Genomic DNA, 53,035 nt, shown 5'->3' with positions numbered 1-53,035 from the left:
CGAATGGCCCACGCCGAAGGTGTCGTACTCGCTTTCCTCGCGCTTCGGGAACGGCGCGACGCCGCCGGCCTGCTTCACCGTGTGGATGATGTCGCGGCGGCCGGTGAGGATCTTGTGCGGGTAGGTCTGGTGGCCGACGTCCCACACCAGGCGATCCACCGGCGTTTCATACAGCCAGTGCAGCGCGACGGTGAGTTCGATCACGCCCAGGCCCGCACCGAAGTGGCCACCGACGAGGGCGACCTGTTCGATCAGGTAGGCGCGCAGCTCGTCGGCGATCGCGGGCAGTTCCTCTTCGGGGAACTGGCGCAGGTCGGCGGGAACCTCGATGCGGGACAGGCGCGGATAACGTTGCGGGTCGATCATCACGACGGTGTCAGACGGCAAGTTCGCCATTGTCCCGCCGTCGTCCGGGGTGGGCAAGGATCGAACCGGGCCGTATCACGACGCCCTGTTCAGATGCGGCCCGTCCGCCACGCCAGTGGCGGCGATCAGCGTCCGCGCAGGCGGCCGAACAGGCCGCTGCCGGTCTTGCCGGGATCGACCGGCTCGGGCTCGCGCTCGACCTCGGCGAAACCGGTGGCGAGGTTGGCGTTGATGAAGTCCGCCACTTCGGCCTGGGTGACGCCGCTGGCTTCGGCGATCTCCGACACCAGCGCCGGGCCCTTCATCATCACCGTCGCGATGCGGAAGTGCTTCGGATATTCGCGCTCGGTTTGCGGCCATTTGACCATCAGGTAGCGGCGCGACGGGTCGTGTTCGGACGCCAGCGCGCCCTTGCCGGCCAGCAGGTTGCCGAACCACACCAGTCGCGACAGGGGCATCGCGGCGCCCAGGCGCGCGCTTTCGCTGGCCCAGGTGGCCGCGTCGACGGGCACGAATTCGGCCGAGTCCAGCCGGCCTTCGAAATGCCGCGCCAGCGGCTTGAGCGCGGCCGGGCCGTGATAGACGCGCTGGTCGAGATCGAGCAGCAGGCCGTCGTCGGCGCCGCGCAGGCGCACGCGGCCCTTGAGGCGGTCGTTGGCGATCCAGTCGAGCAGCGAGCCTTCGACGATCGACGACGCAGGTGCGGCGGCGGCGACCGGCTCGGCGGCCACGGGCGTTTCGATGGCGGGCTTTTCGACGACAGGCGCCGCCTCGACGACGGGAGCCACGGGTGCGGGTTCCGGCGCGGATGCGGGCTCGGCAGCGACCGGCGCGGGTGCAGGTGCGACCGGCGCGGGCGCGGCAGGTGCCGGCGCGGGCTTCGGTTCCGGCGCGGCCGGCGCATCGAAGGTGATGCCCGCCTGCGACGCGATATCGCGCAGCAGGTTGCCCACGCTGTTCGCGTCGAACGGCTGGCCCAGGCGGAAATCGGCCTGCGTGCGCTGCGCGGCGGTCAGCGCCACCACGCTCTTGCCGGCGGCGTGCAGGCGCAACCAGCTCATCGGGCCGTACATGCTGTCCATGTCGACGATGACGTACTCGGCCTCGGTATCGGGCACCAGGCTCCAGGCGTTCCCCATGCGGCTGTTGGCCGCCTGGATCGCCGCCTGCAGGGCGGACTCCGTGGTCGGGTCCATGCCGGTCAGACCGAGGGTCAGGCGCATCGTGAATCCGTCGTGAATTTGCAATGGTTGGCGAGTGTTACGGACGCCCTTACGGTCGTCAACGCGCGCGGAGCGTCGCATCTGAACCTTTTAGGTCAGATGGCCCGGGGCGAGAAGTGCGATCCGATCAAATCGCGAACCGCGTCACGCGATGGCGGCTCACGCCTGCATGCGCGCGTTCTTCGGCAGGTGGCTGCGCAGGAACGCCATCTGGTCGGCGAGGATGTTGCGGTTGGACAGGATCAGGTGCTCGACCCAACTTGGCCGGTACGGCACGGCCAGCAGCGGCATGCCCGCCTGCTGCGGCGTGCGGTTGCCCTTGCGCGAGTTGCAGTGGAAGCAGGCCGCGACCACGTTCTCCCAGAGGTCGCGACCGCCCTTGGACACCGGCACGACGTGGTCGCGCGTGAGGTGCGGGCGGCTGAAGTCGTGGCCGCAGTACATGCACAGGTAACCGTCGCGCGCGAACAGCGCGGCGTTGGTCAGGGCGGGCGTGGGATCGAGCGCGTGCGTGCGCGCATGACTGCGCGCGGCGACGATGGGATGCAGTTCGATCACGCTCCGCTCGCCGGTGAAGCGGCTGATGCCGCCATGCACCTGCAGGCAGGGATCGCCCAGCGTCCAGGCGACCGCACCGCGCACGTAGAGGCAGGTGGCGTCCTGCCAGCTCATCCAGTCGAGGACGCGACCATGCGCGTCCAGCGACAGTAATCGGACCGAATTGAGTCGGTCTATCGCGCCGCGTGGCACGAAGGGAGGCGACGCCGGATCCAGATCGGTTCCGGTTCGGACCAGGCGCAGGTTCGCTCTATCGGTCTCCATCGGGACACCAGCTTATACGCCATTGTTTACATTTTGTGTACTTGCGGCCCGCGGGGGTGTCCCGCCGCGGGCCGTCGCACTCAGCCGGCCTCGACGGCGAGCTCCGGCAACCCCGCAACGCCGCTGTCGATCGCCGCCGCGTGGGTGAGGGTGCGCGGCAGGATGCGCGCGAAGTAGAAGCGCGCGGTCGCACGCTTGTCGTCCTTGAACGACGCCGGATGCGACGACGCATCGGCCGCCGCCACCGCGCGCGCCCACCAGTAGGCGAGCACCGCGTAGCCGGAGTACATCAGGTAGTCGTACGATGCCGCGCCGATCTCGTCGGCATTGCCGGCCGCGCGCTGGCCGATCTGCTGGGTCAGCAGCTGCCAGCGCGACGCGGTCTCGCGCAGCGGGCCGACGAATTCGGCCAGGGCCTCGTTACCCGCGTTCTCCTCGCAGAACCGCTGCACGCGCGCGAGGAACGCCTTCAGTCCCACGCCCTGCATCGCCATGATCTTGCGGCCCAGCAGGTCCAGCGCCTGGATGCCGGTCGTGCCTTCGTACAGCGTGGTGATGCGGGCATCGCGCGCGAGCTGCTCCATTCCATGCTCGGCGATGTAGCCGTGGCCGCCGAAGCATTGCAGCGCGTTGTACGTGCACTCCACGCCCCATTCGGTCAGGCACGCCTTCACGATCGGCGTGAGGAAACCCGCCTGCGCATCGGCCAGTTCGCGTTCGGCGGCATCATTCGAATTCGCCGCGATGTCGCCCTGCATTGCGGCGTCGTAACCCATCAGGCGACCGCCTTCGATCAGCGCCTTGCACGTCAGCAGCATGCGGCGCACGTCGGGATGCACGATGATCGGATCGGCCGGCTTGTCCGGGAACTTCACGCCCGACAGCGCGCGCATCTGCAGGCGTTCGCGCGAGTAACGCAGCGCGTTCTGCAGCGCACGTTCCGACAGCCCAAGCCCCTGCAACCCGACGCCCAGCCGCGCGGAGTTCATCATGGTGAACATCGCCATGAGACCCTTGTGCGGCGCGCCGACCAGATAGCCCTGCGCGCCGTCGAAATTCATCACGCACGTGGCCGAACCGTGGATGCCCATCTTGTGTTCCAGGCTGCCGCAGCGCACCGCGTTGCGTTCGCCGATCGACCCGTCCTGCGCCACGCGCTCGCGCGGCACCACGAACAGCGAAATGCCCTTGCTGCCGGCCGGTGCGTCGGGAAGCCGCGCCAGCACCAGGTGCACGATGTTGTCGGTGAAATCGTGCTCGCCGGCGGTGATGAAGATCTTCGTGCCGGTGATCGAATAGCTGCCGTCGCCGTTGGGTTCCGCGCGCGTCTTCAGCAGGCCCAGGTCGCTGCCGCAATGCGGTTCGGTCAGGCACATCGTGCCGGTCCAGCGGCCTTCGACCAGCGGCTTGAGGAACGCTTCCTGCTGCCAGCTCTCGCCGTGGTGCAGCAGCGCTTCGATGGCGCCGTGCGAGAGCAGCGGGAAGTTGCCCCACGCGAGATTCGCCGCGTCGATCATTTCCTTCAGCGGCACGCCGACCAACTGCGGCAGGCCCTGTCCGCCGAAATCGACCGGCGAGGTCAGCCCCGCCCAGCCGCCGTCGACGAACTGCGCGTACGCCTGCTTGAAGCCCGCTGGCGTGGTGACGGCGCCGGTCGCCGTGTCGAGTTTGCAGCCTTCGCGGTCGCCCACCGGATTGAGCGGCGCGAGCACGGTTTCGGTGAAACGCGCGGCCTCATCGAGCACGGCGTCGAGCACGTCGCGCGTGGCATCGGTGAATCCCAGCCGCTGGAACTGCGCTTCCGCGCCGAGGACGTCGAACAGCGCGAAGCGCATGTCACCAAGGGGTGCTTTGTAACTGCTCATGTGGAATTCCGTGCGGGACGCGCGCTGCGGCGGTCGTGGAGGGCGGTCGGTGGAAAGACGGGAGGGCGATCAGCGCAGCACGCCGGGCAGGCCCGGCGCGGGGCTGAGTACGCCGCTGCGGTCGAGGTCGAAACTGCGCTGCTTGCCTTCGTCCGGCGTCGCGTCGATGCGCCCGCTCAGCGAGTAGGACAGGCTGCGACCGGACGACAGCGCATCGGCCGCGGCGAACTTGCCGGCGGCGTCGGGCGTCATGTTGACGGTGATGACGTCGGCCGATTCCGGGCCGATCGACAGCGCGGGCTGCGCGCGAAGGCGGCCGGTTTCGGCATCGGCCACCTTGACCGCCAGGTCGACGTTCTCGAAGCGCATTGGGATGCTGCTGAAGTTTTCGATGCGAAGTTCCGCCGACCAGCTGCCATCGGCGCGGACGGTGAGCTGCTGGATGCGCGCGGACGGTTCGGAGACGCGCCGGACCGGCCCGCTGGAACAGCCGGCCAGCAACAACGCGGCCAGTGCCAATGCGGTCCAACGTGTCCAGTGCATCGCCTTCATGCCGCCGCTCCGTCGTGATGGGAGGGCGAGCATACTACGGCGCACGGTGGGCTCCGCCAGCGTGGCGGGGCCTGAAGAGGGAGCAGGTCGAAGCGAATCTCGGGGGATCAGGTCGCCGCGGCCGGTGCGATGACCTGCGCGATCAGGGCGAGCGCCGCGACCGTGCTCCAGACGATGAGATAGCGCAGCGCCGCCCGGCGCGCTGTGCGGCGGCGGACGAGTCGGGACGCATCGGGGCTGGCGGAGGGGAGGGCATCGGAATCGCGCACGGCGCGCGAATCCCGCGAGGAACCGCTGGCGTAAGTCGTTCCCACCCTGGTTCCCCCTGAAGCCCTGCCAATGTCCCGCAAGAAAGAAGAAGCGCCCCGGCCCAGCAAGCTCACCCGCTCACGGTGACGGCCTGATTCCATTGCTGAGCAGCATCCATGCTTGCGCATTGACCGGGCTGCCGGGGCGGACGCCAGAATCGCGCCTGAACCTGCCGTGATGCCATCGGGCGATTGCGCTACTCGGGGTAAGAAAATTCCTACATCCGGAGCGCAACTCTGGTTTGGGGTGGTCGCGTGTGGGTGGGCGGACGGCCAGTGGTCCCGTCCAACGGAGTCTTCGCCTGGCTGCCCCTTGTCGTTGTCGCACCGCTGCCGTTGCCGTCACCGTCGCGTCGCGGTCGTCATTAGCCTGGGCCTTTGTAGCCCGGGTAAGGCGAAGCCGCACCCGGGGAAGCGTGTCCGCGATGGCTCGCCCCCGGTGCGCTTCGCTTACCCGGCTACAGGAGCCCGCTTGCTGCAGCCCCAGAACGCACAACGCAGAAAACGTGTCGCTACCTCGCAGAAGTATCCCTCGGCCATCCTCGACCTGCACAGTTCACGGAAGGCGCACGTCCGGCTCATCGAACGCGAGGACATCCACGACTTCCTCACCCAACAGCAGAATGAAATGCCTGACTAATGACATGTCTCGAGTGTGGAGACCTTCGTCGAACGTCCACGGCGACAGTTCACTCCGCTCATCAAGCAAGATCGTGCCGCGCATGTCGCCAAGGTGTCCCAGCAACCGGAGGCGAACTCCCTCATCGGCTATTCGGACCATGAGGGGGGCCACAAAACGAATCGTCACTAGGGAGTCGCCATTGCGACCGAACGCCTGAAGCCTGACTACGCCGTCGTCGTAGACAACCAGAGTACGGACGACTCCCTGGACGGTCGGGAGACGAACCTTGAACCTTTCTTCCATCTTTGGTCTTCCGTGTAGGCCAAACGTCCGCTTTTAGTAGCGGACGAAGTTGGTTAACGACGAAACCTACTGAAAAATGCCTTATGGGCCAGCCAAATGACTAGGGGGGCAGCTAGCAGAATGATCGCGATGGCCATATCCCCAAAATCGGACAGCCATGCCTTAGGTCTGGCCGCCTGGTAAATGGTCGGAGCTGCTGCGTGCCGCACCCCTGCGCCCCACAGCGCCGCTACTGTAGTAGCGAGCGTGAGGATTAGTCCTACAAGGGACGGAAAATGAACTTGTCGCTTCATTGCTCGCTTCTTACCGCCGACCCTGTCGCTAACCATCGTGCGCTCACAGTCCTTTAGTGCGCGGGTGGACGCCGACTGTCCAGAGCTCGCCGTCAGTCGCCGCGAGGCCGGGAAGTGCATCGGCACTTCGGGAACGGAAGACAGAGTGGCGTATACAGATAGCTTTCCAGAAGGGCCGGAATCCCGGCGCACGCAATTTGAAGCACTTGCGACGGCCATCGCCCCGACTCCACGTCCGTTGTCATGTGCGCGAGCACTTTGTTCGCTAGGCTAAAGATGGCGAGAAAACCCGCTTCCGCATCTTCCTGCGGGCCTTGGTAGCGTGCGATAGCTTCGTTCGGACGCACGAGCGACAAGGGCGCCCCATCGCGCGTGAAATCTTCTATGCCGATATCGTTCGGGCGTCTCTTGCTCACGTTGGCGAGGCGGCCTTGCTTGTCCATACACAGCCCCATGAATTCAAGCAACGCTCTCGCGTTAATGACGCCGCTTTCGAGTGTTGGATAGATGAACCCTGCTGCTGTTCCCTCGATGACCAAATCTCCGTCAAAGCGGATTTCCATTCGCAACCGTTCTTTGTCGGCGTTGTAGTGCGCCAACGCGATCCCCATAGCGTGCAGCGTTTCGAGTCGGGACGGCAGCCATCGATTCAACACCAATTGCTTATCCATCATGTGAGTCGTCTTCCCTTGTCGCTTTAGTCGTCGACTTGAAGTGACTGATGCCGATCCTCAAGCACAGGGTTAAGCGGGTCATCACGATTAGTTGCGATCTTGTACCAGAATCCTAGAACGTTTCCATCGAGCGTGATTTTTCGTGCGTAGATGCCGACTAGAAAAGGATCGTGCCCAACGTGTATTGGGCCTGCGCAGATATCCACCATCGCACGGAACATCGGGACTTTCGGATTCTTCTTGTAACGAAGCCGTTCGCTCAGGGACGCGTGATGGTCCGTGTAAAGTTGCTCCATGAAGTCAGCGACGAAGCGGACGTTTCGTCGCGCCGGCAGAATCGACACCAGTTTCCGGGTGTGCTCGTGATAGGACTCCTCATAAACGATCCATCCGGCGCCGTGGTTCATACGCGATCCTTGGGAACGTCACCACGTCCCCGGCTTGTTGTCCGCAGCGACTACCATCGCAGTCAATTCTATTGCGCACCTTGGATGAGCGTACCCGACCGGCGGCGCTGGAATCGCTGCCCGACGAGGGGTAGGGTTCGCATTGATCGGCGGCGACCATGAGCCGCCCACGTGGCACGGCACGGCATGGACCGGCGCACGCATCCCGCGTGCGCCTTTTCCTGCTTAGGTGCCGACATGACCCTCGACGACTTGAACGAAGCCCAGCGCGCCGCGCTGGTGAAGCGCATCAATCGCGCCTGCAATCCCGGCCTTCGCCTGCGCACGTGCCGCGAGGGCACGCGGGCGTTCTCCGATTTCGGCCGGTACTACTGGCACGACCGGAATCGCAACGTCGTTTTTGAAATGTGGGTGGACCCGGTGGAGGAAGCGAAGGCTTTGGGCGTACGCGTGGCATAACCGCAACGCGTGAGACGTGCCCGGCGCACGATGCCGGGCATGTTCGAGTGGCAACCCCTCCCCATCGCCGGCGACCTGCACGGCCTGCCTGTTTGCTACCTGCTGCACGGCACCGAGATTGTGCGCCTGTCGCGCGCAGGGGGCTGTGGCGACTGGCGGGCGACACTCGAACAGCACCGGCCATGGGAAGCCCGTCACGTGCGTTCCTGTGCGTCCTATGACACCGGCCGGCATGGGGTCGAACTGTGGGCGGCCCGGCATACCGACCGGCTGCTCGCCGAGGTCGGGGCGATCCATGCGGCTCGGTCGGGATGGTCGGCGGCGGCCCCGCATGAGTGACGCACAAGCGCAGGCGGCGCGCATCGATAGGGCGCTACGTCGGAGCGGGTCAGGGTAGGCGGGCCGTGTGGCGCGTTTGTGTGCCGTGGCTGAGCGCCATCCGCCGACCGGATATGTGCCGGATACGCGGTTCGGAAGCCGAAAACGAAAAAGGGGTCTGCATCGCTGCAAACCCCTTCAAAACAGCTTTATTCGAATGGTGGCCGGGGAGGGAATCGAACCCCCGACACGGGGATTTTCAATCCTTGATGCCACTCATCTACTGAATACGGGGACCTACTGATACCCCTTGCACTACAGCGACTTAGGGCGCATGTTTTACTGGCAGCTACTGGGGAAGGCGGCTTGTCCTGCTACCCAGGTGCTACCCAGATGACGCGGTGGGCGAGATGGCAGAGATCGTTAAGTTCACTGAAGCAAGAGTGGCAGCCCTGCGCCAGAAGGTCCGGTCTGGCCGCATTGAGTTCCAAGACGAGGAGGTCCCTGCTCTCCGGCTCCGCGTCACGGCGACAGCAGCCAGTTGGAGTGTCTTGAAGCGCATTCCTGGCGGACCGATGACGCGCGTGTCGTTAGGGAAGGCGGATAACGTTTCGGCGACCGAGGCCCGGAAGCAGGCCAAGGTAAAGATTGGCGAATTGCACCAGGGCATCGACCCCAACGCCGTGAAGCGGCAGAGGAAGGCTGCGGCACACCGTGAGGGGCTCACCCTGGGCGAGGGATTGGCTATCTATCTTGCCGAGAGGGACCAGTTGCGGCCCGCTACGAAGGTGACCTACGAACGCGACCTCCGGACGACCTTCGGCGACTACTGGGACCGCCCGCTGATCGATCTGACCCCCGAACGGGTCCGCGATCGTCACCGTGATCGCAAGACTCGCGATATACGCGCCCAGGCGAAGGTGGAGACGGCTTTGTCCCGGAAGCGCATCAAGGCCAGCCCTGCACGCGCGGACGGCGCTGTACGCGCGCTGCGGGCCGTCGTGAACTATCTGAGGGCTGAGCGGGGCCTAGATCTCCCTGACGTAGCCAAGCGCATCACAGCGACGAAGGGGTGGGGGAATGTCGCCCGTCGAAAGCGGGCCCTCATCGGCGACACCCTCCCTGAGTTTGTGGCTGCGGTCCGCTCGCTGCCCGAGGATCTTCCGCCTGACCTGAGTGGGACGCAGCGCGACCTGACCTTGTTCCTGCTGTGCACCGCCCTTCGGTGGACGGCCGGCGCGGGACTCGAATGGTCAGAGATCGACTTCAAGGCCAAGACGATCACCATTCCCAAGGAGCGCATGAAGGGCAAGGTGGCGCACTCGCTCCCGTTGGGGCCGCAGATGCTGGCAATGCTTAAGCAGCGGCAGAAGGACGGGCGATCGGACCGTTACGTGTTCCCGGGGCTGGGGCGCGATGAGAAGGGGAGGATCGTCTATCAGCCTATCAACAGGCTTTCGAAGCGCTTCCTAGACAAAATCAAGGACGCCGAGGGTGCACGCATCACCTGGTCACCGCATGACCTGCGGCGCACCGCGCTTTCGCTGCTGGAAGCGATGGACGTGTCTGCGTATGCGCTCAAGGCCATTGCGGCGCACAGCCAGCTTGCTGACGTGACGGCTGGCTACCTCACGGACGACGTGGAGCGCCTACGGAGCCCGATGGAGCGTCTAGAGGAAAGGATTCTCGGCGGACAGGGCAGGAAGATCATTCCGCTCCGGCGTGGCTCGGCGAGCTGATCTACCGACAATAACCGTTACTGCTCGTGCCGACTAAGCTGGAAGCACCGCTCACAACTTTTCGACATGAGCACGAGCAGCATTGGGCCGTGGGGTAATGGCAGGGTCCCGCCGGAGGCGCCACCTCGATCGACGCCCTCGGCGGGTTTGTCAGACGAAACGGCGAATCGATTACTTTCTGCCGTAGTGCAATTCCTCTGGCACTGCGAAAGTATCGTGTCGCGAGTTATCAAGTCTCGGCGCGGCGAACTAGCACGGCACGCAACATGGTGGATGCCCAGACGCCTCGGGGCTGTTGGCAGATTTAGATCTGTCCCCAAGGCAGGATGAAGCGCCATCCCGGGCGTAGCGCTCGTAGTTCTTTCTGCCACCGGGCGAAGTTGGAGGCTGTCGTTTCGACAGGAACTTCCCTGGATGACGCAATCAAGTCGGTCACCTGTCGGACGATGATCAACAGTTTTTCTCCTGCACCACGATGCTTAAGGTGAAAGAGTTCTGAGGCGATCAAGTGCAGTTCCTTGACTCGCTCGGTGTGTTGAAAGTCCGTCCTTCGCTCGTCACCCATGTAGTCAATGACCCTGACGCATCTGAGTGCTTCGTGCTTTAGGGCGTTGAACTTTGCCTGCTTCGCCATGAGCAGGCCGAAGTAGTAGCCCGCTAATGCGCCTGGAACGAGGGCCATTGTGAGCTCGTAGATGAAGCTGTTCGCCATATCAATCCTTGTCGGCGGCTCCGGTCGCTACAGCGCGTCGAAGTTGATGTAGCTGCAGTCCCCGCGCATCACGGAGGCTTTCGTGATCAGCACTCCGTCTCCAGATCTGCTGAGGGTGTGAAGATACTCGAGATGCCCTGAGCTGTTCTTTAGGAACGTGTAAACCTCTGCGGTCGTGCCTGGGTAAACGACAATGACGGAAAAGGCATTCTCTCCCTTGGTCAGGAGTGAAACGCGCCCGCCGTCGTCGCGAGCAGAAACGATATCCTTACGCGCGTCCACAAACAGGATGTCAAGGTCACTCTCTCCGGTCTTAACGAGCTTCGTGATGCCGCCAGTGATTCTCTCTTCTGACCAGCCGGCATCCTTCTTTCCTATAAGGCCGATCTCTGGGAAGTACCCTTGCCCAACTGGATCCGAACAAGAAGCGACGTCAGCCGCCTGCGCGGACCAGCTCACGGCTAGGGCGGCGGAGAGAATAGCTACCTTCATGGGCACTACCATGGCTAAGTTAGCGAGCAAGTTCAGTAGCACGCAGCCGGCGCTCTAGAGCAGATCACGTCAATTCTGGCCTCAAGTGCCTCCGCGTGGGCCGATGTCGCTTCCGCGGCAGCGAGTGCTGCGTCCGCCGCCTGCTTGGCTTCTTCGACCTCAGACGCCAACGTGTTCCCCGACGCAGTGCCATCATCTAAGGCTGATGCCGTACTTTGCGCAATACTCAGCGCTTCCTCGGCCGTGTGTTGGGCGTGTTCAACCTGATCCTTCAGGCTTGGGCCGCAGCCAGTCAGCAGCCAAGCCATGGCCGCAGCCATAGCTATCGCGCGCATCGATCACCTCCTCAGCCCTGATTGGGCTCCCCGGCCTTCTTCTTAACACGCTTGGCCTTCTCCAGAGCGGCCGTTCGGATGAATTCCGACACCTGCTCCCCTGACGCTTCTGCGCCCTCGTCCAAGTCCTTTCGCTCCCCCTTTGTCAGCCGGAGCTGGAGGACTTCCGTACGTCGTTCTGATTCGGGCAGGGGTGGTCTCGCCATAAAGTTCTTGCAATTGCAAAAAAGGAGATTTAGTGTAATTGCAGAAACGGCCCCGAGCAAGGCGGCCGTGGCCCTAAGGGGCAGGAGGTAGCCATGACCGTCTGGACTACAGCGAACCGGCAGGAAGAAGAACGACTTCTGAAGATCTATAGGGACCTTTCGACTAGGGACAAGTTGCGGGTCCGCGGGTATGCCGAGGCGATCGCGGCCGCGCCCGCCAAGCCGATCCAGTCTTCGCCCGTGACCCTTGTCGAGTTCCTCGCCGGTCTGATCGGGAGGGTCTCATGGGCACGCTAATCACCCTGACGGCAGACGAAGCCTCGTTCCTGGCCGCGTTTCTGGAGCTCAGCCCGGCCGAACAGGCCCTAGTGCGGACGGCGATGGCGCACTTGGCCGGCGCCCGTGCTGCGGGAGGTGGCCGATGACCGCCATCGTCGTCTCGTTTCCACCGGAACGCATCTACCGGAACCGTCAGGAGCAGACCGAGATGCGGAAGGCCTGCCAGTTCATTCGTCGAAAGTTCCCGAACATGGCTCCGCGCGATGTGTGGGATAGCGCGGCGACCGGGATGGCGATCAAGACAGACTGGGAAAAGATGCGCAACCGGCCCGCGAATCCCACGCCGCTCGACGACAGGGCTCGTCAGCTGGCTTCCCGGCTTGTGAAGGCGATGGCCCCTGAAGAGTTCCATCCGGATGGTGCAGCATGACCGCGCCCGCAACCAATAGCCAATCGGGTCAGCTGATCCAGTTCCCGAAGACCAGGAAGAGGGGAGCCAAGGTCAAGACGGGTCCCTGTGCCCAAATCGTGGCCTTCCCCGCACGCGCGCAGACGGGGGAACTCTGGAAGAGGTGGATGTGGCTCAAGCAATTCGGTGATGACTGGTCGGTGGAGGAGATCGGAGACATCGACGAGGTCGTCCCATCGTGTTCGCGCGAGGGCGAGAGGGCAGAGCGGTTGAAGCAGGCACTTGGCGATGTGCCGGGCTGCGAGGTCCCGGCGCTGGAAGCACGCCTGCGTAAGCGCTCTGCCGTGAAGGACTGGCTCGGTGGACTCGGGGTGGACTGGCCTCAGGTCCGGAATGCAGAGGACGCGCTGTTCTACGTGTTCGATCGGCTGTCAGGCCCCACGCCGCCGAGCGTCGCCTAGGATCGTTTCGCCGGCTTTCGCCCCCTTTCGCAGCGGTTCGCGCGGGTTCGCACCGTTTCGGTTTACAGAAGTTGACAGCTGTTAACAGGGATTAACAAGGCCCGGCCGCCGTTGAGTTCTTGGAGGCCAGCCACAAATCCATGAGTCAACGCGAGGCAACAAAAGGCAACATGAGGAAACGGAAAGTCGCCGAGAGGGTCGGAAGCTATGCGCGATAAGGACAGATCCCAGCTACATGCAGTCGGTTTCGTCCTCGGCTTGGCGGACATCAAGGGCGAGCCCCTGCCTTCGGAAGTGTTGGACCGCCACGACTGGTCCAGCAAGTTCCTGCTCGCCAAGGAGATGGACCCGGAGACCCACACGGGCCCAGCATGGGTGCCATTCAACCTATGGCAGGTGTACGAGTACGGGTCCGATTCCCAGCTCAAGGATGTTGCTCGCACGCTGATCTTTAGCCCGGGCGCAGAAGATGTCTGGGCAACGATCGAGAAGTCCTACGACCGACCTAACAACCTCACGAGCACGCTCCCACTCACCATCTGTGGTGCGTTCGACCATTGGGCGAGGATCAGCAAGGCCACTCCCTCGGATCACCGCAAGCTAATGACCCGCCTCAGAAGTCATGCCCGCTCGCTGGCGACTGAGATTGAGAGGATCAATCTCCTGCGGGAATACCTGACGGGTGAGCCCCTCGACTTCATGGAGTTGTACACGGAAGAAGAGCGGACTCAGGTCCATGCTCGCGTCCGGCTGCACAACCTCTACCTTCGTAAAACCGCAGAGATTGAGCAGGAGGGAAAGCCTCTTGGCTACCGGATGGGAGACGTGGCTGGGCGCGTAACGAAGGCAGACTGGGATGAGTACAACAGGCCCAAGGACGACCCGGACGCACCGGAGTCGCCGGTTAATCACTCGGTGGCGAGTACTGAGGCGCACGAGACTTGGCGGCTCATCCATGGCGATCCCTCAGAAGGGGTGCCCGGAATCGTCCCGCCGCTACCAGAGCTGTTCAAGCGGCTCGCAGCGGAGTTTGACGCGATGGCGAAGGTTCCGGCGCTCCAACGTCCCTCGCACGCCAATGCGAAGCGGAATTTCGTTGCGCGGCAGCTTGGGCAGTACTTCAAGAACTCAGCCGGTCATGCGTCGCCGTCGCTGATCGCCAGAATCGTTTCCATGTTCTTCCCCCAAGGTATTTCTGAGAACGAAGTTTCGCAGATGCTTGCGAAGCTTCCCGAGCCCGGTTGGGAAGACTGAATTTTCTGGTCCAACGTCGCGCCACAAAACTAAGCGGTCCAACGCTTTCTGGGGCATAGCTTTTCCATCCGAAGCCACGTGGATGCGCGTGGACATCGGAGGAAAGACCTGTGGTAACGCGATCGGAACCGGCCTTCGGGCCCCTTGTTGAAGAGTGCGCCAAGCACGGCATCAGCCGGTCTGTGGCGTATGAGCTGGTGGCGAGCGGCCACCTTCAGACGTTCAAAATCGGTGCGAAGCGCTATGTCCTGGTGGACAGCCTTCGCGCGCTGCCGGGGAAACTGGCCGGGCAGGAAGGGGGTGGGAAATGACCCCCCGCCCACTCTCTGAGCGCGAGGCTGCGGCGAAGCTCGGCCTCTCCCCACGAACTCTCCAGGACTGGCGGCGTCGCTCCTGCGGCCCCGCTTTCCTGAAGCTTGGCAAGCGTGTGGCATACCACCCTGATGACCTTGACGCCTTCGAGGCGTCTTGTCGGGTGCAGCCCAAAGGCGGTGTCGAATGACTGCCTGTTGCGCTTCGTGCACCACTTTGGCGCTCGGTTTCGGAGTGAATGTCTCCGCCCACGTCGTGGGGCTGATCCTCCATTGCCAATCCCGCTACATCGTCGATCCGGCGCGCGGTCTCGTCTACGGTCGCCTCGCTAAGGTGATGGGCCGCAATTACGGGGACGGCTACATCCGGCTGGGCTGGGGTGCTGGCCGCGCCGGTCACCAGTACGCGCACCGGCTGATCTGGGAGACGGTCCACGGGCCGATACCCGACGGGCACTATGTAGATCACGTCAACGGAAAGCGGGCGGACAACCGCGTCTCAAACCTGGAGGCGGTGACGCCGGCGGAAAACCTGCTTCGCGCTTTGGACAAGGGCCGTGTGCCCACGGGCGACCTTCGTTCCGACGCCAAGCTCACAGCGGAGCAGGTGTGCGAGATCCGCCGCACAGCGAAGCAGATCAGCACGCGGGCCTGGGCGAGGGAGCTCGGGCTCGATCCTCGCACCGTTCGCGATGCTCGGGCAGGGCGCAGTTGGCGGCACATCTGCTGCCATCGTGATGGCTCGGCTTCGGTTCGTCCTGCACGTCGCAGCGGTCGTCGCCCGCGGCGTCGTACCCCGAAGGAGGTGGGCTAATGGCTCACCCCAACCTGACCGGCCGCCGCTGCGAATGCACTGCCTGCGGTGACCTCTTCAACAGCGAATCAGCCTTTGATCGGCACAGGGTTGGCGCCTTCGCCGGCATCGGCGGGCTGAGTTCACGCCGGTGTCTGACCGAGCAGGAGTTGCTTGCTGCCGGCTGGAGTAGGAATGGTGCTGGCGCATGGATCACAAGGCCATTTCCAGCCATCACGGAGGGAGATAAACAGGGCTCGCAGGGTGGGGGCGCTACCTACCTAGCGGAGGTGCCACATGGCCCCTAATTCCGCAGATGGGAGGGCTTCCCTGGCCGAACTGGCTGACCGTACTCACGGTCAGCTCATGGACTTGTCCCGTGACCTCGGAGCCGGCCGCTGCGACCAGATGCTGGCCGCGCTGCGGGAGGTCTCCATGCATGTCGAACGGCTCCGGGCCGGACTGCTTCGAGGCAGTCCGTCGGCAGGTCGTTGAGCGCCGGGGGGCGGAATGCACACGAAGAAGGATCAGCGACGCCGGCAGCGCCAGCACGGCCGCAGGACGGAACACACGTTCCTTCGGCTGCCGCACTACGTCATCAAGTCCCCGCAGTGGGACGCGCTCTCTGGGAACGCGGTCAAGTTCCTGCTCGCCTTAGCTTCAGCATTCGACGGCTCCAACAACGGGGATCTCTCATTCACCCGCAGTCAGGCGAAGACGCGTGGTTGGCGGAGTGGCGGGACGCGTGACCGCGCCGCGGACGAGGCTGTGGAAGCCGGCTTTGCCGTGGTGACGCGTCATGGTGGTCGCCACCGTTGCAACTTGTACGCGATCACCTGGGAACCGATCGACGACGTAGGCAAGGACATCATGTACGCGCCCGAGCACAAGGCTTCGCGCCTTTGGGAAAAACGCGAACTGTTGCCCCATAAGGGGGCCAATGTGGCCCCACCAGAGGGCAAGCGATGATGCCGTTTGCCTTTAATTGGCCCCACTACAGGGCCTATCAGCCTCTTTTTGGCACTTTTGGTGGCCCCATAACAGGCCTCCTTTCTATATCTACCAAGGGCGAAGCCCTTGCGTGCTCTTGCGTGCTTCTCCTCGCTTCCGATGCTTGGTGGGGAAGGGAACTTCAAGGGGGCTTGGAAGGGGCTTCGAAGGGGCTTCCAACGAATCGACGCGTGCTCGACGCGTGCGGACGCGTCCTCTGCCGGCCCGGTGCTAGCACTCTGCTAGCAATTGCGCGCGGATGCGTACAGCAACACTCGGCCTATGTGTCTGATCTCCATGGAAACACCCGATGCCACTGGCATGCGCTCGGCAAGCGTTTGGCATGCGATCGCCTGGTGTCACGCTCGAACCGTTACATGAGCGTTACGTGTAACGCCACGCTATGGTGGTGCCCATGACGGCGCTGTCGGATGTCGCTCCGAAGCGCCGCGCTAGGCCTCGTCGGTCGCATGCCGAACCACGCCGTTCACGAGACCGCCGTGAGCGCTTTCAGCCTGCTGACGCAATGCGCCTGGAAAAGGCTGCGCGCCGTGTCCTTAGGTCGTACGGCTACGGCTCTGCATGGGCGCCGACCCTATATCAGGCTGACGCCGAACGGATGGAGTCGGAGGGTGAAGGCGCTGCATTTGTGGACGCGATGCGCATCGCTCGGCGCGGTAGGACAGAAGCGCTTGCGGTTCGGGACGAGAATGGGAGGGTCACTCAGCGCGCCTTTCGCCAATGGTCGGCAGTGGGCGGTGGCCGATGGTTGGCGATCGCCGCCACGAATACGGATCGCATTGGTCTGGCTGCGCTCACATGCCTAGAGAAGCCGCTGGATTCTCTCTTGGTAGCGTTCTCGGTCGAGTCGGCAGCCGAATGGCTGAAGGTGGAAGCCTACTTCGCTGCCTGCGCCGTGTCGCCGCATTGGCGGATCGCCCTGCGGGACGCCATGGCACGCGTCATGTTCGGCTCCCGTGCAGCCGGCATCGAGGCGCGTGCTCGATTGCTGTCCGTGAAAATCCAGACGTACCGAGAGGTAACGCGCGCTTACGAGCAGGCACTTCGGGACCAGCTGTCCATTGCGGGAGCCACTTACCTGGAGGCTGTCGCCGAGTTAGAGCGGGTCCACTGCGAGTGTCTTCGACTTCCGGCGGCAAGCGGCAGCCAGGGAAATGGCTTTCGGTCCGCGTCCTGGTGGGACGCCCGCGCCAATGGCAGGCAGTTGGCTAAGTGCGCTCCCTCCGACGCTCCTTAATGAATTCGAGAAGCCTGAACTTGCTGGCAATCAGTTCTGAAAATTCATCCTTCGTCAGTGGCCCAGCCTCCCAGCCGCCTGCTACATGATCGACTTCGCTGACCAAGCTGTCGTAGAACGCGTGGTTCCCACCACTCGCGGCGCGCAGCCGAATGTGGGCGAGTGCTTGTTGCTGGTCGCGATAGTACATGGCTCCGCTCCGATGCCTTCGGAGCAGCGAGTCTAGGCTTCCAATGAGTCGGTGGCGCTCCGTACGTCGGGACGGAATGCCACCCTGCCGCTGCCCTATATAGGGAGCAATCCGCTCCCCGCTGAAAGCTCCCGGAGTCGGCCAGTACGCCGTAGCCGCACGTCGCTACAGCCAAGTTGCTCCAAAAACTTCGTAGTCCATGGTGCGGTCGCCGATCCGATAAGTGACAGCCAGACCGATCGCCAAAGGCATCTCTGTGAGCACAAGGCCATCTGCACTCCGCGAAAAGCTCGGGTGAAGTGTCGCGACAGAGTTGCCGACGGGAAATTCGAGGTGCCGGTTGTCGTAACTAGCTGGAGTTACGTGACCTTCGCTCTGGCCTTCCATGGGGCCTCCCGCAATGGTCGCGTATCCGTGGGCAAACGAACTCAAGTATCTCGGAGCGAAATCTGATTCGATGGACAGAGTAATGAAGCAGTGGTGATCGGGGTAGTCCGAATCAGACTGGCGAAGAATCAGTTTGTTGATCATGTCTTTGGTGAGTACGTGTTGATTCGGACCCAAGTTCCACTACATCCACAACCTCAATATCCACCTCGGCGAATAGTTCAGTTCTTGTGTCGTAGATAGGTGGATTTCCCCAGAACTGATGAGCCAAGTACAGAGGGTTCGGATGGGGTTGCCACGCGGTGTAGCAGACGCGATGTAGTGCTGGCGGATCTTCTACGAACCGTACCCGGTAGATGGATGCCCCGGGCCGGAATCCGTCGCGAAAGAGAACGGCGTCTTCAATGTTCTCAAAAACAAAGCTGCTATTGAATCGACTCGGCAAGTGAGGGTAGTGCTCAAACCTGACCTCCTCCCGCAGGCGCTCGCCAAGCTCGTCGGCAACGTCCTCCTTCATAAGCGACTTTCCGAACGTCCCGCGCGGCTTAATTTCGCCAGGCGAGTGCGCCCGGTGAGTGACGTGGTAGTACAAACGATCAGTCGTCACTGGTTTCGTGCCTTAAGGATTCGTGCTGGCGCGCGAGTCTACTACGTCGGTGTTAGAAACTTAAAGCGAACGTAGTCCCGGCTTCTCCGTCCATGAGCCGCGGATTGCGTGCTGCCAGCAGATAGGTAGCCCGAAGGGGCCGACTCGAAAGGGTCGGCCCCTTCTTCATGGACGGAAGTACTCCACAGGACGTGGAGCCAGCAACAACCTCATGGACGAGACAGAAATGCCCGCAATCCTTAGCCCCAATGCAAAACAGCAGTTTCTCGACAACGCAGGCCAGCCCGCCGCCGGTTTCAAGCTCTACACCTATGCGGCCAACACGACCACGCCGCGGGCAACGTTCACCAACCGTGCCGGTTCCGTGCCGAACGCCAACCCGGTCATCCTCGATGCCCGAGGTGAGGCAGTCCTTTACCTCACGCCCGGGCAGGTCTACGACTACGTTCTGCGTGACTCGAATGATGCACTGATCTGGACCCGCTCTGGAGTCAGCGCCGAGTCAGAAGATACGGTGCTGCGCGGCGACCTTGAGGCGTCGGACGGCGGCTCCCGTGTGGGCGTCCTTCAGACCGGCAACGGTGCACTGGCCGAAGAGATCCTCACGGCTTACCGCCGAGTCGTCAGCCCCGAGCAGTTCGGGTGCCTTGGGGACGGCGTTACGGACGACGCAGCAAAGATGCAGTTGGCGCTTGATCGCGCCGAGGGTGGCGTCCTCCGTCTTACTCCTGGCCGGACGTATGGCGTCGGCGCGGCCTTGAAGATTCCAAGCAACACGACCATCGATGCACGAGGCGCGATGATCAAGCGTGTTGGCAGCACCAACAACATCATCCGGCCAAAGATCAACGGCGTTACTGGCGGGTACGGAGCCTCGCTAGACTGGACGATCATCGGCGGCATTTGGGACGGCAACAAGGATGCGTTCCAGGATGCATGCACGGTCATCGCGATGGCGCATAGCCAGCGCGTGCGCATTCATGGCGTCGTCATCAAGAACGTCCCGACGTTCCACCATATCGAGGTCAATAGCTCTCAGTACGTCACGATTGAACGCTGCACCTTCATTGGCGGCAGCGAGCAATCCTCGATCAACGTTGAGGCGGTCCAGATTGATCGCAGCTATGAGGCCGGATACCCCTGGGAGGGGCCGTGGGATGGCACCCACTGCAACTTCATCCACATCGTGGATTGCGTCTTTGACAGCAATGGAACCGGCGTCGGCACGCATTCTGGCGACCCATCCTTTGTCCACGACACGATTAACATCACTGGCTGCGAGTTCCGAAACTGCTATTACGCCGGTATCCGCGCCGAGAACTGGACCGGACTGCGCGCCAGCAACAACCGGTTCACGGGCGGCGCCTACGGAATCAGGTCGCAGGCATTCGGCCAGTTGTTGTCCGGGCCGACGATTGAGGGCAACGCGTTCTTCAACATGGGTAACAATGGCGCGGCAACGTCCGATGCTCGCGCGATCCGTATTCTGGGCGATTCCGGTGGGGCCGAGATCCACCGTCGCGTCATCATCTCTAACAACACAGTGGCCAACCTGACCGCTGACGGATCGGGCGAGCCAAGCACTGCGACGCACGCCATCTCGATCGACTACGGCCAGCAGGTGGTCGTTGCGGACAACGTTTGCCACACTATCAACGGCGCCGGAATCTACGTGTTTGGTGGATCAGCCATCACGGTGTCTGGCAATGTGGTAACTGCCGCCAACCTCACGGGGAACGGGACGTGGGCGGGGATTGTTGTCGGCAACGTTGCGACCACTGGGGCGACAGTCACGGGCAACAATACCAATACGATGCGTATCAACACCGTCAGCCTTTCGTCGGTGATGAACAACGTGATCACCACGGCTAGCGGGCTGGCAGACGCAGGCAATACCAACACCTACATCCGCAACAACCTTGAAAGTAGCGTGATGAAGTGGGCGGACTTCGCCGCGTCGCAAGCCGTCGATCCACCCAGCCTCGGCGCCGGCATTGGCGTCACGCAGTCGATCACCTGTAACGGCGTCAACCTCGGCGATGTAGTGGTCGGCGTGTCCTTCACCCAGATCGCGGCGGGCGTGATGATGGATGCCGTGGTCACGGCCGCGAATACGGTTTCTGTTCGTTTCCGCAACGACACAGGCGCCACCGTAGACATGGCTAGCGGCACTCTGCGGGTTTTCGTGAACAAGGCGTACTGACTCAGCTGGAGCCGGGGCCATTTCGCTTGCAATCGTGCGATGGCCCCGGTCCGGTGGCGCGGGCGCTCCCGGCGCTGCATGGCAGCTCGGGCAAGAGCCTTGGTTCTATAACAGAGCAAATTAGAGATGGCAGAGCGACACGAAGGGGCCAACACGTCCCAGCGCGCCAGGCGCGCCAGTAATCCGCGGATCGACTACTACCCCTGTCCGGAGTCCTTGGTTGCTATCGGCAACAAGCGGGGACGGTGCTACCCGCTGAACACCAACAGCGGGATCATCGACGCGATCATTGCCGAGTGGGCCGAGCTGACCGGAATAAACAATCAACGGAAATCAAACCCCATGGGTTCGGGGCGGGTGCCGGAGTTATTGGACGCTATGCGCGCGCGAATGACTTCGGTGGCGTCCGGGTCGCAGGGCAGGGCCAATCAGAAACGGGTGGTGTGCGGCGCCAAGACCCGGGCCGGTCATCCGTGCCGCGGGAAGAGCCTTCCAGGGAAGCGACGGTGTAAGTGGCACGGCGGGTGCAGCACTGGGCCTAGAACCACGGAGGGGCGGGCTAGGGCGCTGGCGAACCTGAGGCAATTCGCGCAGCAGGATCAAGGCGTTACGGATTGAGTCAACCAGCTTTGCGGGTTTGTTCGGTAAATTCCAAGCCGAGTCTTTGGCCTCAGATGCTGGGTGACTTCGTTTGACTTGCAGAGCTGTTGGAGATGCGCGTGTCAGCACTCGACAAACTGCCCTGGACAGAGCTCGCCTTGGCTGCGGATGAGTGTGCGCAGCTATTTGGCCTATCGAAGGACCGCTTTCTCCGAACGGTAGCCTGCCTCCCTACGTTTCCTCAGCGAATCAACTTGAAGCCGGCAGCGTGGAAGGCTGGCGAGATAGTCGAATGGCGTGACACGAATCGGTTCCATGTTCGCAGGAAGCGCGACCGATGACGGTGGCCGAGAAGGTTCCATGGACGGAGCTAGCCTTGTCCGCGGCCGAATGCGCCGAGCTCTGGGGAATCACCCCGGAGCATTTCTTGGCGACCGTAGCCTGCAAGCCGGGGTTCCCGGATCGGCTGACCTTCAAGCCGGCGACGTGGAGAGCCGGCGAGGTCGTGGAGTACCGGAACAGCAATCGCCAGAATGCGCGCAGGACGGCGCGCGCTGATGGCAAATGAGCGCCTTCACCTCGAAGGCAAGGATTGGTTTACCGAGGCTGAGGCCGCAGAGTATTGCGGCGTCGCCCTGTCCACTTTCCGCGAGGGCTACCGCGATCTCGGCATCGTGCCCCGGCGCTTCATGGGAAGGAAGCTCTATTCTCGTTCTGACCTGTTTCGAGCCATCGACAGTTCCCCGCACTGGGACCCGATCCAAGCTTCCAGCGTCGGAGTTCGCTCGATAACACTCGATGCGTATCCGAACCTCCGCGCCGGACGCTTGAGGCCGTACAAGCCGCGCAAGAAGAGAGGGGGCGATGTCTGAGACTTGGCTGACCCCTGATGAGGTAGAGGAGCTGACCGCGCGAAAGCGCTGGTCTGCACAGTGCCGCGCGCTTGCGGTGATGGGCGTGCCGTTCCGGCCGAACGCGGTGGGCCGGCCGCTCGTGGAACGAGTGGCTGTATTGAAGGGGGCTCAGAAGCCGGCAAAGCCGAAGGCCACGCCAAACTGGGATGCTCTGATCAAGCGGGCGCCTACAGGGACCACCGCTCGTAAGCCTTAGCACGGCGTACACTCGCGGCATGTGGAAGTGCATCCGCTGCGGAACCGAGTTCGAGGCCGACGAAGCCGAGGCAAACGTCGATAGCTTCGGCCTGCACTTCATGTGCCCGGTGTGCGGTCGAAGGAACCGTCTGCGCAGCCACGGCGAGGAGGATGGGTTCCTCGTTCTGGAGCAGCCCAGAGAAGAGAACTAGCCGAGTCCGCGCAGATGGTAATGTCCGCTTCCGACCCGAAGCGGACATCAGCATTCGCGAATCAGGTTAGCGGCGATCCTTCAGAACGTTGTAGGTCAGTTCTGCAAAGCCGGTGCCAACCTGCGTTGCCGAGATCAGGGCAAGGCCGGGGCTGAGGAGTCGTCGCGGGAACAGCGGTTTCCCGCATCCAAGCGTCGCGGAGCCGATTTGCACCGTGATCTCGTCCAGCAATCCGGCGTCATGGAACTGCGCGGCGAGGCCGCCGCCGCCCATGACCCACACATTCTTACCGTTGGCAGCTGCGAGCATTTGAGAGTGAGCCGCGCGCACGTCGCCGTTGGCGAACGTTACGTTGGCACCTTCCATCGTGGGCAACTTGCGGCTTGTGAAGACCCAGGTCGGTTGAGTGTATGGCCACGCCGTTCCGGTCTGTTCGGAGACGGTGCCTGCATTGCGCAGGATCCATTCGTAGGTCGACGATCCCATCGCGATCGCGCCGACGCCCTCAATGAAGGACGGATAGCTGGTCTCGCTGATGTCGCCGAGCGGAAACAACCATTCCAGTGAATCGTCTTCAGTGGCAAGAAAGCCATCGAGGCTAGACGACGTGTAGTACTGGGTCTTCAAAGTTGTGTCCTCCTTGAGAAAGGGGTGGGGACGCTAAGGGGGCCCCGTCTCACAGTGTGAGACTGACCTCCGCTCATGGGCCGATAGCGGACATCACGGGCGGAGCACCGGAGAGACCAGTGCAAGGATCCGGCCAGACTCCCCCAGAGATCGCGCTATGCGTCTGCCTTCGCGCGAGGCTTCAATCGGAAGCTGATCCCCAAGCGGTTGATCGCATTCATCGCCGCAATAGTCAGTGTCAGCTCCACTAAGTCCTTCTCGGAGAATGCCGCTGCGGCCGCAGCGTACGCCGCGTCTGAGGCGTGCGTCTCGCTTACGCGCGTGACTTCTTCGGCCCACGCCAAGGCTGCCCGCTCCTGCTCCGAGAACAGGTACTCGGCTTCGTGCCAGACCGGAACAAGGACGACGGTGTCCACCGACATCCCTTCCTTGATGACATCGCGTGTATGAATGTCGATGCAGTGGGCACACCCGTTCAGCTGCGAGACCCGCAAGAACACCAAGTGGATAAGTTTGGCCGGCAGGGCCGTGCCCGTTGTGACGAAGTGGTGCAGGGCCCCAATTGCCTTGGCACCCTCGGGGGAAACCGTAAACCAGTTAGCGCGTTTCATGGTGTGGAAGTCCTTGTTGAAGTTGCTGAGCTGGCCCGTTGCCAGCCCATCAATCCTGTGGACGTCCAAGCCCCGCAATTCGTGACAGCCTGGCAGCTCAGCGGCCGCGCGTGCAGACGTCGGGTGTCGGTTGTCCTTAACGAACTATGTGAGTTGGAGGTGCCCAAGCGTGCTTTCCGCCAGGGTCCAGTGGCGCGCCTCAGATGGGGCTAGGCGTGCAAGGCGCGGGTGGTCACACTTTGCAGCGCCGTTACGTCCTGGGTAGGAGCAGGAGAACTACATGGACCAGTCCACCCTTGTGTTTCAGCGACATCGTGCTCGGCTGTTCGGCATCGCGTACCGGATGCTAGGGACGCTTGGGGATGCCGAGGATGTTCTGCACGATGCATGGCTCCGCCTTCAGGCCCATAGCCTGGAGGAGCTTGAAGACCCCGAAGGATGGCTTATTACTGTGACAAGCCGCCTATCCCTAGATCGCTTGAGGCGGGCGAAGGCGGAGAGGGAGCATTACGTGGGGCCATGGTTGCCGGAGCCCTTGGCGCCGGAGTCCGACCAGCCCGAGCTTGTCCACGAACGTGACGAGAGCCTGAGCCTTACTTTTCTACTGCTACTGGAGCGGCTGAGCCCCGATGAACGTGCGGCCTTTTTGCTGCATGACGTTTTCGAATACAGCCATGGTGAGGCCGCAAAGATTCTAGGCATTGCCGACGATGCTTGCCGGCAACGCGCCCACCGCGCCAAAGTCCGGCTACGCGATGGCCGACCGCGCTTCGAAGTCGACGCCGCGGTACACAGCCGCCTGCTGAATCGCTTCATCGACGCGATGGCGCGACCATCACTCGAAACTTTGCGAGCACTGTTTGCTGAGGACGCCATCCACATCAGCGATGGCGGAGGTATTGTCCGCGCCTCGCTGCATCCCTTGTGCGGCGCAGATCGTTTGGCGCGCCTGTACCTCCAGATCGCGCGTCACTTGCCCCCGGCTACCCGATACGAGGTCGGCACGCTCAACGGCCTGCCGGCCGTGTTCTGGCTCGAGCTGGGGGTAGTCACGGGCGCAATGTGGATTGATACCGATGGGGTGAAGATCACCGCGATATACTCTCTACGCCACCCGGGCAAGCTCGCAAGACTCGGATCCGTCGTGCCATCACGGATTCTGGGTCCGAAGTGATCCATCGCTAACGCGCTCAATTCTCGTGGGCGGAGATTGAGCTACGCCTGAGCAACTACGCCTGTGTGCAGACGATCTGAAGGCGCGGTTCCCGGAAGAGGATCAGATCTTCCCGCGGGTCGCCGACCTGGCCGATGCGGTCCGGGATGCGGCGAACGATGACTGCATTGATGACGCGAGCATCGAGATCACGGACATCCTGATTGACCTGGGTTATGTGCCGGAGGAGCATCGGCAAAACTGACGATTGGTGACAGCATTCTTCGTCGCGAAGATCTGTCACCGGAACTTGGTGAGGCTGCGTCCGCCGGGTACGGTCCGAACGGACTTTGACTTTTTCGGACGTGCCTTTTTGTCAGATTTCCGAGCTTCGCTAGGAGTGCTAGGTACTTCGTTCTTCAGTGGCCTCGAACGGATGCGGGTAAGTGCCTTAGGAGCAGTTGCTGCTCCGTGCATTTCGAACATGTGCAACTGCAGAAGGGCGGACGTAGCAAAGAGCTTCCCGCATCCATCACATGCCTGGGCCATTCCCCGTCCTCCGCGTACTACAGTTGTTGATAGAGAGGGGCCTAAGCCGCTACTTGATGCTCATAGAACGGATGCCGCTTGTCCTCAAGGATCTCGTCCATTGCGGCGAGGTTCTTCGGGTCCGGGTTGAGCCAGGCGTCTACATGCTCGGGCTTGATGTTGATGATCGTCCGATCGTGGCCAGTCATCGCTACCTCTGGTTCCGGGTTGTCGGTAATGGCCGCGCAGGAGAGCAGTTCTTCGATGCCATCCGTCCACGCGTACCAGAGCACGGGGATGTAAAGCGGCTCGCCGCTCTGCGGAGTGAACTCCAGTTCCAAACTCTGGGGGCGCTCGCCATCGGACAGCGCACGCTGCTCGTAGTCGTGGCGAGCCACGCTCTCGTAGAAGTGCGTCGCGACCATGATTCCGTGGTTGTAGCCGTACAGGCGCTTCCAGACGCTTTTGAGGCTGTCTCGGCGGGCGTTGTACGTGCCGGGCTTGGCCTTCTCGTCAGCCAAGGTCCAGCCAGGCAGGCGGCACTGATAGCGCATCGGTTTGACGACCTTTCGCCCGTCCTCGATGACCATCACCAACGTGTAGTCGCCGGGCCAGATGCGGTCGTCGTCTTCGGCGGGCTCGGTCCGCTGGAGCTTATCGGCCTTGGCCCGTTCCCCGGCGATCCGGTTCTGGGCAACCCGGATAATCTCCTGGGACTTCTTGGTCACCCGCTTCTGGAGCGCCGCCTCGGCTTCGGCGATCTTCTCCTGCTGGATGGCAATGCGCTCATCGATGCGGGCCAACTCGGCGTCCCGGGCCTCGTCGATCATCTGCTTGACCTGGGCGTCGCACTCGTCCCGCGACTCAGCAAAGGCCAGCTCAATGGCCTTTGGGATCTTGGGGCTGCCGCCTTCCCGGCGCTCCCAGAAGATCCGGGTGAAGTCACCGATGCTCAGGATGGCACCGAACTGGCGGGTGAACTTCTTGTAGTCGGCCCAGATCTGGGCGGAATAGCACATATTCGGGTCGCCTACTGCCGTATTCAGGGGCGGTTAGAAACTAACCCGAGCGGGTCGTTTTTGCAGCCGCGACGGGCGCCAGTCTCTGAACAGGGTGAAATTGCAGGCGTTTGACTAGTCGAATCAATGGCTTATGTGTCCACCCTTGGTTGACTTGCGGCGTCAACTCCCCGAGGATAGTGTTTAAACGCAAGCCCGGTCCTTTTTGGAGGGGACTAACCCCATGAAGCTTTCCCAAGCCAGCAACAGTAGAGTCATCCATGACTCGAAGATGCTCGTGCGCGTCGAAAGCGAGCATCGGGCGAGCGAGTTGGCACTTTATCGTCAGCATCCTGAGCTGAAGATGCCAATCATGGTCCCTGTCCGCCAGGCGGGCGCAAAGGTGCTGTGGCCGAATAAGTTTCGGTGAGTGGCACCGAAGAGCTAACCAAGCTCCTTCCAGACAATCCTGACGTCATCCTTGTCGCTGGGCAGGCATTGGCGACGTGGGTCCACGTCTTTGAGATGCCGGTACCAACAGCACTCGAATCAGGTGTCACGCGGGACTTTGACTATTTGGGCGACAAAGCCGCAGCCGAAGCCCATTCAAACATTCTTGAAGGGCGTGGCTTGACCGTTACGTTGCATTTCCCAGATCCGGACCATCTGACGCCGAATACCGCCGTGCTGATGGTTCGAGTGCCCGACGGCACGAGCGCTGAAACCGAGATCGATTATCTCGGGGCGCTCTGCGGGTACAAGCTTGAGGACGAAGTGCGCCTAAAGGCGCGTGCGATTCCGATCAAGTTTGAAGGCGCAGTTTCGCCGCTTCGGGTCATGCACCCGTTCGATTGCTTGAAAAGTCGGTTTCACAACCTTGACATGCTACCTAACAAGCGGAATGCGCAGGGGATTGCACAAGCTCACCTTGCGGTAGCTGTGGTACGTGAATTTTTGGCCCGAGCGCTCGCACATGATCAAGTCCGAAGCATCGCTCTGCCCATGGCTGAGAGAGTCATTGAGTTGGCCGTGTCCGCTGTAGGCGTTCGCGTTTTCCGCGACTTCGGCATAGATCCACTTGAGGCAATAGACGTGGGCAGTTTCCCTGATCTGTTTAGGGAACGCCGATGGCCTCAAGCCAAGGAATACGTGGAGCGCCGACGCAGGTCTACCGCACCCAAACAACAGGGCACGCCCGCCTAGAGCTTTACGTGCGCCGCCTGCACACCTTCCACACGTACCACCTGCGCCCGTCCTGCGCCTGAGGTCGATGGACCTTCACGCGTGCGTCTCTCCTCGGTCACAGGCTCAAGGCGAGTAGACCGATACGGTTAGGCCAAGCCAAACAGGGATTGGCCGATGAAAGCGCAAGACGATCCGAGAGCCCGAAGGGCGTTCGCCACGTTCTTGGATGCGCGGGGCTACGACCGCCTCCCAGACCTGGAGAAGAGCCGCCTTTGGGAGGCCTTCGTCTGGGCGTGGGTTCCGGAGCAACCGGTGCTCCGCTTCGTCCTGGATGGTCCGCCCGCTGTGCCAGGTGAACGAGCAGGGCGCTTCGTCGAGGTTGAAGACGCGGCAGGTCGCAGTGTCAGGTCCGGGCGTTGGCGGGAAGACGTGAGGGGCCGCTGGGTGCTAGAAGTAGCGCCCTCACGTGGTGACCGATCAACTCCGATTTAGCGATTCGATAGGTGACGTGCCGCGTCCATGCCTTTGGCAGCGACGGATTCCTCGGCGAGCTTGCGCCAAACCGCCGCCTCCTCTTCATTTGGCGCATTCGCTTCGCAAATCGTTCCGAGGACAAGCCCGAGGGGAAGCTCAGCCAATTGCGCGAGCTTCATGCAGGTCATTGGACTCGGATGGCTATTCCCGCGGCGCCAGTTCGATAGGGCGGGCGATCCGACCTGAAGAGCGATCGCGAGCTCCCGATCTGACCTCATGTCCTGCCGGACACGGGCCAGGTCCAGGAAGTCGTTTACGCAGGACTCCTTTTCCGCTTGGGGCTTGACTCGCATGGAGGACCCTCGCGATGCGTGAGAGCTACTGAAGAAAGAGGTGCGCTCGGCGGCTCTCGATGTCCCGGATCACCGACCGGAACGCATTCGCCGCGGGCGACTCGTCGTCACGCGAGCGGAGCATCTCAAGTACCTCTGCCTCGTAGGCATCGAGCTGGCGAAGCGTCATCTGGGCGATCGCACGGGAGAGGCAGTTGGTGAGCGCCCCGAAGAGCTCAAGCATGGATTCGCCTTCATCGGACATGGTGTCGCCCTTCAACCGATTGATCCATGCTCGCATGCGGCAAGGATCGGTGGAATGGCATGTCCGGTCCTTGGGAAGCAGGGTGGACGTTTGTGGACATGTGTGACCGATTGGGCGCAGCGTTTTTTCAGGCCCCAAAGAGACCGCGCAACGCGGGCCAAGCTGCCACTGCTAACAACAGATATCAAGGAGACCCGGGCTCGTCTCTGTGGTGCTCGGCGCCGCTGAGAACAGGGGGTAACAGTGGCGATTCGCCTTGATTGGGCAACTTCACAATCTCATCCATCAACGCCTCAGCGGCTCTGCGCCAGGCGTAGCGGGCGAAATGACGGGAACGGGTCGCCCTACTCAGTCGCGTCACTTTCTCAAGTGTCGGCCATAGCGGGCCGGTCGCGTCTTGCAGGTCGTCAGCTTACGTCGGCGAATCGCCCAAGGCCAGGGGCCAGCCTCGATGATTTGCAGGCCGGTTGGGACCGGGTCGCAACCGGTGAGATCGGGGGCAGGTCTGATGCCACCTCCCCAACCTCAACGGAGTGAGCAATGGATTTCGAACGGTGGTATCGGAAGGCGCAGCGCAGGGCGACGGCCATGCAGTTGCAGGCAGGCGTGCTCGTGCTGGTCGCCATCATCCTCGGCGGCTTCCTGAAGAGCGTTGGCGCGTCCGCATCGGATCTCGCTCAGCCCATCTTCGAGACTTTCATGTGGGCGCCGCGCCTGTTCGCAGTTGCCGGGCTCGTGATGTTTGCAGTCGGCACATGGAACGCGTGGCGGCTCCGAAACGATCCGGTCGCGCTGTACGAAGGGCGCTGATCGTTCCGCCGTGCTACCCAGGTGCTACCCACGATCCGGGCCTAGCCTCAAAACAAAAAGCCCAGTAGGGCCTGAGAGCCTTACTGGGCTTGCGTTTGATCATGGTGGCCGGGGAGGGAATCGAACCCCCGACACGGGGATTTTCAATCCCCTGCTCTACCAACTGAGCTACCCGGCCATTCCGCAACGGGCTGGCCGTGCGAGAAGCGGAATGATACGGATGGCCGTCGGGCTGCGCAAGCCGGATGTGTGCTGAACGGGTCGGGTGGGGCGGTCCGGCGGGTGCGGCGGGCGGGTGCATGATGGGGCGACGGTCCATGCCGCAGCCCGGTCGGCTGCAAGGAATCCTCGATGAAAGCCCTTCTCACAGCGCTGCTTTCGACCCTGGCCTTCACCGCGTGCGCGACGGATGCGCGCATCAGCGATGCCGACCGGCTCGCGCTCTATCGCGCCAACGCCGGCGCGCCGGTCGCCAACTTCCAGTACTTCGGCAGGCTCGACGGCTGGACGCCGCTGGGCGATTCCGCGCTCGCCGTGTGGACCAAGCCGAGCACCGCCTACCTGATCGAACTGAAGGGCCGCTGCCAGGACCTGGACTTCGCCAACGCCATCACCGTGACCAACCAGATGGGGCGCGTGTACGCCAACTTCGACAAGGTCATCGTGCTCGGCCGCGGGCCGAACCAGATGCCCTGCTGGATCCGCGAAATGCGCCCGATCAACGTGAAGTCGCTCAAGGCCGCCGAGCAGGAAAAGCGCGAGGCGCAGACGGCCGAGCGCGAGAAGACATCCTAGCTTTCCTGCTCCGGCGGCACGTAGCCGGCCGGTTTGGCCGCGTCGCCGCCGAAGAGGAACTTGGTCATTTCGCCTTCGAGGAAGGCGCGATGCTGCGGGTTCATCGGCGAGAGACGGTTCTCGTTGATGAGCATGGTCTGGTGCGCGAGCCACGCCGCCCACGCGCCCTTGCCGATGTGCGCGAACACGCGCTTGCCCAGTTCGCCGGGCCAGGGCACGAAATCGAGCCCTTCGGTTTCGCGCTTCTCGTATTCGCAGTAGACGGTGCGGGGCATGTCAGGCGCCTTGGTTCGTGAGCAGTTTGCGGATCGGAGCGGGAATGCCGAGCGATGCCAGTTCCTCGCGCGCGACCCAGCGCAGGTCGTCATTGTCGCCGATCCACGAACGCGCTTCGGCACGCAGGCGCAGCGGCTGCAATTGCAGCTTGTAGTGGCTGAAGGCGTGGTCGATCGGCGGCAGCGCGCGGGCGCTGGCGTAGTCGCCGGACAGGTGCTGATCGAACCATCCGCGCGCGGCGTCGGCGTCGTCGGCCTGCGGCAGCGTCCATAGCGAGGCCCAGATGCCGGTCGGCGGGCGGCGCAGCATCAGGATGCGGCCCTGCGCGTCCTCGGCCCACAGCACGTGCGCGTATTTCTGCGGCGGTGTCTTGCCGGGCTTGGGCGTGGGCAGTTCGGCGGTACGGCCTTCGCGCCGCGCGACGCAGTCCTCCTGCAGCGGGCACAGCACGCAGGCAGGATCGGCGCGCGTGCACAGCGTCGCACCGAGGTCCATCTGCGCCTGCGTGTAATCGGCCATGCGCGTGCCGGGCAGCTGCGCGCTGGCGACGTGCGCCTCGGCGAGCGCCCACAGCTGCTTCTCGATCGCCGGCAGCCCCGGATATCCATCGATGCCGTGATAACGGCTCAGCACGCGCTTGACGTTGCCGTCGAGGATCGCGTGACGGTCGTTCCACGCCTGCGAGGCGATCGCCGCCGCCGTGCTGCGTCCCACGCCGGGCAGTGCGGTGAGCGCATCGAGATCGCGCGGCAAATCGCCGCCATGCCGTTCGACGCATTGCTTCGCGGCGGCATGCAGGTTGCGCGCGCGGGCGTAGTAGCCCAGCCCCGACCACAACGCGAGCACGTCGTCGAGCGGCGCGGCGGCGAGGTCGCGCAACGTCGGCAATGCATCGACGAAGCGCTGGAAATACGGCGCGGCGGTTTTCACCTGCGTCTGCTGCAGCATGATTTCCGACAGCCACACGCGATACGGCGTGCGCGGATGCTGCCAGGGCAGGTCGTGGCGACCGCTCACGTCGAACCAGGCGAGCAGGCGGGCGGCGAAATCGGGCGGGGTGGTGCGTGCGGTCATGGTGATGCGTCTTCGCCGAACTGGACGTCCACGCCTTCGAGCGTGGCGCCGGCGATTTCAAGTCGTGGGCTGCTGAGTCGGCCGTCCAGCGGCGGCAGCGGCGAACCGCCAGCCGATGCGTCGACCCACGCAAGGATGGCCGGCAGGCGGAAGGAACCGTCGAATCGCGTGTCGTCGCGCGCCAGGCGCAGCGCGGTGCGGTCCGACAGATCGGCGCGTCCGCGATAGTCGAGTTCGAAGGGCAGGGGCGTGGTCGATTCCGACAGGGGCGACGGCAACGCCGGCCACGCGCGTGGCCACGACGACAACGTGCCGTCGAGCCGCAGGCCCAGCGCATCGCCGAAAGTGAGCGCGCCGGAGGAATGCAGGCTCGGCACCACGCCGGTGCCGTACACCACCGCGCCCAGCGGCGCCATGCGCAACGTGCCTTCGCGCACGCGCAGCGGACCAGCGAGGCCGTAGGTGAACGCAAGATCGGTGTCGCCGTTGCGGTACGTCGCGTCGGCGCCCAGGCGCATGTCGTCCAGGCCGATGCCGTCGGCGCCGTTGTGCAGCCGTCCGGAAAGCTGCGTCCGCATCGGCATCGTCCACGGCGCCGACTGCACGGTGACGTTGCCGACCACCCCGAGTCCTGCGCGCGCGGCCGGGCGTGTCAGCGCCGCATGCACGTCGAACGGGACGCGCACCGCGCCGGTGGCGAAGCGTCCGAGCAGGCGGCCACGCACCGCGCGATCGGGCGCGAACGACGGCAGGTCGGCGTCGAACGCCTCCACGCGCCAGCCGTCGCCGATCACGCGACCGCGCACCACGCGCAGGCCGTCGGTCAGCGTCGGCATGCGCGGCGGCTGCGTGGACGGCGGACGCGTCGCCATCCAGCGCTGCAGAGCGGGCAGGTCGAGTTCGGGCGCGTCCAGTTCGATGCGACGCACGGTGAGGTCGGCGCCGAGCGCGCGGATCGTCGACCACGGCAGTTCCAGCTGGATGCGTTCGGCGCGCAGCAGCGGCGTCGGATCGCCCGGCTTGCGCGCGACGACGTCGCGGATCGCCAGCATCGGCGTGCCTCGCAGGCGGTATTCGGCGGCGCCGCTGGCGGTGATTTCCAGGCCCAGCGCGCTGCCGACGCGCGCGAGGATCAACGCGGCGACGCGGTCCGGTCGCGACATCCAGTGCAGCGCGAAGGCGAGCAGCGCCAGTGCGACGGTCAGCACCAGCAGCGCGATGCGGCGCCGGCGCGGCGGGGAAGGTTGCGGTTCCGGCGCGGCCATGCGGTGCCGGCGCGGCGTCAGGCGCCGAGGGATTCGGGCAGCAGCGCGTCGACGAAGGCTTCGGCGTCGAACACGCGCAGATCTTCCGGGCGCTCGCCGATGCCGGCGAAGCGGATCGGAATGCCGAACTCGCGCGCGAGCGCGAACACCACGCCGCCCTTCGCCGTGCCGTCGAGCTTGGTGACCACCAGTCCCGTCACGCCCACCGCCGCATGGAACTGGCGCAGCTGCGAGAGCGCGTTCTGGCCGGTGGTGCCGTCGATCACCATCAGCACCTCATGCGGCGCGGACGCGTCGATCTTCTGCAGCACGCGCTTGATCTTGCCCAGCTCGGCCATCAGGCCCTGCTGCGTGTGCAGGCGGCCGGCGGTATCGGCGATCAGCACCTGCGTGCCGCGCGCCCGGGCGGCCTGCAAGGCGTCGAACGCGACGGAGGCGGCATCGGCATTCTGCCCCTGCGCGACGACCGGCACGCCGTTGCGCTCGCCCCACGCCTGCAACTGCGCGACGGCAGCGGCGCGGAAGGTGTCGCCGGCGGCGAGCATCAGCGGGCGGTTCTCGTCCTTGAAGCGCTTGGCGAGCTTGCCGATGGTCGTGGTCTTGCCCACGCCATTGACGCCGACGGTGAGCAGGACGAAGGGCTTCGCATTCGTGTCGATCTGCAGCGGCTGCGCGACGGGCTTGAGCATCGCGATCAGATCGGCGCGCAGCGCGGTGAGCAGCGCGTTGGCGTCGGCGAATTCGCGCGCCTTCATGCGCTTGCGCAGCGATTCGACCAGCTGCGTGGTCGCGCCCACGCCGACGTCGGCGGTGATCAGCGCGGTTTCGATTTCGTCGAGCAGGTCGTCGTCCAGGCGCGGATGACGCGAGAACAACCCACTGAAGCTGCGCGCGAAGGCCGAACCGCGCAGGCGTTCGCGCCAGCCGGTCTTCCCGGGGGCGGCGGGCTCGGCGACCGGAACCGTCGGCGTGATCGGTGCCGCGGCGGCGATGTCGGGATCGGCCGCGGCGGCGACCGGTTCGACGTCGAGCGCGGCGGCGATCACTTCGGCGGGAACGGGCTCGGGTTCGGCTGGGGCGGCGACCGGTTCCGCCGTGGACGGCGATGCGGGCGCGACATCCGCCGGGACCGCTTCCGTCTGCGGGGCGGGTTCGGGCTCGGCCTCGCGCGACGGGAACGCCGCGGCCAGTTCCTCGATGCTGTAGCGCTCCTGCGCGCCTTCGGGCTTTGCCGCATCGGCCGGGGTCTGGTCTTTCTTGCGACGGAAAAAGTCGAACATCGAGGCGGCGTGGGGGAATGCGCGAGAATGCGCACATGCTAGCACCGGCCCTCGAGAGCCCCCGATGAACAAAGCGCCCCGACGCCCACCCGCCGCGCCGTCCGGCGGAACCGGCAAGGTCCGCATCATCGGTGGCCGCTGGCGCGGCACGCGGCTGAGCGTGCCCGAGGTCGCCGGCCTCCGGCCGACCTCCGACCGCGTGCGCGAAACCTTGTTCAACTGGCTCATGCCGATGCTCCCCGGCGCGCGCGTGCTGGACCTGTTCGCCGGCAGCGGGGCGCTCGGGCTGGAAGCCCTGTCGCGCGGCGCGTCGGCGGCCGTCCTGGTCGAACGCGATCCGGCGCTGGCCGCGGCACTGCGCGCCACCGCCGCGCGCCTGCCGGGCGGTGATGCGGCGACGATCGCGCAGGCCGACGCGGTGGCGTGGCTCGCATCGCAGGCGACGGGTACGTTCGACCTGGCGTTCGTCGATCCGCCGTTCGCGGCAGGGTTGTGGGACGCGGTGCTGCCGGGTGTCGCGCGGGTCGTGAAGCCGGGGGGCTGGCTCTACGTCGAAGCCCCGCACGAGGCCGCGTTCGATCTGTCCGTCGACTGGCTCCCGCACCGCGAAGGCCGCACCCGTGATGTGCGCTACGGGCTCTACCGGCGGGGCGCTTCCGCCACTGCTACACTGCCGGCCGCGCCGGCCAGCCCGGATTCCGGCGCCCATGCCTGACTTCGAATGACCGCGGCCCGAAACCGAATCGCCGTCTACCCCGGCACCTTCGACCCGATCACCAACGGCCATATCGATCTGGTCGACCGCGCCGCTCCGTTGTTCGAACGCCTGGTCATCGGCGTGGCCGAAAGCCCGGCCAAGGGGCCCGCGCTGCCGCTCGCGCTGCGCGTGGACCTGGCGAAGAAGGCCGTCGCCCACCATCCGAACGTGGAAGTGCGCGGCTTCGACTGCCTGCTCGCGCATTTCGTCGCGCAGGTCGGCGCGGGCGTGCTGCTGCGCGGCCTGCGCGCGGTGTCCGACTTCGAATACGAATTCCAGCTGGCCAGCATGAACCGCCATCTGATCCCGGACGTGGAGACGCTGTTCCTCACCCCCGCGGAACAGTACGGCTTCATTTCCTCCTCGCTGGTGCGCGAGATCTCCCGCCTCGGCGGCGATGTCTCCGGCTTCGTGCCGCCGGCGGTCGACGCCGCGTTGCAGGCGCAGTGGCAACGTGCTCCACGCTGATCCGGCGCCGCCGGATCGGACGCTCCATCACCACCAACACCCGGAACGAACCGAGGGGAATCCGATGAAGACCACCACCCGCCTGCTGCTGATCGCCTGCCTGTCGATGCCGCTCCTGGCCGCCTGCAACAAGCAGGAAGAAAAGACCGCCGCCGTCGCCGAGGCCCCGCTGGCCGCGCCGACCACCAACGACAGCGCGGCGTGGGACACGTACCTGACCGAGGTCGTCAAGCGCAACATCGAAGGCGCGACCAACGTCTACCTGTACACGCTGCCGGATCCGGCCGGCGCCGACTTCCAGGGCGAGTACGACCGCCAGCTGGAAAAGGCGACGGGCGACGTGGCCCGTGGCGGCGTGGACGGCACGCTGCTGGCGTTCGGCTCGCAGAACTCGGCCAAGTCGGCCGACCTCGCCATCGCCGCTTTCGCCCAGGCCCAGCCGGGCACGATGAAGGGCGTGCGTGTGATGTTCATCGGCGCGCCGGCCGACACCGACCGCGTCAAGGCCGCCGTCGAGCCGTCGGGCGCGAAGTTCGAGTTCATCGAAGCGAAGTGACGTTCCGGCCCGCGTCCGCTCCGCGGACGCGGCTTTGCCCGGACGTCATCCCGGCGAAAGCCGGGATCCAGCCCGCGAAAGCGGGCCCGTGCTTTTTGCGCTCCTGGCGCGCAACGACGCTCGCCAACGGGTTCCTGTTCAACTCCAGCGCCTCGCACATGCTGTTGCGGGACGACGACATGGGCGTCGTCGCCGAAGACCTGGTGCGAATGTTCGATTACCCCCGGGCACGACGTGGTCGCCGCCCTCTATCCGCGCAAGCGCATCGACATGGGGCAGGTGGAGCAGGCCGTGCTCAACCGGCCCTCCGCGCTCGCGGTGGCGGCGTCTGGGGGTGCCCCTGGTGCGCTCGGTGCACATGGGGCAGATCGGAGTGTTCGGCAACCCGAAGGCGGTGGCCGGGCTGGGCATCGGGCGCGGGTGACCGGCGGGCGTGCCGGGCATGAGACAATGTCCGCATGTCCCTCAAGATCAACGAGCTCTGCGTCAATTGCGACGTCTGTGAACCGGCTTGCCCGAACCAGGCGATCTCGCAGGGCGAAACGATCTATGTGATCGATCCGGCGCGCTGCACCGAATGCGTCGGCCATTTCGACGAGCCGCAATGCGTGGTCGTCTGTCCGGTCGAGTGCATCGACCCCGACCCGGACCATCCCGAAACCCAGGAACAACTGCTGGCCAAACTGGCCGGACTGCGACAGGAGACCCCCTGATGCGAAAGACGTTGCGCGTGCTGGCCAGCCGAACCCTCCTGACCGCAAGCCTGTTGTTCCTCGCGACGTCTCCGCTGCAGGCCGCCCCCGCGCAAGCGCCGGCGAACAAGGCCACCACCACCCATCCGCCCGGTGCCGCGATCGCCAGCGCGCACGCGCTCGCCACCGACGCCGGCATGGAAATGATCCGCCAGGGCGGCAACGCGTTCGACGCGGCGGTGGCGGTGTCGGCGATGCTCTCGGTCGTGGAGCCGATCAGCTCCGGCATCGGCGGTGGCGGTTTCTTCCTGCTGCACGATGCGAAGAGCGGGAAGGACGTGTTCGTCGACGCGCGCGAAACCGCGCCCGAATCGGCCACGCCGCAGGCCTATCTCACGCCAAACGGGGAGCTCGACAACGACCGCGCGACCAACGGCCCGTGGTCGGCGGGCATTCCGGGTTTGCCGGCCGCGCTCGTGCACGTCTCGGGCAAGTACGGCCGGCTGCCGCTGAAGACCGCGTTGGCGCCGGCGATCCGCGTCGCGCGCGAAGGTTTCGAGGTCTATCCGCGCCTGGAACGCGGCTACGCCAGCCGTCGCGAAGTGATGGAACGCTATCGCGGCACGCGCGAGGTGTTCCTCGCCGACGGCACGCCGCCGAAGGCGGGAGAGGTCCTCAGGCAGCCGGACCTCGCGCGCACGCTGGAACTGTTGGGCGAGAAGGGGTTCGACGGTTTCTACAAGGGCGAAGTGGCGAAGAAGCTGCTGGCCGCGGTGAAGGAGGAGGGCGGGCGCTGGCGCGCGGAGGAGCTCAGCGGTTACCGCGTCAAGGAACGCGAACCGCTGCATTTCAAGTACCGAGACTGGAGCATCACCACCGCGCCGCCGCCGTCGTCGGGTGGCGTGGCGATCGCGCAGATGCTGCAGATGCTGTCGGGCTGGGACCTCAAGTCGCTCGATGAAGCGCAGCGCACGCACCTGATCGCCGAATCGATGCGCCGCGCGTTCCGCGACCGCACGATCTACCTCGGCGATCCTGACTTCGTGAAGATGCCGCTCGCGCGCCTGACCAGCGCCGATTATGCCGCCGGCCAACGCGCCGGCATCCATCCGTCGAAAGCCACGCCGAGCGACCTGCTGCCCGGCCAGCCCGCGCCGCTGGAAGACGACGAGACCACGCACTTCTCCATTCTCGATGCCGAGGGAAATCGCGTCTCGACCACGCAGACGGTGAACCTGCTGTACGGCTCGGGCCTGGTCGCGCCCGGCACCGGCGTGCTGCTCAACGACGAAATGGATGATTTCGCGCTGCGTCCGGGCACGCCGAACGCGTTCGGCGTGATGGGTTTCGAGGCGAACGCGCCGGCGCCGGGCAAGCGCATGCTCAGCTCGATGACGCCGAGTTTCATCGAATCGAAGGATGAGCTCGCCATCCTCGGCGCGCCGGGTGGAAGCCGCATCATCACCGAGGTGCTGATCGGCATCCTCGCCTACGACGATGGCCTGACCGCGCAACAGGTCGCCGCGAAGCCGCGCATCCATCACCAGTGGATGCCCGACGTGATCTCGGCCGAACCCGATGCCCTGTCGCCGGAAACGGTGAAGGCGCTGGAAGCGATGGGCCACAAGGTCAATGACGGCGAACGCACCTGGGGCAACCTGCAGACGGTGTCGTGGGACAAGCGCGCCAACACGCTGGAAGGCGGCACGGATCCGCGCAATCCGGTGGGGAAGGCGGATGTGCTGGTGAAGTGACGATCTGGCCCGCGTTCGCAACGCGGACGCGGCTTTGCCGGAACGTCATCCCGGCGAAAGCCGGGATCCAGGCCGATGAGCGCCGGTTCTTGCGATGCTTTCGCTTCGCATGGCTCACGTCCTTCGCGCCTCACGAACCAGCAACATCGAGATGGGTTTCGGCTTTCGCTGGAATGACGGCGCTGTGGTTTGCCGATGTTGGAGCGTTCAGGCGTTACGGCCTGAATTCAAGCCTTCGCCGGGGTGCCGGAAAGTAGTAGCCGCTGCGACGCCGGCACCTGCCAACGACCCCTGAAGTGCCATTCGATTTCCCCGCCCGCAGCGCTAAAATCGAGCCGTAACGACGCAATGGTGACGCCATGAAACTCTGGTCCATCCTCGGCAACAGCCAGAAGCTCGACGGCGGTGCGATGTTCGGCAACGCGCCGCGCGCGATGTGGGCCCGCTGGGCATCGCCGGACGACGAGAACCGCATCGACCTCGCGTGTCGCGCGCTGCTCGCCACGCCGCTGAACGGAAAGACGGTGCTGTTCGAAACCGGCATCGGTGCGTTCTTCGAGCCGAAGCTGCGCGAACGCTACGGCGTGGTGGAAGACCGCCACGTGCTGGTCGATTCGCTCCATGACGCCGGCTTCAAGCCCGAGGACATCGACGTCGTCGTCCTCTCCCACCTGCATTTCGATCACGCCGGCGGCCTGCTCGCGCCGTGGAGCGAAGGGCAGGCGCCGAAGCTGCTGTTCCCGAACGCGACCTACGTCGTCGGTCGTCGCCATTACGAGCGCGCGCTGGAACCGCACCCGCGCGACCGCGCCAGTTTCATTCCCGAACTTCCCGCGCTGCTGGAAGCCACCGGCCGCCTGGAACTGGTCGATGGCGAATACTCGAACGCGCTCGGCGATACCGTGCGTTTCCACTACAGCGACGGGCACACGCCGGGGCTGATGCTGTCGGAAATCGTCGGCCCAGATCGCGTGGACGGCGAAACGCACGGCGGCGTGGTGTTCTGCGCAGATCTCATCCCGGGCCGTCCGTGGGTGCACGTGCCCATCACCATGGGCTACGACCGTAACGCGGAATTGTTGATCGACGAGAAGAAGGCGTTCCTCGCCGACAAGCTGCGCCGCAACGTGCATCTGTTCTTCACCCACGATCCGCAGTGCGCGCTGGCGCAGGTGGTGCGCGACGAGAAGGGCAAGTTCGGCACTGCGCATGAAGTGCCCGAGCTGCACGCGAGGGCGCTGGCGGCATGAGGTTTCCGCGCGCGGCGCTCGCGCTGTCGTTCTCGTGCGCGCTCGCGATGGGCGCCGTGGCGTTCGGGCAAACCGACGTGCGCGCAGATACGGGCGAGGAACCGTTGGGCACGCCGCAATCGGCCAAGGGCCTGCGCGATCGCGACTTCGGCGTGACCACGCGCCAGTTCGGCCTGGATCGCCAGGTCGAGATGTACCAGTGGCGCGCACGGGGCGACGGCTACACGCAGGTGTGGAACGCGGCGCGCATCGATTCGTCCGGCTTCGCGCCGGGCCACGAAAACCCGCGCAAGCCGATCGAGAACCGTCGCTGGTGGGCGATGGACGCGACGCTCGACGGCCATCCCATCGACGTGAACGTGTTGCGCACGCTCGGCCAATGGCGCGTGTTCCGGCCGAATTTCTCGCGGTTGCCGGCCAATCTCGCGGCATCGTTCCAGCCTGAAGGCGACGGCCTGGGCAGCGCCGAGAATCCGCTGGAACCGCGCGTGGGCGACCTGCGCATCCACTGGCGCGAACTCCATCTGCCGCCGCTGGAAGGCAAGGTCGAACTGCGCGAAGGGCGCTGGCATCTCACGCCGGACGCGGCGCAGGCGGCGCTCAGCGCGGCGAGCGCGTCCAACGCCGTCGAACTGCCGGCCGACCAGGATCGCGCGCTGCTGCCCTGGCTGCTTGGTGGCGCGACGGTCGTGGTCGTCGTCGGGCTCGTCTGGCGCCGCGTGCGTCGGCGCCGCGAAGCGGCTCGCTGATTCCCTGTCGTTGTAGCCCGGGTAAGCGAAGCGCACCCGGGGTCGGGCGCGCGAATGTCATTTCGCTTGAGGCTTCGTTGTCCCCGGGTGCGGCCTTTGGCCTTGCCCCGGCTACAAACGCCCGGTTGCCCAGCTCTTGTAGCCCGGGTAAGCGAAGCGCACCCGGGGTGGGTGGCCGGATGCGTCAGCGCGTGCCCGTGCGCGGCACGTCGCCGTGCAGGTGCATCAGCGATTCCATCAGCTGCTCGTCGGCGCTCGAACACACGCCCAGCAGCACCACTTCCTCGCAGCCGTCGGCGGCGATGTACGCGTGGCCCATGTTCGAATCGATGTACACCGACTGCCCGGCTTCCAGCACGATCGGATCGTAGAACTCGGTGTGCACCTCGGCGCGACCTTCGAGTACGTGAATGTATTCCTCGCCCGAGTGGTGCACCAGTTCGCCGAACTCCTCGATGCTCTTCGCGCGCACGCGGGTGATCACCGGGATCATGCGCTTGCGGCGCAGTTCCGGGCACAGATAGAAGTAGTCGTAATTGGGCGTGGTGACGCGCACGGCGTCCTCGATCCGCCCGATGCTGCGCCGCGCGGTGACCGGCGGCTCGGGCGTGTTGTCGTCCTCGGCGAACAGTTCCGACATGCGGATGTTCAGGCGCTGGCTGATCTGCTGCAGCTTGTCGTAAGTCAGGGTGAGGCGGTCGTTCTCGACCTTGGACAGCGTCGACAGCGGAATGCCGCACCGCTGGCTCATTTCCTTGAGCGTCCATTCGTTGCGGGCGCGCAGGGCGCGCAGGAGGCTGCCGATGGTCGGGTGCTGCTGGGTCATGCCGATGAATGCTCCTGCATGGGCCGGCGGTGGGGCGGGGCCGGGACCCGGACGGCCTCGAACGGGCCGTTGGCCTGTAATTCTAGGTGACGTCCGGACCCGGTTGACAATTTTCCAATCAGGATCATTATCTCCAACGGGGTCAGTTGGTGTCAGGCCGTGCCTGCCGCACGGGGCTGTATTCACTGGTGGGGAGTGCGTTCCTTGAAGACGAGTCCGATTGCGCAGGATGCGAAGCCGGGTTTCCGCTGGCGCCCGATTACCGCGGCGCTGCTGTCGCTGACGCTGTTGTCCGCGTCGATGTCCGCCATCGCTGCCGCGCCCGCCGGGCAGGCGCCCACGCCGCCGCCGCCCAAGGAACCCGCGCCGCTCGCGGGCGACGCGTCCGCCGTCGCCGTGCCGGTGCCCGCCGCCGACGAACGCCTCACCGCCGCGGACCTGGAAGCCTGGGTCGACGGTTTCATGCCCTACGCGCTGGAACAGACCGACGTCGCCGGTTCCGTCGTCGTCGTGGTGAAGGACGGCAAGGTGCTGTTCCAGAAGGGCTACGGCTATTCCGACCTCGCCACGCGCAAGCCGGTCGATCCGGCGAAGACGCTGTTCCGCCCCGGCTCGGTGTCCAAGCTGTTCACCTGGACGGCGGTGATGCAGCTGGTCGAACAGGGCAAGCTCGATCTCGACAAGGACATCAACACCTACCTCGACTTCGAGATCCCGCCGTTTCAAGGCAAGCCGGTCACGCTGCGCAACGTGATGACGCACACCGCCGGCATGGAGGAAGTGATCCGCGGGCTGATCGCCAACAGCGAGAAGGAGATCGCGCCGCTGGACTCCACGCTCAAGCACTGGATCCCCGAACGCGTCTACGCACCGGGCACCACGCCCGCGTACTCGAACTACGCCACCGCGCTGGCCGGTTACGTCGTGCAGCGCGTGTCGGGCGAGCCGTTCGAGGCCTACGTCGCCAACCACATCTTCAAGCCGCTGCAGATGCGGCATTCCAGCTTCTCGCAGCCGCTGGAGAAGCACCTGCAGCCGTTGGTGTCGAAGGGTTACAAGACCGCGTCCGACGGCAAGCCGCAGCCGTACGAGTACATCAACCTCGCGCCCGCCGGCAGCCTCGCATCGACCGCCGCGGACATGGGCAACTTCATGATCGCGCACCTGAACAACGGCGCCTTCGGCGAGTCGCGCATCCTGGGCGAAGCCACCGCGCGCGAGATGCACGAGACCGGCCAGGATTCGATCAAGCCGCTCAACCGCATGATGCTGGGCTTCTACGAGACCACGATAAACGGCCATCGCGCGATCGCCCACGGCGGCGACACGCAGTGGTTCCACAGCGACCTGCAGCTGTTCCCGGACGACGGCATCGGCATCTTCGTGTCGACCAACAGCGCCGGCAAGGACGGCAGCGCACGCCTGATCCGCGACGGACTGGTCACCGGTTTCGCCAACCGCTACCTGCCGGGCCCGTCGAACGTCGCCAAGGGCATCGACGAGGCCACCGCGAAGGAACACGCGCAGCTCATCGCCGGCGCGTACAACAGCAGCCGCCGCGCCGATTCCAACTTCATGAACCTGGTCTACATGCTGGGCCAGGCGAAGGTGATCGCGAACGAGGACGGCACCATCAGCGTGCCGATGCTCGCAGGCTACAGCGGCGCGCCGAAGAAGTGGCGCGAGATCGCCCCCTTCGTGTGGCAGGACACCGGCAGCGGCGACCGCCTCGCGGCGGAAGTCGTCGACGGCCGCGTGGTGCGTTTCAGCGCCGAGCCGATCGCCGCGATCATGGTGTTCCAGCGCGCCGCGTGGTGGCAGACGCCGGGCGTGTTCCTGACCATGCTGGTCGGCAGCCTCGCCGCGCTGCTGTTCACGGTGATCGCATGGCCGGTGTCGGCGATGGTGCGCCGTCATTACGGTGCGCGTTATCCGCTGACCGGAACCGACGCGCGCGCGCACCGCTGGGTTCGCATCGCCTCGCTCGCCGTGCTCGCCTCGATGGGCGCGATGATCGGCATGGTCTTCGCGATGATGTCCGACCTGGCGATGATGTCGCCGGCCAGCGACGTCTACGTGATCGCACTGCGCGTGCTCGCGGCGATCGTGCTGCCGCTGGGCGCGGCGATCGCGCTGTGGAATGCGTGGGTCGTGCTGCGCAGCCCGCGCTCGTGGTGGGCGAAGCTGTGGAGCATCGTGCTTGCGGTTTCGTGCCTGGCGCTGCTGTGGATCGGCTTTGCCACGCACCTCATGGGCTTCAGCGCCAACTACTGACCGAACCCACCTGCGCGGCGGCATGAGCCGCCGCGCACTTCCGGGAGCATCGTCGTGACCAAGACCCACCGCGTCCAGCTCGGGCTGCGGAACGAGGACCTGCGCCTGTCCGCTCCGTTCCGCATCTCCGGACATGTCTTCGAAGTCTCGCCGGTGACGCTCGTCACCCTGCGCAAGAACGGGCGCACCGGGCGCGGCGAAGCGGCCGGCGTGTACTACACGCAGGACGCCCCGGCGAAGATGCTGCCCGCCATCGAGTACCTGCGCGACGTCCTGCAGGACGGCGTCGGCCGGCACGAACTGCGCACGCTTCTGCCGTCCGGCGGCGCGCGCAACGCGGTGGACTGCGCGTTGTGGGAACTGGAGGCGGCGCTGGCCGACGTGCCCGCCTGGCAGCTCGCCAACATGGATCGGCCCCGGCCGCTGCTCACCACCTTCACCGTCGGCGCGGACGAGCCTGCGGTCATGGCCGATCGTGCCCGCGCGTACACGCATGCGCGGGCGATCAAGGTGAAGCTCACCGGCGAGGCGGATCTCGACATCGCGCGCCTTCGCGCGGTGCGGGCGGCGCGCCCGGACGTGTGGCTCGGCGTCGATGCGAACCAGGGCTACGTGCCCGACACGCTCTCGCAGTTGCTGCCGGTGCTGGCGGATGAAGGCGTGTCGCTGCTCGAACAACCCTGCCGACGCGGGCACGAGGCCGAACTCGACGGCGTGGATCGCACCGTGCCCATCGCCGCCGACGAAAGCATCCTCGACCTGGACGAACTGGAAGCACGCGCGCGCTGGTTCGACGTGGTCAACATCAAGCTCGACAAATGCGGCGGCCTGACCGAAGGCCTGATGATGGCGCAGCGCGCACGTGAACTCGGCAAGCGCGTGATGGTCGGCAACATGGTCGGCACGAGCCTGGCGATGGCGCCGGCGTTCCTGCTCGGCCAGTTCTGCGACATCGTCGATCTGGACGGCCCGCTGTTCCTCGACCGCGACCGCACGCCGGGCGTGGTCTACGCCGACGGCCACGTCGATTGCCCCGATGCGGTATGGGGCACGCCGGACGCGGTCGCGTGATCGCCGCCGCGCCGCGCGCCAGCGCCGGCACGCGCTGGTTCTTCGGGCAGCCGCCGGGGCTGGCGATCCTGTTCCTCACGCAGATGTGGGAGACGTTCTCCTACTTCGGCATGCGCGCGCTGCTGGTCTATTACATGACCAAGCAGTTGCTGATCGGCCAACAGCAGGCGTCGATGATCTACGGGCTGTACACCGCAACGGTGTACTTCACGCCGATCGTCGGCGGCGTCATCGCCGACCGCTGGCTGGGCCGGCGACGCGCGGTGATCATCGGCGGCACGATCATGGCGTTCGGTCATTTCCTGATGGCGTCCGAATCGCTGTTCTTCTTCGCGCTCGCCGCCATCGCGCTGGGCAACGGTTTGTTCCTGCCGAGCCTGCCGAGCCAGATCGACGGGCTGTATGCGAAGGACGATCCGCGGCGCGGCTCGGCGTACAACTTCTACTACGTCGGCACGAACCTCGGCGGGCTGCTCGCGCCGCTGGTATGCGGCACGCTCGGCGAGGTGTACGGCTGGCACTGGGGCTTCGGCGCGGCGGGCATCGGCATGCTCGGCGGACTGACGTTGTATGTGCTCGGCCAGCGCTGGCTGCCGGCGGAAACGGCGGCGCCCCGTTCGCAGGATGTCGAAACGAGCGGCGGCACGACGCCGCACCACGCGCTGCGCCAACGCGTGATCGCGCTGGTCGCGGTGGCGCTGTGCGTGATGCTGTTCCGCGGCGCGTACGAACAGACCGGCAACACGATCGCGTTGTGGGCCGATGCGGGCATCGATCGTCATCTGGCCGGCGACGTCGTCATTCCGATGACCTGGTTCCAGGCGCTGAATCCGCTGCTGGTGATCGCGCTGACGCCGTTGCTGGTCGCGCACTGGACACGGCAGGCACGGAGCGGCCGCGAACCGACCCCGGCGCGGAAGATGGCGATGGGCGCGTTCGGCGTCGGTGCGGCGTTCGCGATGCTCGCCTTCGTCGATGCGTCCGCGCACGGGCAGGCGAGCTGGATCTGGCTCGCGCTGTTCTTCCTCGTCCTCACCACGGGCGAGCTGTTCATCCTGCCGATCGGGCTGGGCCTGTTCGCGCGGCTCGCGCCGAAGGGGCATGGCGCGACGACGATCGCCGGCTGGTTCTTCGCTTCCTTCGGCGGAAACCTGCTGGCCGGCGTGCTGGGCATGTTGTGGACCGGCATCGGGCCGTCGGCGTTCTTCGGCGCGATGGCGATGGTGGCCGCGGCGGCCGGCACGCTGCTGCGCCTGCTGGACGGTGCGGTGCGCCGGGCCGAAGCCGGCAACGATCCCGACGCGAAGTTTGCGGCTGAACACGCCCGATCCGATTGACATGTTTCCAATCAGGATGTTTAGATCCTGATACGGAGTGAAGGAGCGCAGCATGACGACTGGCTTACCCTTCAGCGATCGACGGCAGCGGCCCCGCGTGGCGGGCCTCGCCGTGGACCTTCCGCATCCGGCGCCGCGATTCGACCGCACCACCGCCGCACGTCCGAACGACTTCAACGATGCGACCGCGGCCTCGCACCGCGGTCGTTCCTGCATCGACATCGCACCCGCGACGGACGGCCCGGGCCGCCCGCGCCGCGACGTCCTGGGCTGACAGACCGGTCGCAACCGGCGAACTCTGGGGAGAGGGGAATGCACATGCACGACAAGCGCGACGACACCGCCATGCGGCGCCGCCCGCTGACGAAGGCGATCCACCGGTCGCTGGCGGTCACGCTGGCCTTCGCGCTGGCCGCGCCGGTCATGGCACAGGAGCAGGGCGCGTCGACGACGTCGGCGGACGACGTCGCCGCGCAATCGTCGATCACCACGCTCGACAACATGACGGTCACCGCGAACAAGCGCGAGGAGAACATCCGCGAGGTCGCCGCCGCGATCACCGTGCTCGGTGGCCAGCAGCTTGAGAACTTCAACGCCACGCAGATGTCCGACTACGCCAGCTACGTGCCCGGCCTGCAACTGCAGTCCAACGGCACGCCGGGCCAGACGCAGGTGTCGATGCGCGGCATCGCGGCGATGTCGCCCGGCTCGACCGTCGGCACCTACCTCGACGAAACGCCGGTCGGCTCCAACAGCCTCTACCAGCAGGCCACGCTGTTCTCGCTGGACCTGTTCCCGTACGACATCGAGCGCATCGAAGTGCTGCGCGGCCCGCAGGGCACGCTGTACGGTGCCGGTGCGATGGGCGGCCTGCTCAAGTACATGACGCGCAAGCCGGACACCTCCACCCGCGAGTTCCGCATCGGCGGCGGTGTGTCCGACACCGAGGGCGCGGGCGACCTGGGCACGAACTATCGCGTGGGCATGAACCTGCCGCTGGTGCAGGACGCCCTCGCGTTGCGCGTGAGCTACGCGCGCAACGACATCGCCGGCTACGTCGACAACCTCGTCGATGGCCGCAAGGACATCAACGAAGGCGAGCAGACCAGCGCACGCGCGGCGCTGCTGTGGGAAAGCGACGTCATCAGCGCCCAGTTCGCGGTGATGCGGCAGGAGATCGACAGCGAGAACAACGGCACCATCGCGCTGGATCCGGAAACGCACGAGCCCATCGCCGGCCTGAGCGACTACATCTACGAGGACGAGCCGTTCATCAAGGAGCTCGACCATTACGCGCTCACGGTCGACTGGGACCTCGGCTTCGCCGATTTCGTCTCGGCGACGAGCTACTCCGACACGCACACCGTCATCACCAGCGACCAGACGTTGACCTACGGCCCGTTCACCGCGCTGTTCGGGCTTCCGCCGGGCCGGGCGTCGCTCACCTATGCGCTGGACCTGAACCAGATCACGCAGGAATTCCGCCTGACCTCCAAGTCCGGCCAGCCGTTCGAGTGGCTGGTGGGCACGTTCTATTCCGACGAGGACGGCGACAACGCGCAGACGGTGCCGATCACGCAGTTCGACGGATCGCCGATCCCGGGGCTGTCCACGCTCGGCGACCTGGCGATCCCGAGCACGTACGAGGAAACGGCGGTCTTCGCCAACGGTTCCTACAAGTTCAACGACTGGTTCAAGCTCGGCGCCGGCGTGCGTTTCTCGCGCAACGAGCAGGACTTCGCGCAGATCGTCAGCGACGGCATCCTGCTGCCGATCGGTACGAGCACCAACGACTCCAGCGAAGACGTCTTCACCTGGAGCGTCACGCCGCAGTTCCAGCTCAACGAGGACGTGATGCTCTATGCGAAGGCCGCCACCGGCTACCAGCCGGGCGGCCCGAACGTGCTCGCCCCCGGCCTGCCGCCGGTGGTGGATTCCTCGATGCTCACCAGCTACGAGATCGGCATGAAGTCGGCCTTCGCCGGCAACCGCGTCGTGCTGGACCTCACCGCCTACCAGATCGACTGGGAAGACATCCAGGTGGCGTCGCAGGTGAACGGCATCAGCGGCCTGGTCAACGGCGGCGAAGCGACCAGTCGCGGCATCGAGGCCTCGGCCGTGTTCCGTCCGGTGGACGGCCTCACGCTCGGCGTCAACGCGGCGTACAACGACGCGAAGATCGACGAGGATTTCCCGGCGATCATCGTCCCCGCCGGCCCCGCGCAGGTCGAGGTGAACACGGGCCTCAAGAACGACCGCATGCCGTATGTGCCCGACCTGACGTGGTCGATCACGGCCGACTGGTTCGTCCCGCTGGGCGGCAACTGGAGCGCCACCTTCGGCGGCGGCGTGCGCTGGGTCGACGACCGCACCAACGGCACGACCGAACGCCAGATCGTGCGCCTGCTCGATCCGCCGACCGTGCTGGACGAGCAGATCACCGAACCGCTGGTGATCGACAGCTACTACGCGTTCGACCTGTACGCCGCGTTCTCCAACACCAACTGGACGCTGCGCGCGTACCTGAAGAACGCCACCGACGAGCGCGCGTATTCGACGATGAACGACATCGTCGACCAGGTCACCGGCATCACGCACCACACCGCGGCCTCGCCGATCCAGCCGCGCACCTTCGGCGTGGAAGTCGACTACCGCTTCTGAACCGGCAGGACGCGGGCGGCCCGCGAGCCGCCCGCGCGTTGCGGCGCGCCTGTACCAGGATGAATCACTTGAAGTCCGACGTCGTTCTTCCGCAACCCTACCTGTTGTTCCTCGGCGACACGACCGAGCCCGGCTACGCGAAAACCGCCTTCGGCCTGCGCGACTGGGCCGGCGGGCGCTGCGTCGGCGAATACGCGATCGACGGCGCGACGGTCGTCACCGGCCTTGCGCGAATGACGCCGGAACTGGCAGCGGCGTCCGGCGCGAAGGCCATCGTGATCGGCGTGGCGAACTCCGGCGGCTTCATTCCCGCGACATGGTGGCCTGCGCTGGTGCGCGCGATGGAAGCGGGGCTCGACGTCGTCAGCGGCATGCACGCGCGGCTTCGCGACATCGACGTGCTGCGCGAAGCCGCAGCGCGCCTCGGGCGCCGGCTGATCGACGTGCGTGAACCGCCATCGGCCATTCCCATCGCCACCGGCAAACCGCGCACGGGCAAACGCCTGCTGACGCTCGGCACCGATTGCGCGCTCGGCAAGAAGTACACGGCGCTCGCGCTGACGCATGCCTTCGTCGCGCGCGGCATCGATGCGACGTTCCGCGCGACCGGCCAGACCGGCATCCTCATCGCAGGAGGCGGCATTCCGATGGACGCGGTGGTCGCGGATTTCGCGGCCGGTGCGGCGGAAATGCTCTCGCCCGATGCTGCCGAACACCATTGGGACGTGATCGAAGGGCAGGGCTCTCTGTTCCATCCGGCGTACGCGGGCGTGTCGCTCGCGTTGCTGCACGGCAGCCAGCCGGACGTCATCGTGGCTTGCCACGAAGCGGGGCGCGAACGCGTGCTGGGTCATCCCGCGTACGCATTGCCTTCCATCGAGGAGACGATCGATCTCGCCCTGCGGTTGGGCGCCCGCACGAATCCGCGTATCCGTTGCGGTGGCGTCGGGCTCAACACCTCGCGGCTCGAAGAAACCGCGGCGTTGCGGCTGCTCGCGTCCGAGTCCGACCGCCTCGGCCTGCCGGTCGCCGATCCGATGCGCGGCGGCGCGTCATTCGAACGCCTGGTCGATGCATGCCTGTCATGAGCCTCACGAGGACAATCCACATGAGTCCGATCGAACCCCTGCGACTGGCGTTGCTTGCGGCGGCGCTGCTCGCGATGCCCGCATTCGCCGCGCCTCCGGCGGACCTCGACGCGCGCGTCGACGCGGCGATGCGCGAACACGGCGTGCCCGGCATGGCCATCGCCATCGTCGAGAACGGCAAGCCCGTGCTGGCGAAAGGCTACGGCGTGCGCAGGCTGGGTTTGCCGGAACGCGTGGACGCCGACACGATCTTCCCGACCGGTTCGACCGGAAAGGCGATCACGGCGGCGGCACTCGCCGTGCTGGTCGACGACGGCAAGCTGCGCTGGGACGACAAGGTCATCGACCACATGCCGTGGTTCCGCATGCACGACCCGTGGGTGACGAACGAGATGACGGTGCGCGACCTGCTCGTGCATCGCAGCGGGCTCGGCCTGGGTGCGGGCGACCTGATGTTCGTGCCGGCGTCGTCGCGCAGTCGCGCCGACACGGTGCGCGCGCTGCGCCACATCAAGCCGGCGACGAGCTTCCGCAGCGGTTACGCCTACGACAACCTGCTGTACGCGGTGGCCGGTCAACTGATCGAGGAAGTGAGCGGGCAGACGTGGGAAGTCTTCACGCGTGAGCGCGTGCTCAAGCCGGCCGGCATGGACGACTCGGTGACGGAGCAGTCCGCGCGTTTCGCGAACCCGAACCGCGCCTGGCCGCATGCGCGCACCGGCGGCGCCGTGCGCGGCATCGGCGCGCAGGCGGTGCTCGACGAACGCAAGACGCTCGGCGACAACGGCGCACCGGCGGGCGGCCTGTCGTCCAGCGCGAACGACATGGGGCAGTGGTTGCAGGTGCAGCTCGGCAAGGGCACGTGGACGAACGACGCCGGCGCGCCGGTGAAGGTGTTCAGCGAGGCGCAGTCGAAGCAGATGTGGACGCCGGCCGTGCTCACGCCCACGCCGGCGTGGCCGGGCAAGCTGGCGTCGGCCGCGCCGAAGTTCTCGTCGTATGCATTGGGCTGGAACGTGCGCGATTACCGCGGCGAGAAGCTGCTCGACCACGGCGGTGCGGTGTTCGGCGTGCAGGCGTACGTGGCCATGATTCCGGATCGCGATTTCGGCATCGCCGTGCTGATGAATTCCGAGGACACGCAGGCGATGCGCGGCGTCGCGCTGGAGATCATCGACCATGCGATCGGCGCGCCGGAGACCGACTGGGTCGCGGCGTTCGACGAGTTCATGGATGCGCGCATCGAGGGCGGACTGAAGGCGCTGGCGGCGGCTGCGAAGTCGCGGCCGACGGGCGGCGGCAAGCCGTCGTTGCCGCTGGCGCAGTACGCGGGGCGTTACCGCGATCCGTGGTACGGACCGATCGACATCAAGGGCGGCAAGGGCGCATTGCGCATCGACTTCCTGCAGACGCCCGGCATGGCCGGCTCGCTGGAGCACGTGCAGCACGACACCTTCCGCACGGTGTGGGACGACGCGACGATCGAACCGGCGTACGTCACCTTCGCGCTGGGCGCGGACGGGAAGGTGGAGCGGATCACGATGAAGGCCGCCTCGCCCATCGCGGATTTCAGTTACGACTATCAGGACCTGTTGTTCACGCCGGACGCCGGGGCGTCGAAGTAGGGAGCGTGAGGGGATGCCGGGTGCGCTGCGCTTGCCCGGGCTACAACCGCCAGCCGCTTTTGTAGCCCGGGTAAGGCCGCAGGCCGCACCCGGGGACCGCGCCAGGAGACGCTGCCAACCCTGCTGCCAACCGCTGTCAGCAGCCCGTGCCATGATCGCGGCTCCAGAGGAAAGGAGCCGTGCCATGTCGATGATCGCGTCCTGCCATTGCGGCGCCACGAAGATCCAGGCCCCCGAAGCGCCGACTTCCGCCAAGGAATGCAACTGCAGCTTCTGCGCACGCACCGGCGCGGTCTGGGCGTACTACGCGCCGGACCAGTTGGCGTTCCTGTCGACGGAGGATGAACGCACGTATTCGGCGCGCGGGATGAACCAGCACCATTTCTGCGGTCGCTGCGGCATGCAGACCTGGGGCGACTCGCCGGACTGGGCCTCGGCCTACAACGCCGATGGCAGCGCGAAGGAAGGCTTCACCCCCGGCACCGTCCCGACGCAGCGGATCTATGGCATCAACCTGCGGCTGGTGGACGACCTGGACTGGTCGAAGATCACCGTCGAGAAGATGGACGGGCGGAACAACTGGTAATCGAGGTCCGCATCTCCGACCGTCATTCGCGAAGGCGGGAATCCATGCGTGTTGCATGACGGTGGCGGGCGCGGCCCAGCCCTGCAGCCCGGCTTGCGCCGGGATGGCGCAGTGGGGATGGCCATCGGCGAGGGCGCATCCGAAGCAGCTCGGCCCCGCCTCCTCAGCCGTGCCGCGTCCCGAAGATCTTGTCGCCCGCGTCGCCGAGTCCCGGCAGGATGTAGCCCACATCGTTGAGCCGCTCGTCGACGGACGCCGTGTAGACCTCCACGTCCGGATGCTTCGCTTCCAGCACGCGAAGGCCTTCCGGCGCGGCGACCAGGAACAGGCCCTTGATGCGCTTGCAGCCGGCGGCCTTGAGCATGTCCACCGTCGCCACCAGCGTGCCGCCGGTGGCGAGCATCGGATCGAGGATGATCGCGGTGCGCTCGTCCATGCGGCCGGTCAGCTTCTCGTAGTAGCCCACCGGCTGCAGCGTCTTCTCGTCGCGCTGCAGGCCGACCACGCCGACCTTCGCCGCGGGGATCAGTTCGAGCACACCCGGCAGCATCCCCAGGCCCGCCCGCAGGATCGGCACCAGCGTGACCTTCGCGCCCTTGATGCGGCGCGTCCTCACCGGGCCGGCCCAGCCCTCGACGATGGCTTCCTCGGTTTCCAGGTCCGCCGTCGCCTCGTAGGTCAGCAGCGTGGCGACTTCCGACGCCAGCTCGCGGAACGCCTTCGTGCTGATGTCGCCGACGCGCATCAGGCCGAGCTTGTGCTGGACGAGGGGATGGCGGACTTCGACGATCTTCATGGGCGATACCCCCGGCGCAGGAGGCCGCCAGTGTGCCTCACGCGCCGTGATCGCCGCAGCCCCTCCCGTGCGGAAGGGGCCGCGCCGCCCCAGGTCAGAACGAATACCGCATGATCAGCTGGTACACCGGC

At 65.2% G+C, this 53,035-nt stretch carries 62 protein-coding genes and 1 tRNA gene (2 of these 63 only partly in view); 35 read left to right on the top strand and 28 right to left on the bottom strand.

Annotation, left to right across the window (positions count from 1 at the left end; translation table 11 throughout):
* From dxs to AC3ANK_RS13690, 9 genes are all read right to left on the bottom strand, one after another.
* Positions 1-366 carry the beginning of a 1-deoxy-D-xylulose-5-phosphate synthase gene (gene dxs, locus AC3ANK_RS13730; protein ID WP_484172885.1) on the bottom strand. It extends 1,542 nt beyond the left edge of the window, so only the first 366 of its 1,908 coding nucleotides appear in the window; the start codon lies at positions 364-366; the stop codon falls past the left edge of the window.
* A 125-nt stretch (positions 367-491) separates the two neighbouring features.
* Positions 492-1,589 carry a helix-turn-helix domain-containing protein gene (locus AC3ANK_RS13725; RefSeq protein ID WP_206861301.1) on the bottom strand — a complete coding sequence of 366 codons (1,098 nt, stop codon included), beginning with the start codon at positions 1,587-1,589 and terminating at the stop codon, positions 492-494.
* Positions 1,590-1,748: 159 nt separating this feature from the next.
* The gene (locus AC3ANK_RS13720) at positions 1,749-2,411 is read right to left on the bottom strand and encodes an HNH endonuclease (RefSeq protein WP_206861300.1); all 663 of its coding nucleotides are present in this window, start codon (positions 2,409-2,411) and stop codon (positions 1,749-1,751) included.
* A gap of 80 nt (positions 2,412-2,491) precedes the next feature.
* A complete protein-coding gene (locus AC3ANK_RS13715) occupies positions 2,492-4,276 on the bottom strand; it encodes an acyl-CoA dehydrogenase C-terminal domain-containing protein (RefSeq protein ID WP_206861299.1) in 1,785 nt (594 codons plus the stop codon).
* Between the two features lie 69 nt (positions 4,277-4,345).
* Positions 4,346-4,819, bottom strand: coding sequence for an LEA type 2 family protein (locus AC3ANK_RS13710; protein WP_206861641.1), 474 nt, complete (start codon positions 4,817-4,819; stop codon positions 4,346-4,348).
* 116 nt (positions 4,820-4,935) lie between these two features.
* Positions 4,936-5,097: a hypothetical protein gene (locus tag AC3ANK_RS13705; protein ID WP_206861298.1), complete on the bottom strand. Its 162-nt coding sequence runs from the start codon at positions 5,095-5,097 to the stop codon at positions 4,936-4,938.
* 595 nt (positions 5,098-5,692) lie between these two features.
* A complete protein-coding gene (locus AC3ANK_RS13700; RefSeq protein WP_484171446.1) occupies positions 5,693-6,061 on the bottom strand; it encodes a hypothetical protein in 369 nt (122 codons plus the stop codon).
* 385 nt (positions 6,062-6,446) lie between these two features.
* On the bottom strand, positions 6,447-7,028 hold the full coding sequence (locus AC3ANK_RS13695; protein ID WP_484171445.1) for a hypothetical protein: 582 nt from the start codon (positions 7,026-7,028) through the stop codon (positions 6,447-6,449).
* A 23-nt stretch (positions 7,029-7,051) separates the two neighbouring features.
* A complete protein-coding gene (locus AC3ANK_RS13690; RefSeq protein ID WP_484171444.1) occupies positions 7,052-7,435 on the bottom strand; it encodes a hypothetical protein in 384 nt (127 codons plus the stop codon).
* A 237-nt stretch (positions 7,436-7,672) separates the two neighbouring features.
* Between AC3ANK_RS13690 and AC3ANK_RS13685 the strand changes: the two genes are divergently transcribed.
* The 3 genes from AC3ANK_RS13685 (at position 7,673) to AC3ANK_RS13675 (ending at position 9,951) form a co-directional block, all read left to right on the top strand.
* The gene (locus AC3ANK_RS13685) at positions 7,673-7,894 is read left to right on the top strand and encodes a hypothetical protein (protein WP_484171443.1); all 222 of its coding nucleotides are present in this window, start codon (positions 7,673-7,675) and stop codon (positions 7,892-7,894) included.
* 39 nt (positions 7,895-7,933) lie between these two features.
* Entirely contained in the window at positions 7,934-8,233 is a 300-nt protein-coding gene (locus AC3ANK_RS13680) for a hypothetical protein (protein WP_484171442.1), read from the top strand.
* A 389-nt stretch (positions 8,234-8,622) separates the two neighbouring features.
* Positions 8,623-9,951, top strand: a complete 1,329-nt coding sequence (locus AC3ANK_RS13675) for a tyrosine-type recombinase/integrase (RefSeq protein ID WP_484171441.1) — start codon at positions 8,623-8,625, stop codon at positions 9,949-9,951.
* A gap of 304 nt (positions 9,952-10,255) precedes the next feature.
* On the opposite strand, the gene AC3ANK_RS13670 is transcribed toward AC3ANK_RS13675, so the two are convergent.
* From AC3ANK_RS13670 to AC3ANK_RS13660, 3 genes are all read right to left on the bottom strand, one after another.
* Positions 10,256-10,663, bottom strand: a complete 408-nt coding sequence (locus tag AC3ANK_RS13670) for a hypothetical protein (RefSeq protein ID WP_206861296.1) — start codon at positions 10,661-10,663, stop codon at positions 10,256-10,258.
* Between the two features lie 27 nt (positions 10,664-10,690).
* Complete coding sequence (locus AC3ANK_RS13665) at positions 10,691-11,155, bottom strand: hypothetical protein (RefSeq protein WP_484171440.1); 465 nt, start codon at positions 11,153-11,155, stop codon at positions 10,691-10,693.
* A 346-nt stretch (positions 11,156-11,501) separates the two neighbouring features.
* The gene (locus AC3ANK_RS13660) at positions 11,502-11,696 is read right to left on the bottom strand and encodes a plasmid mobilization protein (protein ID WP_425492552.1); all 195 of its coding nucleotides are present in this window, start codon (positions 11,694-11,696) and stop codon (positions 11,502-11,504) included.
* A gap of 93 nt (positions 11,697-11,789) precedes the next feature.
* Here AC3ANK_RS13660 and AC3ANK_RS13655 point away from each other — a divergent pair, with 93 nt between their 5' ends.
* From AC3ANK_RS13655 to AC3ANK_RS13625, 7 genes are all read left to right on the top strand, one after another.
* Complete coding sequence (locus tag AC3ANK_RS13655) at positions 11,790-11,993, top strand: hypothetical protein (RefSeq protein WP_206861293.1); 204 nt, start codon at positions 11,790-11,792, stop codon at positions 11,991-11,993.
* Positions 11,994-12,117: 124 nt separating this feature from the next.
* Positions 12,118-12,405, top strand: a complete 288-nt coding sequence (locus AC3ANK_RS13650; RefSeq protein ID WP_484171439.1) for a hypothetical protein — start codon at positions 12,118-12,120, stop codon at positions 12,403-12,405.
* The gene (locus AC3ANK_RS13645) at positions 12,402-12,845 is read left to right on the top strand and encodes a hypothetical protein (protein WP_484171438.1); all 444 of its coding nucleotides are present in this window, start codon (positions 12,402-12,404) and stop codon (positions 12,843-12,845) included. The genes AC3ANK_RS13650 and AC3ANK_RS13645 overlap by 4 nt, the downstream gene beginning before the upstream one ends.
* Positions 12,846-13,052: 207 nt before the next feature.
* Entirely contained in the window at positions 13,053-14,099 is a 1,047-nt protein-coding gene (locus AC3ANK_RS13640) for a hypothetical protein (RefSeq protein ID WP_484171437.1), read from the top strand.
* A 307-nt stretch (positions 14,100-14,406) separates the two neighbouring features.
* The gene (locus AC3ANK_RS13635; RefSeq protein ID WP_484171436.1) at positions 14,407-14,601 is read left to right on the top strand and encodes a helix-turn-helix transcriptional regulator; all 195 of its coding nucleotides are present in this window, start codon (positions 14,407-14,409) and stop codon (positions 14,599-14,601) included.
* Between the two features lie 44 nt (positions 14,602-14,645).
* On the top strand, positions 14,646-15,224 hold the full coding sequence (locus AC3ANK_RS13630) for an HNH endonuclease signature motif containing protein (RefSeq protein ID WP_484171435.1): 579 nt from the start codon (positions 14,646-14,648) through the stop codon (positions 15,222-15,224).
* A 489-nt stretch (positions 15,225-15,713) separates the two neighbouring features.
* Entirely contained in the window at positions 15,714-16,172 is a 459-nt protein-coding gene (locus AC3ANK_RS13625; protein ID WP_206861291.1) for a hypothetical protein, read from the top strand.
* A 1,250-nt stretch (positions 16,173-17,422) separates the two neighbouring features.
* Here AC3ANK_RS13625 and AC3ANK_RS13620 read toward each other — a convergent pair.
* Positions 17,423-17,641, bottom strand: coding sequence for a hypothetical protein (locus tag AC3ANK_RS13620; RefSeq protein WP_206861290.1), 219 nt, complete (start codon positions 17,639-17,641; stop codon positions 17,423-17,425).
* Between the two features lie 165 nt (positions 17,642-17,806).
* A complete protein-coding gene (locus AC3ANK_RS13615) occupies positions 17,807-18,172 on the bottom strand; it encodes a hypothetical protein (RefSeq protein WP_206861289.1) in 366 nt (121 codons plus the stop codon).
* A gap of 674 nt (positions 18,173-18,846) precedes the next feature.
* Between AC3ANK_RS13615 and AC3ANK_RS13610 the strand changes: the two genes are divergently transcribed.
* The 5 genes from AC3ANK_RS13610 to AC3ANK_RS13590 all read left to right on the top strand — a co-directional run bounded on the left by AC3ANK_RS13610 (position 18,847) and on the right by AC3ANK_RS13590 (position 22,548).
* Entirely contained in the window at positions 18,847-20,838 is a 1,992-nt protein-coding gene (locus tag AC3ANK_RS13610) for a right-handed parallel beta-helix repeat-containing protein (RefSeq protein ID WP_484171434.1), read from the top strand.
* Between the two features lie 126 nt (positions 20,839-20,964).
* Complete coding sequence (locus AC3ANK_RS13605) at positions 20,965-21,456, top strand: HGGxSTG domain-containing protein (protein WP_484171433.1); 492 nt, start codon at positions 20,965-20,967, stop codon at positions 21,454-21,456.
* 319 nt (positions 21,457-21,775) lie between these two features.
* Entirely contained in the window at positions 21,776-22,006 is a 231-nt protein-coding gene (locus AC3ANK_RS13600; protein ID WP_206861287.1) for a hypothetical protein, read from the top strand.
* Positions 21,996-22,310: a hypothetical protein gene (locus AC3ANK_RS13595; RefSeq protein WP_484171432.1), complete on the top strand. Its 315-nt coding sequence runs from the start codon at positions 21,996-21,998 to the stop codon at positions 22,308-22,310. The genes AC3ANK_RS13600 and AC3ANK_RS13595 overlap by 11 nt, the downstream gene beginning before the upstream one ends.
* Complete coding sequence (locus tag AC3ANK_RS13590; RefSeq protein ID WP_206861285.1) at positions 22,303-22,548, top strand: DUF4224 domain-containing protein; 246 nt, start codon at positions 22,303-22,305, stop codon at positions 22,546-22,548. The genes AC3ANK_RS13595 and AC3ANK_RS13590 overlap by 8 nt, the downstream gene beginning before the upstream one ends.
* A 259-nt stretch (positions 22,549-22,807) precedes the next feature.
* Here AC3ANK_RS13590 and AC3ANK_RS13585 read toward each other — a convergent pair whose 3' ends face one another.
* Both AC3ANK_RS13585 and AC3ANK_RS13580 read right to left on the bottom strand, forming a co-directional pair.
* A complete protein-coding gene (locus tag AC3ANK_RS13585) occupies positions 22,808-23,368 on the bottom strand; it encodes a dihydrofolate reductase family protein (RefSeq protein WP_206861284.1) in 561 nt (186 codons plus the stop codon).
* Positions 23,369-23,523: 155 nt separating this feature from the next.
* Positions 23,524-24,048: a carboxymuconolactone decarboxylase family protein gene (locus AC3ANK_RS13580; protein WP_242525127.1), complete on the bottom strand. Its 525-nt coding sequence runs from the start codon at positions 24,046-24,048 to the stop codon at positions 23,524-23,526.
* 211 nt (positions 24,049-24,259) lie between these two features.
* Between AC3ANK_RS13580 and sigJ the strand changes: the two genes are divergently transcribed.
* On the top strand, positions 24,260-25,153 hold the full coding sequence (gene sigJ / locus AC3ANK_RS13575) for an RNA polymerase sigma factor SigJ (protein ID WP_206861283.1): 894 nt from the start codon (positions 24,260-24,262) through the stop codon (positions 25,151-25,153).
* Positions 25,154-25,208: 55 nt separating this feature from the next.
* On the opposite strand, the gene AC3ANK_RS13570 is transcribed toward sigJ, so the two are convergent.
* Positions 25,209-25,391: a hypothetical protein gene (locus tag AC3ANK_RS13570; protein ID WP_206861282.1), complete on the bottom strand. Its 183-nt coding sequence runs from the start codon at positions 25,389-25,391 to the stop codon at positions 25,209-25,211.
* Positions 25,392-25,722: 331 nt separating this feature from the next.
* On the bottom strand, positions 25,723-26,679 hold the full coding sequence (locus AC3ANK_RS13565; RefSeq protein WP_484171431.1) for an SOS response-associated peptidase family protein: 957 nt from the start codon (positions 26,677-26,679) through the stop codon (positions 25,723-25,725).
* A gap of 223 nt (positions 26,680-26,902) precedes the next feature.
* On the opposite strand from AC3ANK_RS13565, the gene AC3ANK_RS13560 reads away from it, so the two are divergent.
* Positions 26,903-27,088 carry a hypothetical protein gene (locus AC3ANK_RS13560; protein ID WP_484171430.1) on the top strand — a complete coding sequence of 62 codons (186 nt, stop codon included), beginning with the start codon at positions 26,903-26,905 and terminating at the stop codon, positions 27,086-27,088.
* Positions 27,085-27,861 (top strand): hypothetical protein, encoded by a 777-nt coding sequence (locus AC3ANK_RS13555; RefSeq protein WP_484171429.1) that lies wholly within the window; start codon positions 27,085-27,087, stop codon positions 27,859-27,861. Before AC3ANK_RS13560 ends, AC3ANK_RS13555 begins: the two co-directional genes overlap by 4 nt.
* A gap of 470 nt (positions 27,862-28,331) precedes the next feature.
* On the opposite strand, the gene AC3ANK_RS13550 is transcribed toward AC3ANK_RS13555, so the two are convergent.
* Together AC3ANK_RS13550 and AC3ANK_RS13545 are read right to left on the bottom strand one after the other, a co-directional pair.
* Entirely contained in the window at positions 28,332-28,496 is a 165-nt protein-coding gene (locus AC3ANK_RS13550) for a hypothetical protein (protein WP_206861280.1), read from the bottom strand.
* 199 nt (positions 28,497-28,695) lie between these two features.
* On the bottom strand, positions 28,696-28,950 hold the full coding sequence (locus AC3ANK_RS13545; RefSeq protein ID WP_206861279.1) for a hypothetical protein: 255 nt from the start codon (positions 28,948-28,950) through the stop codon (positions 28,696-28,698).
* A 504-nt stretch (positions 28,951-29,454) separates the two neighbouring features.
* Between AC3ANK_RS13545 and AC3ANK_RS13540 the strand changes: the two genes are divergently transcribed.
* The gene (locus tag AC3ANK_RS13540; RefSeq protein WP_206861278.1) at positions 29,455-29,724 is read left to right on the top strand and encodes a hypothetical protein; all 270 of its coding nucleotides are present in this window, start codon (positions 29,455-29,457) and stop codon (positions 29,722-29,724) included.
* 102 nt (positions 29,725-29,826) lie between these two features.
* On the opposite strand, the gene AC3ANK_RS13535 is transcribed toward AC3ANK_RS13540, so the two are convergent.
* A tRNA-Phe gene (locus AC3ANK_RS13535) sits at positions 29,827-29,902 on the bottom strand.
* Between the two features lie 173 nt (positions 29,903-30,075).
* Here AC3ANK_RS13535 and AC3ANK_RS13530 point away from each other — a divergent pair.
* A complete protein-coding gene (locus tag AC3ANK_RS13530; RefSeq protein WP_206861277.1) occupies positions 30,076-30,519 on the top strand; it encodes a DUF6491 family protein in 444 nt (147 codons plus the stop codon).
* Here AC3ANK_RS13530 and AC3ANK_RS13525 read toward each other — a convergent pair.
* Genes AC3ANK_RS13525 through ftsY form a run of 4 tightly spaced genes read right to left on the bottom strand, consistent with a single transcriptional unit; the run spans position 30,516 to position 34,414 of the window.
* Positions 30,516-30,794 carry an oxidative damage protection protein gene (locus AC3ANK_RS13525; RefSeq protein ID WP_206861276.1) on the bottom strand — a complete coding sequence of 93 codons (279 nt, stop codon included), beginning with the start codon at positions 30,792-30,794 and terminating at the stop codon, positions 30,516-30,518. The two genes, AC3ANK_RS13530 and AC3ANK_RS13525, sit on opposite strands and share 4 nt — an antisense overlap.
* A gap of 1 nt (position 30,795) precedes the next feature.
* Complete coding sequence (gene mutY / locus AC3ANK_RS13520; protein ID WP_484171428.1) at positions 30,796-31,869, bottom strand: A/G-specific adenine glycosylase; 1,074 nt, start codon at positions 31,867-31,869, stop codon at positions 30,796-30,798.
* The gene (locus AC3ANK_RS13515) at positions 31,866-33,134 is read right to left on the bottom strand and encodes an AsmA family protein (RefSeq protein ID WP_484171427.1); all 1,269 of its coding nucleotides are present in this window, start codon (positions 33,132-33,134) and stop codon (positions 31,866-31,868) included. The genes mutY and AC3ANK_RS13515 overlap by 4 nt, the downstream gene beginning before the upstream one ends.
* Positions 33,135-33,151: 17 nt before the next feature.
* A complete protein-coding gene (ftsY, locus tag AC3ANK_RS13510) occupies positions 33,152-34,414 on the bottom strand; it encodes a signal recognition particle-docking protein FtsY (RefSeq protein WP_484171426.1) in 1,263 nt (420 codons plus the stop codon).
* Positions 34,415-34,478: 64 nt separating this feature from the next.
* On the opposite strand from ftsY, the gene rsmD reads away from it, so the two are divergent.
* The 7 genes from rsmD (at position 34,479) to AC3ANK_RS13475 (ending at position 40,640) form a co-directional block, all read left to right on the top strand.
* Positions 34,479-35,129: a 16S rRNA (guanine(966)-N(2))-methyltransferase RsmD gene (rsmD, locus tag AC3ANK_RS13505; protein ID WP_206861272.1), complete on the top strand. Its 651-nt coding sequence runs from the start codon at positions 34,479-34,481 to the stop codon at positions 35,127-35,129.
* 6 nt (positions 35,130-35,135) lie between these two features.
* Positions 35,136-35,639, top strand: a complete 504-nt coding sequence (coaD, locus tag AC3ANK_RS13500) for a pantetheine-phosphate adenylyltransferase (protein WP_206861271.1) — start codon at positions 35,136-35,138, stop codon at positions 35,637-35,639.
* Between the two features lie 64 nt (positions 35,640-35,703).
* Positions 35,704-36,195, top strand: coding sequence for a hypothetical protein (locus tag AC3ANK_RS13495; protein WP_206861270.1), 492 nt, complete (start codon positions 35,704-35,706; stop codon positions 36,193-36,195).
* A gap of 458 nt (positions 36,196-36,653) precedes the next feature.
* Positions 36,654-36,908 carry a YfhL family 4Fe-4S dicluster ferredoxin gene (locus AC3ANK_RS13490; RefSeq protein ID WP_206861269.1) on the top strand — a complete coding sequence of 85 codons (255 nt, stop codon included), beginning with the start codon at positions 36,654-36,656 and terminating at the stop codon, positions 36,906-36,908.
* Positions 36,908-38,641, top strand: a complete 1,734-nt coding sequence (gene ggt, locus AC3ANK_RS13485) for a gamma-glutamyltransferase (RefSeq protein ID WP_484171425.1) — start codon at positions 36,908-36,910, stop codon at positions 38,639-38,641. Before AC3ANK_RS13490 ends, ggt begins: the two co-directional genes overlap by 1 nt.
* Before the next feature lie 359 nt (positions 38,642-39,000).
* Positions 39,001-39,891, top strand: coding sequence for an MBL fold metallo-hydrolase (locus tag AC3ANK_RS13480; protein ID WP_206861267.1), 891 nt, complete (start codon positions 39,001-39,003; stop codon positions 39,889-39,891).
* A complete protein-coding gene (locus tag AC3ANK_RS13475) occupies positions 39,888-40,640 on the top strand; it encodes a TMEM43 family protein (RefSeq protein WP_206861266.1) in 753 nt (250 codons plus the stop codon). The genes AC3ANK_RS13480 and AC3ANK_RS13475 overlap by 4 nt, the downstream gene beginning before the upstream one ends.
* Positions 40,641-40,824: 184 nt before the next feature.
* Here the strand turns inward: AC3ANK_RS13475 and AC3ANK_RS13470 are convergent, their stop codons facing one another.
* Positions 40,825-41,466 carry a helix-turn-helix domain-containing protein gene (locus tag AC3ANK_RS13470; protein ID WP_484171424.1) on the bottom strand — a complete coding sequence of 214 codons (642 nt, stop codon included), beginning with the start codon at positions 41,464-41,466 and terminating at the stop codon, positions 40,825-40,827.
* A gap of 204 nt (positions 41,467-41,670) precedes the next feature.
* On the opposite strand from AC3ANK_RS13470, the gene AC3ANK_RS13465 reads away from it, so the two are divergent.
* The 8 genes from AC3ANK_RS13465 to AC3ANK_RS13430 all read left to right on the top strand — a co-directional run bounded on the left by AC3ANK_RS13465 (position 41,671) and on the right by AC3ANK_RS13430 (position 52,108).
* Positions 41,671-43,740: a serine hydrolase domain-containing protein gene (locus AC3ANK_RS13465; RefSeq protein WP_484171423.1), complete on the top strand. Its 2,070-nt coding sequence runs from the start codon at positions 41,671-41,673 to the stop codon at positions 43,738-43,740.
* A gap of 54 nt (positions 43,741-43,794) precedes the next feature.
* Complete coding sequence (locus AC3ANK_RS13460; protein WP_484171422.1) at positions 43,795-44,811, top strand: dipeptide epimerase; 1,017 nt, start codon at positions 43,795-43,797, stop codon at positions 44,809-44,811.
* Positions 44,784-46,148, top strand: coding sequence for a peptide MFS transporter (locus tag AC3ANK_RS13455; RefSeq protein WP_484171421.1), 1,365 nt, complete (start codon positions 44,784-44,786; stop codon positions 46,146-46,148). Before AC3ANK_RS13460 ends, AC3ANK_RS13455 begins: the two co-directional genes overlap by 28 nt.
* A gap of 52 nt (positions 46,149-46,200) precedes the next feature.
* The gene (locus AC3ANK_RS13450) at positions 46,201-46,422 is read left to right on the top strand and encodes a hypothetical protein (protein WP_484171420.1); all 222 of its coding nucleotides are present in this window, start codon (positions 46,201-46,203) and stop codon (positions 46,420-46,422) included.
* A gap of 44 nt (positions 46,423-46,466) precedes the next feature.
* A complete protein-coding gene (locus tag AC3ANK_RS13445) occupies positions 46,467-48,809 on the top strand; it encodes a TonB-dependent receptor (RefSeq protein WP_484171419.1) in 2,343 nt (780 codons plus the stop codon).
* Positions 48,810-48,877: 68 nt separating this feature from the next.
* Positions 48,878-49,897: an N-acetyltransferase DgcN family protein gene (locus tag AC3ANK_RS13440; protein WP_484171418.1), complete on the top strand. Its 1,020-nt coding sequence runs from the start codon at positions 48,878-48,880 to the stop codon at positions 49,895-49,897.
* A gap of 20 nt (positions 49,898-49,917) precedes the next feature.
* The gene (locus AC3ANK_RS13435) at positions 49,918-51,522 is read left to right on the top strand and encodes a serine hydrolase (RefSeq protein WP_484171417.1); all 1,605 of its coding nucleotides are present in this window, start codon (positions 49,918-49,920) and stop codon (positions 51,520-51,522) included.
* A 184-nt stretch (positions 51,523-51,706) separates the two neighbouring features.
* Entirely contained in the window at positions 51,707-52,108 is a 402-nt protein-coding gene (locus tag AC3ANK_RS13430; protein WP_206861259.1) for a GFA family protein, read from the top strand.
* A 163-nt stretch (positions 52,109-52,271) separates the two neighbouring features.
* On the opposite strand, the gene upp is transcribed toward AC3ANK_RS13430, so the two are convergent.
* Together upp and AC3ANK_RS13420 are read right to left on the bottom strand one after the other, a co-directional pair.
* The gene (upp, locus tag AC3ANK_RS13425) at positions 52,272-52,904 is read right to left on the bottom strand and encodes a uracil phosphoribosyltransferase (protein ID WP_206861258.1); all 633 of its coding nucleotides are present in this window, start codon (positions 52,902-52,904) and stop codon (positions 52,272-52,274) included.
* Positions 52,905-52,998: 94 nt separating this feature from the next.
* Positions 52,999-53,035 carry the 3' portion of a TonB-dependent receptor plug domain-containing protein gene (locus AC3ANK_RS13420; RefSeq protein WP_484171416.1) on the bottom strand. 2,309 nt of this gene lie beyond the right edge of the window, so only the last 37 of its 2,346 coding nucleotides appear in the window; its start codon lies off the right edge, out of view; it ends in the stop codon at positions 52,999-53,001.

The sequence above is a fragment of the Lysobacter sp. SCRH-1R genome, from assembly GCF_057747855.1.
Note: the sequence above shows the minus strand (reverse complement) of the source record. Positions and strands in the feature narration are given on the sequence as shown.

What these genes read in the sequence shown, in the direction of transcription:
- AC3ANK_RS13625 (WP_206861291.1), top strand. Translation starts at nt 15,714, where the DNA reads ATGCACACGAAGAAGGATCAGCGACGCCGGCAGCGCCAGCACGGCCGC.
- AC3ANK_RS13595 (WP_484171432.1), top strand. Translation starts at nt 21,996, where the DNA reads ATGGCAAATGAGCGCCTTCACCTCGAAGGCAAGGATTGGTTTACCGAG.
- AC3ANK_RS13675 (WP_484171441.1), top strand. Translation starts at nt 8,623, where the DNA reads ATGGCAGAGATCGTTAAGTTCACTGAAGCAAGAGTGGCAGCCCTGCGC.
- AC3ANK_RS13605 (WP_484171433.1), top strand. Translation starts at nt 20,965, where the DNA reads ATGGCAGAGCGACACGAAGGGGCCAACACGTCCCAGCGCGCCAGGCGC.
- AC3ANK_RS13610 (WP_484171434.1), top strand. Translation starts at nt 18,847, where the DNA reads ATGGACGAGACAGAAATGCCCGCAATCCTTAGCCCCAATGCAAAACAG.
- ggt (WP_484171425.1), top strand. Translation starts at nt 36,908, where the DNA reads ATGCGAAAGACGTTGCGCGTGCTGGCCAGCCGAACCCTCCTGACCGCA.
- AC3ANK_RS13525 (WP_206861276.1), bottom strand. Translation starts at nt 30,794, where the DNA reads ATGCCCCGCACCGTCTACTGCGAATACGAGAAGCGCGAAACCGAAGGG.
- AC3ANK_RS13470 (WP_484171424.1), bottom strand. Translation starts at nt 41,466, where the DNA reads ATGACCCAGCAGCACCCGACCATCGGCAGCCTCCTGCGCGCCCTGCGC.
- AC3ANK_RS13665 (WP_484171440.1), bottom strand. Translation starts at nt 11,155, where the DNA reads ATGAAGGTAGCTATTCTCTCCGCCGCCCTAGCCGTGAGCTGGTCCGCG.
- AC3ANK_RS13640 (WP_484171437.1), top strand. Translation starts at nt 13,053, where the DNA reads ATGCGCGATAAGGACAGATCCCAGCTACATGCAGTCGGTTTCGTCCTC.
- rsmD (WP_206861272.1), top strand. Translation starts at nt 34,479, where the DNA reads ATGAACAAAGCGCCCCGACGCCCACCCGCCGCGCCGTCCGGCGGAACC.
- sigJ (WP_206861283.1), top strand. Translation starts at nt 24,260, where the DNA reads ATGGACCAGTCCACCCTTGTGTTTCAGCGACATCGTGCTCGGCTGTTC.
- AC3ANK_RS13545 (WP_206861279.1), bottom strand. Translation starts at nt 28,950, where the DNA reads ATGCGAGCATGGATCAATCGGTTGAAGGGCGACACCATGTCCGATGAA.
- AC3ANK_RS13725 (WP_206861301.1), bottom strand. Translation starts at nt 1,589, where the DNA reads ATGCGCCTGACCCTCGGTCTGACCGGCATGGACCCGACCACGGAGTCC.
- AC3ANK_RS13615 (WP_206861289.1), bottom strand. Translation starts at nt 18,172, where the DNA reads ATGATCAACAAACTGATTCTTCGCCAGTCTGATTCGGACTACCCCGAT.
- AC3ANK_RS13655 (WP_206861293.1), top strand. Translation starts at nt 11,790, where the DNA reads ATGACCGTCTGGACTACAGCGAACCGGCAGGAAGAAGAACGACTTCTG.
- AC3ANK_RS13445 (WP_484171419.1), top strand. Translation starts at nt 46,467, where the DNA reads ATGCACGACAAGCGCGACGACACCGCCATGCGGCGCCGCCCGCTGACG.
- AC3ANK_RS13690 (WP_484171444.1), bottom strand. Translation starts at nt 7,435, where the DNA reads ATGAACCACGGCGCCGGATGGATCGTTTATGAGGAGTCCTATCACGAG.
- AC3ANK_RS13430 (WP_206861259.1), top strand. Translation starts at nt 51,707, where the DNA reads ATGTCGATGATCGCGTCCTGCCATTGCGGCGCCACGAAGATCCAGGCC.
- AC3ANK_RS13620 (WP_206861290.1), bottom strand. Translation starts at nt 17,641, where the DNA reads ATGTACTATCGCGACCAGCAACAAGCACTCGCCCACATTCGGCTGCGC.
- AC3ANK_RS13700 (WP_484171446.1), bottom strand. Translation starts at nt 6,061, where the DNA reads ATGGAAGAAAGGTTCAAGGTTCGTCTCCCGACCGTCCAGGGAGTCGTC.
- upp (WP_206861258.1), bottom strand. Translation starts at nt 52,904, where the DNA reads ATGAAGATCGTCGAAGTCCGCCATCCCCTCGTCCAGCACAAGCTCGGC.
- AC3ANK_RS13670 (WP_206861296.1), bottom strand. Translation starts at nt 10,663, where the DNA reads ATGGCGAACAGCTTCATCTACGAGCTCACAATGGCCCTCGTTCCAGGC.
- ftsY (WP_484171426.1), bottom strand. Translation starts at nt 34,414, where the DNA reads ATGTTCGACTTTTTCCGTCGCAAGAAAGACCAGACCCCGGCCGATGCG.
- AC3ANK_RS13680 (WP_484171442.1), top strand. Translation starts at nt 7,934, where the DNA reads ATGTTCGAGTGGCAACCCCTCCCCATCGCCGGCGACCTGCACGGCCTG.
- AC3ANK_RS13480 (WP_206861267.1), top strand. Translation starts at nt 39,001, where the DNA reads ATGAAACTCTGGTCCATCCTCGGCAACAGCCAGAAGCTCGACGGCGGT.
- AC3ANK_RS13455 (WP_484171421.1), top strand. Translation starts at nt 44,784, where the DNA reads ATGGGGCACGCCGGACGCGGTCGCGTGATCGCCGCCGCGCCGCGCGCC.
- AC3ANK_RS13515 (WP_484171427.1), bottom strand. Translation starts at nt 33,134, where the DNA reads ATGGCCGCGCCGGAACCGCAACCTTCCCCGCCGCGCCGGCGCCGCATC.
- AC3ANK_RS13540 (WP_206861278.1), top strand. Translation starts at nt 29,455, where the DNA reads ATGGATTTCGAACGGTGGTATCGGAAGGCGCAGCGCAGGGCGACGGCC.
- AC3ANK_RS13650 (WP_484171439.1), top strand. Translation starts at nt 12,118, where the DNA reads ATGACCGCCATCGTCGTCTCGTTTCCACCGGAACGCATCTACCGGAAC.
- AC3ANK_RS13435 (WP_484171417.1), top strand. Translation starts at nt 49,918, where the DNA reads ATGAGTCCGATCGAACCCCTGCGACTGGCGTTGCTTGCGGCGGCGCTG.
- coaD (WP_206861271.1), top strand. Translation starts at nt 35,136, where the DNA reads ATGACCGCGGCCCGAAACCGAATCGCCGTCTACCCCGGCACCTTCGAC.
- AC3ANK_RS13560 (WP_484171430.1), top strand. Translation starts at nt 26,903, where the DNA reads ATGAAGCTTTCCCAAGCCAGCAACAGTAGAGTCATCCATGACTCGAAG.
- mutY (WP_484171428.1), bottom strand. Translation starts at nt 31,869, where the DNA reads ATGACCGCACGCACCACCCCGCCCGATTTCGCCGCCCGCCTGCTCGCC.
- AC3ANK_RS13495 (WP_206861270.1), top strand. Translation starts at nt 35,704, where the DNA reads ATGAAGACCACCACCCGCCTGCTGCTGATCGCCTGCCTGTCGATGCCG.
- AC3ANK_RS13590 (WP_206861285.1), top strand. Translation starts at nt 22,303, where the DNA reads ATGTCTGAGACTTGGCTGACCCCTGATGAGGTAGAGGAGCTGACCGCG.
- AC3ANK_RS13475 (WP_206861266.1), top strand. Translation starts at nt 39,888, where the DNA reads ATGAGGTTTCCGCGCGCGGCGCTCGCGCTGTCGTTCTCGTGCGCGCTC.
- AC3ANK_RS13490 (WP_206861269.1), top strand. Translation starts at nt 36,654, where the DNA reads ATGTCCCTCAAGATCAACGAGCTCTGCGTCAATTGCGACGTCTGTGAA.
- AC3ANK_RS13710 (WP_206861641.1), bottom strand. Translation starts at nt 4,819, where the DNA reads ATGCACTGGACACGTTGGACCGCATTGGCACTGGCCGCGTTGTTGCTG.
- AC3ANK_RS13550 (WP_206861280.1), bottom strand. Translation starts at nt 28,496, where the DNA reads ATGAAGCTCGCGCAATTGGCTGAGCTTCCCCTCGGGCTTGTCCTCGGA.
- AC3ANK_RS13530 (WP_206861277.1), top strand. Translation starts at nt 30,076, where the DNA reads ATGAAAGCCCTTCTCACAGCGCTGCTTTCGACCCTGGCCTTCACCGCG.
- AC3ANK_RS13715 (WP_206861299.1), bottom strand. Translation starts at nt 4,276, where the DNA reads ATGAGCAGTTACAAAGCACCCCTTGGTGACATGCGCTTCGCGCTGTTC.
- AC3ANK_RS13635 (WP_484171436.1), top strand. Translation starts at nt 14,407, where the DNA reads ATGACCCCCCGCCCACTCTCTGAGCGCGAGGCTGCGGCGAAGCTCGGC.
- AC3ANK_RS13450 (WP_484171420.1), top strand. Translation starts at nt 46,201, where the DNA reads ATGACGACTGGCTTACCCTTCAGCGATCGACGGCAGCGGCCCCGCGTG.
- AC3ANK_RS13695 (WP_484171445.1), bottom strand. Translation starts at nt 7,028, where the DNA reads ATGATGGATAAGCAATTGGTGTTGAATCGATGGCTGCCGTCCCGACTC.
- AC3ANK_RS13645 (WP_484171438.1), top strand. Translation starts at nt 12,402, where the DNA reads ATGACCGCGCCCGCAACCAATAGCCAATCGGGTCAGCTGATCCAGTTC.
- AC3ANK_RS13720 (WP_206861300.1), bottom strand. Translation starts at nt 2,411, where the DNA reads ATGGAGACCGATAGAGCGAACCTGCGCCTGGTCCGAACCGGAACCGAT.
- AC3ANK_RS13660 (WP_425492552.1), bottom strand. Translation starts at nt 11,696, where the DNA reads ATGGCGAGACCACCCCTGCCCGAATCAGAACGACGTACGGAAGTCCTC.
- AC3ANK_RS13600 (WP_206861287.1), top strand. Translation starts at nt 21,776, where the DNA reads ATGACGGTGGCCGAGAAGGTTCCATGGACGGAGCTAGCCTTGTCCGCG.
- AC3ANK_RS13685 (WP_484171443.1), top strand. Translation starts at nt 7,673, where the DNA reads ATGACCCTCGACGACTTGAACGAAGCCCAGCGCGCCGCGCTGGTGAAG.
- AC3ANK_RS13565 (WP_484171431.1), bottom strand. Translation starts at nt 26,679, where the DNA reads ATGTGCTATTCCGCCCAGATCTGGGCCGACTACAAGAAGTTCACCCGC.